Annotated in this window: 55 protein-coding genes and 1 tRNA gene (2 of these 56 cut by a window edge); 44 read left to right on the top strand and 12 right to left on the bottom strand. The window is 70.1% G+C overall.

Annotated features, from left to right (window positions below; all coding sequences use genetic code 11):
* A protein-coding gene (locus tag ACIPC1_RS32285; RefSeq protein ID WP_402523394.1) for a uroporphyrinogen-III synthase crosses the window boundary here: on the top strand, positions 1-285 show its end. 945 nt of this gene lie to the left of the window's left edge; the window shows 285 of its 1,230 coding nt (coding positions 946-1,230); the start codon falls outside the window, past its left edge; it ends in the stop codon at positions 283-285.
* On the opposite strand, the gene ACIPC1_RS32280 is transcribed toward ACIPC1_RS32285, so the two are convergent.
* Positions 237-677 (bottom strand): DUF1772 domain-containing protein, encoded by a 441-nt coding sequence (locus tag ACIPC1_RS32280; RefSeq protein ID WP_402523391.1) that lies wholly within the window; start codon positions 675-677, stop codon positions 237-239. The genes ACIPC1_RS32285 and ACIPC1_RS32280 overlap by 49 nt on opposite strands.
* 361 nt (positions 678-1,038) lie before the next feature.
* Between ACIPC1_RS32280 and ACIPC1_RS32275 the strand changes: the two genes are divergently transcribed.
* The 6 genes from ACIPC1_RS32275 to ACIPC1_RS32250 all read left to right on the top strand — a co-directional run bounded on the left by ACIPC1_RS32275 (position 1,039) and on the right by ACIPC1_RS32250 (position 8,434).
* The gene (locus ACIPC1_RS32275; protein WP_402523389.1) at positions 1,039-1,626 is read left to right on the top strand and encodes a CGNR zinc finger domain-containing protein; all 588 of its coding nucleotides are present in this window, start codon (positions 1,039-1,041) and stop codon (positions 1,624-1,626) included.
* A gap of 245 nt (positions 1,627-1,871) precedes the next feature.
* Positions 1,872-2,447, top strand: coding sequence for a sigma-70 family RNA polymerase sigma factor (locus ACIPC1_RS32270; protein ID WP_266460930.1), 576 nt, complete (start codon positions 1,872-1,874; stop codon positions 2,445-2,447).
* On the top strand, positions 2,444-3,265 hold the full coding sequence (locus tag ACIPC1_RS32265) for a zf-HC2 domain-containing protein (protein WP_402523385.1): 822 nt from the start codon (positions 2,444-2,446) through the stop codon (positions 3,263-3,265). Before ACIPC1_RS32270 ends, ACIPC1_RS32265 begins: the two co-directional genes overlap by 4 nt.
* A gap of 148 nt (positions 3,266-3,413) precedes the next feature.
* A complete protein-coding gene (locus ACIPC1_RS32260; protein ID WP_402523383.1) occupies positions 3,414-5,900 on the top strand; it encodes a HelD family protein in 2,487 nt (828 codons plus the stop codon).
* A gap of 465 nt (positions 5,901-6,365) precedes the next feature.
* A complete protein-coding gene (locus ACIPC1_RS32255) occupies positions 6,366-7,799 on the top strand; it encodes an NAD-dependent malic enzyme (protein ID WP_402523380.1) in 1,434 nt (477 codons plus the stop codon).
* A 353-nt stretch (positions 7,800-8,152) separates the two neighbouring features.
* Positions 8,153-8,434, top strand: coding sequence for an HU family DNA-binding protein (locus ACIPC1_RS32250; RefSeq protein ID WP_007382399.1), 282 nt, complete (start codon positions 8,153-8,155; stop codon positions 8,432-8,434).
* Between the two features lie 107 nt (positions 8,435-8,541).
* Here ACIPC1_RS32250 and murA read toward each other — a convergent pair whose 3' ends face one another.
* A complete protein-coding gene (gene murA / locus ACIPC1_RS32245; protein ID WP_402523378.1) occupies positions 8,542-9,888 on the bottom strand; it encodes a UDP-N-acetylglucosamine 1-carboxyvinyltransferase in 1,347 nt (448 codons plus the stop codon).
* A 282-nt stretch (positions 9,889-10,170) separates the two neighbouring features.
* Between murA and ACIPC1_RS32240 the strand changes: the two genes are divergently transcribed.
* The 14 genes from ACIPC1_RS32240 (at position 10,171) to ACIPC1_RS32175 (ending at position 25,544) form a co-directional block, all read left to right on the top strand.
* Positions 10,171-10,743, top strand: a complete 573-nt coding sequence (locus tag ACIPC1_RS32240; RefSeq protein WP_384375530.1) for a YqgE/AlgH family protein — start codon at positions 10,171-10,173, stop codon at positions 10,741-10,743.
* Positions 10,744-10,772: 29 nt separating this feature from the next.
* A complete protein-coding gene (locus tag ACIPC1_RS32235; protein ID WP_384375533.1) occupies positions 10,773-11,072 on the top strand; it encodes a DUF3039 domain-containing protein in 300 nt (99 codons plus the stop codon).
* Between the two features lie 102 nt (positions 11,073-11,174).
* Positions 11,175-12,281: a hypothetical protein gene (locus tag ACIPC1_RS32230; RefSeq protein WP_402523376.1), complete on the top strand. Its 1,107-nt coding sequence runs from the start codon at positions 11,175-11,177 to the stop codon at positions 12,279-12,281.
* 143 nt (positions 12,282-12,424) lie between these two features.
* Positions 12,425-13,720: an extracellular solute-binding protein gene (locus ACIPC1_RS32225; protein WP_402523374.1), complete on the top strand. Its 1,296-nt coding sequence runs from the start codon at positions 12,425-12,427 to the stop codon at positions 13,718-13,720.
* A 4-nt stretch (positions 13,721-13,724) separates the two neighbouring features.
* The gene (locus tag ACIPC1_RS32220; protein ID WP_402523372.1) at positions 13,725-14,687 is read left to right on the top strand and encodes a carbohydrate ABC transporter permease; all 963 of its coding nucleotides are present in this window, start codon (positions 13,725-13,727) and stop codon (positions 14,685-14,687) included.
* Positions 14,684-15,529: a carbohydrate ABC transporter permease gene (locus ACIPC1_RS32215; protein ID WP_402523369.1), complete on the top strand. Its 846-nt coding sequence runs from the start codon at positions 14,684-14,686 to the stop codon at positions 15,527-15,529. The genes ACIPC1_RS32220 and ACIPC1_RS32215 overlap by 4 nt, the downstream gene beginning before the upstream one ends.
* A gap of 1 nt (position 15,530) precedes the next feature.
* The gene (locus ACIPC1_RS32210; protein WP_402523367.1) at positions 15,531-17,156 is read left to right on the top strand and encodes a beta-N-acetylhexosaminidase; all 1,626 of its coding nucleotides are present in this window, start codon (positions 15,531-15,533) and stop codon (positions 17,154-17,156) included.
* Positions 17,157-17,439: 283 nt separating this feature from the next.
* A complete protein-coding gene (locus tag ACIPC1_RS32205) occupies positions 17,440-18,333 on the top strand; it encodes an FAD binding domain-containing protein (protein ID WP_402523365.1) in 894 nt (297 codons plus the stop codon).
* On the top strand, positions 18,330-19,865 hold the full coding sequence (locus tag ACIPC1_RS32200; protein WP_402523363.1) for a 2Fe-2S iron-sulfur cluster-binding protein: 1,536 nt from the start codon (positions 18,330-18,332) through the stop codon (positions 19,863-19,865). The genes ACIPC1_RS32205 and ACIPC1_RS32200 overlap by 4 nt, the downstream gene beginning before the upstream one ends.
* Positions 19,862-22,168, top strand: coding sequence for a xanthine dehydrogenase family protein molybdopterin-binding subunit (locus tag ACIPC1_RS32195; protein ID WP_402523361.1), 2,307 nt, complete (start codon positions 19,862-19,864; stop codon positions 22,166-22,168). The genes ACIPC1_RS32200 and ACIPC1_RS32195 overlap by 4 nt, the downstream gene beginning before the upstream one ends.
* Positions 22,165-22,293 carry a hypothetical protein gene (locus ACIPC1_RS32190; RefSeq protein WP_384375558.1) on the top strand — a complete coding sequence of 43 codons (129 nt, stop codon included), beginning with the start codon at positions 22,165-22,167 and terminating at the stop codon, positions 22,291-22,293. Before ACIPC1_RS32195 ends, ACIPC1_RS32190 begins: the two co-directional genes overlap by 4 nt.
* Positions 22,274-22,852 carry an AAA family ATPase gene (locus tag ACIPC1_RS32185; RefSeq protein WP_402523357.1) on the top strand — a complete coding sequence of 193 codons (579 nt, stop codon included), beginning with the start codon at positions 22,274-22,276 and terminating at the stop codon, positions 22,850-22,852. Before ACIPC1_RS32190 ends, ACIPC1_RS32185 begins: the two co-directional genes overlap by 20 nt.
* Positions 22,853-23,156: 304 nt before the next feature.
* Positions 23,157-24,335, top strand: coding sequence for an SUKH-4 family immunity protein (locus tag ACIPC1_RS32180; RefSeq protein WP_402523355.1), 1,179 nt, complete (start codon positions 23,157-23,159; stop codon positions 24,333-24,335).
* 423 nt (positions 24,336-24,758) lie between these two features.
* Complete coding sequence (locus ACIPC1_RS32175) at positions 24,759-25,544, top strand: NPP1 family protein (RefSeq protein WP_384376091.1); 786 nt, start codon at positions 24,759-24,761, stop codon at positions 25,542-25,544.
* Between the two features lie 138 nt (positions 25,545-25,682).
* On the opposite strand, the gene ACIPC1_RS32170 is transcribed toward ACIPC1_RS32175, so the two are convergent.
* Positions 25,683-26,636 (bottom strand): phosphotransferase family protein, encoded by a 954-nt coding sequence (locus ACIPC1_RS32170; RefSeq protein ID WP_402523354.1) that lies wholly within the window; start codon positions 26,634-26,636, stop codon positions 25,683-25,685.
* Positions 26,637-26,797: 161 nt separating this feature from the next.
* Here ACIPC1_RS32170 and ACIPC1_RS32165 point away from each other — a divergent pair, with 161 nt between their 5' ends.
* Genes ACIPC1_RS32165 through ACIPC1_RS32155 form a run of 3 tightly spaced genes read left to right on the top strand, consistent with a single transcriptional unit; the run spans position 26,798 to position 28,294 of the window.
* Positions 26,798-27,139 carry an ArsR/SmtB family transcription factor gene (locus ACIPC1_RS32165; RefSeq protein ID WP_402523351.1) on the top strand — a complete coding sequence of 114 codons (342 nt, stop codon included), beginning with the start codon at positions 26,798-26,800 and terminating at the stop codon, positions 27,137-27,139.
* 3 nt (positions 27,140-27,142) lie between these two features.
* Complete coding sequence (locus ACIPC1_RS32160; protein WP_402523348.1) at positions 27,143-27,652, top strand: SRPBCC family protein; 510 nt, start codon at positions 27,143-27,145, stop codon at positions 27,650-27,652.
* Between the two features lie 6 nt (positions 27,653-27,658).
* Positions 27,659-28,294 (top strand): dihydrofolate reductase family protein, encoded by a 636-nt coding sequence (locus tag ACIPC1_RS32155; protein ID WP_402523346.1) that lies wholly within the window; start codon positions 27,659-27,661, stop codon positions 28,292-28,294.
* A gap of 122 nt (positions 28,295-28,416) precedes the next feature.
* Here the strand turns inward: ACIPC1_RS32155 and ACIPC1_RS32150 are convergent.
* A tRNA-Cys gene (locus tag ACIPC1_RS32150) sits at positions 28,417-28,488 on the bottom strand.
* 237 nt (positions 28,489-28,725) lie between these two features.
* Here ACIPC1_RS32150 and ACIPC1_RS32145 point away from each other — a divergent pair.
* The 6 genes from ACIPC1_RS32145 to ACIPC1_RS32120 all read left to right on the top strand — a co-directional run bounded on the left by ACIPC1_RS32145 (position 28,726) and on the right by ACIPC1_RS32120 (position 34,888).
* Complete coding sequence (locus ACIPC1_RS32145; RefSeq protein ID WP_402523343.1) at positions 28,726-30,177, top strand: MFS transporter; 1,452 nt, start codon at positions 28,726-28,728, stop codon at positions 30,175-30,177.
* A 48-nt stretch (positions 30,178-30,225) separates the two neighbouring features.
* Positions 30,226-30,417, top strand: coding sequence for a hypothetical protein (locus ACIPC1_RS32140; protein ID WP_402523341.1), 192 nt, complete (start codon positions 30,226-30,228; stop codon positions 30,415-30,417).
* Entirely contained in the window at positions 30,414-30,788 is a 375-nt protein-coding gene (locus ACIPC1_RS32135) for a type II toxin-antitoxin system death-on-curing family toxin (RefSeq protein ID WP_402523339.1), read from the top strand. Before ACIPC1_RS32140 ends, ACIPC1_RS32135 begins: the two co-directional genes overlap by 4 nt.
* A 117-nt stretch (positions 30,789-30,905) precedes the next feature.
* The gene (locus ACIPC1_RS32130; protein ID WP_402523337.1) at positions 30,906-32,708 is read left to right on the top strand and encodes a DEAD/DEAH box helicase; all 1,803 of its coding nucleotides are present in this window, start codon (positions 30,906-30,908) and stop codon (positions 32,706-32,708) included.
* Positions 32,709-33,177: 469 nt separating this feature from the next.
* Positions 33,178-33,819 carry an IclR family transcriptional regulator gene (locus ACIPC1_RS32125; protein WP_384375587.1) on the top strand — a complete coding sequence of 214 codons (642 nt, stop codon included), beginning with the start codon at positions 33,178-33,180 and terminating at the stop codon, positions 33,817-33,819.
* Positions 33,820-34,099: 280 nt separating this feature from the next.
* Complete coding sequence (locus ACIPC1_RS32120; RefSeq protein WP_402523333.1) at positions 34,100-34,888, top strand: S16 family serine protease; 789 nt, start codon at positions 34,100-34,102, stop codon at positions 34,886-34,888.
* Positions 34,889-34,974: 86 nt separating this feature from the next.
* Here the strand turns inward: ACIPC1_RS32120 and ACIPC1_RS32115 are convergent, their stop codons facing one another.
* On the bottom strand, positions 34,975-35,445 hold the full coding sequence (locus ACIPC1_RS32115) for an Lrp/AsnC family transcriptional regulator (protein ID WP_384375593.1): 471 nt from the start codon (positions 35,443-35,445) through the stop codon (positions 34,975-34,977).
* 122 nt (positions 35,446-35,567) lie between these two features.
* Between ACIPC1_RS32115 and hppD the strand changes: the two genes are divergently transcribed.
* Positions 35,568-36,716 carry a 4-hydroxyphenylpyruvate dioxygenase gene (hppD, locus tag ACIPC1_RS32110; RefSeq protein ID WP_402523331.1) on the top strand — a complete coding sequence of 383 codons (1,149 nt, stop codon included), beginning with the start codon at positions 35,568-35,570 and terminating at the stop codon, positions 36,714-36,716.
* Here the strand turns inward: hppD and ACIPC1_RS32105 are convergent.
* On the bottom strand, positions 36,661-38,199 hold the full coding sequence (locus ACIPC1_RS32105; RefSeq protein WP_402523329.1) for a tetratricopeptide repeat protein: 1,539 nt from the start codon (positions 38,197-38,199) through the stop codon (positions 36,661-36,663). The two genes, hppD and ACIPC1_RS32105, sit on opposite strands and share 56 nt — an antisense overlap.
* Positions 38,200-38,291: 92 nt before the next feature.
* Here ACIPC1_RS32105 and ACIPC1_RS32100 point away from each other — a divergent pair, with 92 nt between their 5' ends.
* A complete protein-coding gene (locus tag ACIPC1_RS32100) occupies positions 38,292-39,698 on the top strand; it encodes an FAD-binding oxidoreductase (RefSeq protein ID WP_402523326.1) in 1,407 nt (468 codons plus the stop codon).
* Positions 39,699-39,783: 85 nt separating this feature from the next.
* Here the strand turns inward: ACIPC1_RS32100 and ACIPC1_RS32095 are convergent, their stop codons facing one another.
* A complete protein-coding gene (locus tag ACIPC1_RS32095; protein ID WP_402523323.1) occupies positions 39,784-40,260 on the bottom strand; it encodes an SsgA family sporulation/cell division regulator in 477 nt (158 codons plus the stop codon).
* A gap of 232 nt (positions 40,261-40,492) precedes the next feature.
* Here ACIPC1_RS32095 and ACIPC1_RS32090 point away from each other — a divergent pair, with 232 nt between their 5' ends.
* The gene (locus tag ACIPC1_RS32090; protein ID WP_402523321.1) at positions 40,493-41,947 is read left to right on the top strand and encodes an RDD family protein; all 1,455 of its coding nucleotides are present in this window, start codon (positions 40,493-40,495) and stop codon (positions 41,945-41,947) included.
* Between the two features lie 114 nt (positions 41,948-42,061).
* The gene (locus ACIPC1_RS32085) at positions 42,062-42,721 is read left to right on the top strand and encodes an RDD family protein (protein ID WP_402523318.1); all 660 of its coding nucleotides are present in this window, start codon (positions 42,062-42,064) and stop codon (positions 42,719-42,721) included.
* A gap of 107 nt (positions 42,722-42,828) precedes the next feature.
* Here the strand turns inward: ACIPC1_RS32085 and ACIPC1_RS32080 are convergent, their stop codons facing one another.
* Positions 42,829-43,125, bottom strand: a complete 297-nt coding sequence (locus tag ACIPC1_RS32080; RefSeq protein ID WP_402523549.1) for a hypothetical protein — start codon at positions 43,123-43,125, stop codon at positions 42,829-42,831.
* Between the two features lie 489 nt (positions 43,126-43,614).
* On the opposite strand from ACIPC1_RS32080, the gene ACIPC1_RS32075 reads away from it, so the two are divergent.
* Together ACIPC1_RS32075 and ACIPC1_RS32070 are read left to right on the top strand one after the other, a co-directional pair.
* Complete coding sequence (locus ACIPC1_RS32075) at positions 43,615-45,948, top strand: immune inhibitor A domain-containing protein (RefSeq protein ID WP_402523316.1); 2,334 nt, start codon at positions 43,615-43,617, stop codon at positions 45,946-45,948.
* A gap of 123 nt (positions 45,949-46,071) precedes the next feature.
* Entirely contained in the window at positions 46,072-46,446 is a 375-nt protein-coding gene (locus tag ACIPC1_RS32070; protein WP_402523314.1) for a hypothetical protein, read from the top strand.
* A 67-nt stretch (positions 46,447-46,513) separates the two neighbouring features.
* Here ACIPC1_RS32070 and ACIPC1_RS32065 read toward each other — a convergent pair whose 3' ends face one another.
* On the bottom strand, positions 46,514-47,098 hold the full coding sequence (locus ACIPC1_RS32065; RefSeq protein WP_384375619.1) for an isochorismatase family protein: 585 nt from the start codon (positions 47,096-47,098) through the stop codon (positions 46,514-46,516).
* A gap of 269 nt (positions 47,099-47,367) precedes the next feature.
* Positions 47,368-48,696, bottom strand: a complete 1,329-nt coding sequence (locus ACIPC1_RS32060) for a nicotinate phosphoribosyltransferase (protein ID WP_402523311.1) — start codon at positions 48,694-48,696, stop codon at positions 47,368-47,370.
* Positions 48,697-48,808: 112 nt separating this feature from the next.
* On the opposite strand from ACIPC1_RS32060, the gene clpS reads away from it, so the two are divergent.
* From clpS to ACIPC1_RS32025, 7 genes are all read left to right on the top strand, one after another.
* The gene (gene clpS, locus ACIPC1_RS32055) at positions 48,809-49,126 is read left to right on the top strand and encodes an ATP-dependent Clp protease adapter ClpS (protein ID WP_384375623.1); all 318 of its coding nucleotides are present in this window, start codon (positions 48,809-48,811) and stop codon (positions 49,124-49,126) included.
* Positions 49,127-49,196: 70 nt separating this feature from the next.
* Positions 49,197-49,799, top strand: a complete 603-nt coding sequence (locus ACIPC1_RS32050) for a DUF2017 domain-containing protein (RefSeq protein WP_384375626.1) — start codon at positions 49,197-49,199, stop codon at positions 49,797-49,799.
* Positions 49,800-50,244: 445 nt separating this feature from the next.
* Positions 50,245-51,705, top strand: coding sequence for an amino acid permease (locus ACIPC1_RS32045; RefSeq protein ID WP_402523307.1), 1,461 nt, complete (start codon positions 50,245-50,247; stop codon positions 51,703-51,705).
* A gap of 76 nt (positions 51,706-51,781) precedes the next feature.
* A complete protein-coding gene (locus ACIPC1_RS32040) occupies positions 51,782-52,213 on the top strand; it encodes a Mov34/MPN/PAD-1 family protein (RefSeq protein WP_402523305.1) in 432 nt (143 codons plus the stop codon).
* A 90-nt stretch (positions 52,214-52,303) separates the two neighbouring features.
* Positions 52,304-52,405 carry a putative leader peptide gene (locus tag ACIPC1_RS32035; RefSeq protein WP_384375635.1) on the top strand — a complete coding sequence of 34 codons (102 nt, stop codon included), beginning with the start codon at positions 52,304-52,306 and terminating at the stop codon, positions 52,403-52,405.
* Between the two features lie 116 nt (positions 52,406-52,521).
* Positions 52,522-52,800, top strand: a complete 279-nt coding sequence (locus tag ACIPC1_RS32030; RefSeq protein ID WP_402523301.1) for a MoaD/ThiS family protein — start codon at positions 52,522-52,524, stop codon at positions 52,798-52,800.
* A gap of 17 nt (positions 52,801-52,817) precedes the next feature.
* Entirely contained in the window at positions 52,818-53,768 is a 951-nt protein-coding gene (locus tag ACIPC1_RS32025; protein WP_402523299.1) for a PLP-dependent cysteine synthase family protein, read from the top strand.
* A gap of 119 nt (positions 53,769-53,887) precedes the next feature.
* On the opposite strand, the gene ACIPC1_RS32020 is transcribed toward ACIPC1_RS32025, so the two are convergent.
* Positions 53,888-54,340, bottom strand: a complete 453-nt coding sequence (locus tag ACIPC1_RS32020) for a type II toxin-antitoxin system PemK/MazF family toxin (protein WP_402523297.1) — start codon at positions 54,338-54,340, stop codon at positions 53,888-53,890.
* A 263-nt stretch (positions 54,341-54,603) separates the two neighbouring features.
* On the opposite strand from ACIPC1_RS32020, the gene ACIPC1_RS32015 reads away from it, so the two are divergent.
* Entirely contained in the window at positions 54,604-55,356 is a 753-nt protein-coding gene (locus tag ACIPC1_RS32015; RefSeq protein ID WP_402523294.1) for an MBL fold metallo-hydrolase, read from the top strand.
* A 96-nt stretch (positions 55,357-55,452) separates the two neighbouring features.
* On the opposite strand, the gene ACIPC1_RS32010 is transcribed toward ACIPC1_RS32015, so the two are convergent.
* On the bottom strand, positions 55,453-55,594 hold the end of the coding sequence (locus tag ACIPC1_RS32010; RefSeq protein ID WP_402523292.1) for a PTS transporter subunit EIIC. Its footprint extends 1,109 nt past the window's final position; 142 of the gene's 1,251 nt are visible here — the last part of the coding sequence; the start codon falls outside the window, past its right edge — the gene reads right to left on this strand; the stop codon is at positions 55,453-55,455.

The raw sequence follows: 55,594 nt of genomic DNA, 5'->3' as shown, positions 1-55,594 counted from the left end.
GTCGAGATCCGCGGGCACGCCGTGGTGGTCGACGACACGCTGCGGCCCGTACCGCCCGCCGGCATGTCACTGCTGCGCGCCCTGTCGCGCCGGCCCGGCTGGGTGGTGGCCCGGGCCGAGCTGCTGCGCGCGCTGCCGGGCGCCGGACGGGACGAGCACGCCGTCGAGACGGCGATGGCCCGGCTGCGTACGGCACTCGGCGCGCCCAAGCTCATCCAGACGGTCGTCAAGCGCGGCTACCGGCTCGCCCTCGACCCGGCCGCGGACTCCAAGTACGACATGTGAGGCCCTCGGTACAGCAGCAGGGCACGCGCCAGGCAGGACAGCGCGAGCGTCGACAGCAGCGCTCGTACGACGTTCCACGCCACCCATGGGTCCTCGAACTCCTCGCGTACGGCGGCCGGGTCGGCGATCCTCGCGGGATCGCCGGCGTCCGCGAGCTCGTTGTTGAGCGGGATGTTCACGGTGACGGTGAGGAGGAAGGCGAGCGCGACCGCGGCGAAGCCCGCGAACACCCACCAGCGGTACGGCGACCTGCGCGACTGCCAGGCGGCGACCGCCGCGAGGAGCGGTGCGCCCAGGAAGCTCAGGAAGAACACCGGGTTCTGGATCTGGTCGTTGATGTTCTGCATGACCTCGATGAAGACGCGGTCGTCGCTGCGGGAGAGCGACGGCATGATGGTGCAGGCGAAAATGTAGAAGACCCCGGCGAACAGGCCATCGCGACCGTGGCCGCAACCAGTACACCTCCGGCGCTCCCGCGCCGCCCCGTGCTGTTGTCTGTCATGCCCTTCAGTCAACCGGCGCCACGGCACGCGCGACATGGCCGAGCCGCGCGGTCCCATAAGCGGACGTCCAGGGCGCAGACGGTACAAGGTCTTCCGGCCGGGGGTGCGGGCATGCACTGTGGGGGTATCAACTCCCCGAGGCAGTCCAGTCCCCAAGACGGCCCCAGTCTCCAATTGCAGTCCCCAGTACCCAGTCCCCAAGGCACTCTCCCAAGGTTCATGGCGGTAACCCCTAGGCGGTGACAGGCACATGGCATCGGGCATGGCCACGGCCTCGTACGAGCTGCGGTTCGACTCCGGGCGGATCTGCCTGGACCTCCTGGCGACCACCCACCCCGAGGAACGGCTCGACTCGGTGGACCGGCTGCGCGCCTGGATCGCCCGCTCCGGGCTGGTCCCCGCGGGTACGCCGCTGGTGGGCGCCGACTCCTCGTGGCTCGTCGGCTTCCGTGAACTGCGCGGGCACGTGGACCGTTTGGTGCGCGGCGAACTCGCCACCCGGCCCGCCGACGTGGCCCTGGCCCGCGTCAACGCGGTCGCGCTCGGCACCCCGCCCGCGCCCTGGGCCATGCGCGCGGACGACGGTTCGCTGCGCCCCCGGCTGCACGCGCCGCCCGGTCACGCCGAGTTGCTCTCCCTGGTCGCCAGGGACACCCTCGAACTCCTCACGGACCCGGCGGCGAGGGCGAGTTTGCGCCAGTGTGAGGGCGACAATTGCCCGATCGTCTATCTCGACACCTCACGCGGCCGGCGCAGACGGTGGTGCTCCAGCGAGGTCTGCGGCAACCGGGAGCGCGTGGCCCGGCATCGCAGGCGGGCGGCACTCGCCCGCGCGTGAACCTCCTGAACCTTCACGATGATTGGTCTGAACCTTCACCATGGCCGGTCCGACCTTCACGATCACCGGCAAAAACGAACGCCGGGAGTGTTCAGGGAATTGCAGGGCGTAACGGGGAGACTTTCTTCACACCCGGCTCAGAAAATATGTGTGACCCCTTTGAGCACGCGCGTGCCCATATCCGTACCCCGGTGTGAGCGATCGACGGGGAGACCCCGGTCGAATCGGTGACACCGGAGGTAGGCGTGCGCAAGGATTCCGCCGTGGCTGATGAACGCCCCCCAAGGGCACGACATCGCGCGTCTCAGTCCTCGGAGCCTGACGAGGAACTGATGCGCGCGCTCTATCGAGAACACGCGGGACCCCTGCTTGCCTATGTGCTGCGGCTGGTCGCAGGCGACCGGCAGCGCGCCGAGGACGTCGTACAGGAAACACTCATCCGTGCCTGGAAGAATGCCGGGCAGCTCAATCGGGCAACCGGTTCGGTACGACCCTGGCTGGTGACGGTGGCACGGCGCATCGTTATCGACGGACACCGCAGTCGGCAGGCCCGGCCGCAGGAGGTGGACCCGTCACCGCTGGAGGTCATCCCCGCGGAGGACGAGATCGACAAGGCGTTGTGGCTGATGACACTGTCGGACGCGCTGGACGACCTGACCCCTGCTCACAGGGAAGTCCTGGTCGAAACATACTTTAAGGGGCGTACGGTCAATGAGGCGGCCGAGACCCTCGGCATCCCCAGCGGCACCGTGCGATCCCGGGTTTTCTACGCCCTTCGGTCGATGAAGCTGGCGCTGGAGGAGCGGGGGGTGACGGCATGAGTACCTACGGGGGTTACGGAACGGGTGGTCCGGGAGCCATGCAGGGTGCACGGGGAGAGCAGAACCCCGGTGACATTCACGAGACCGTCGGCGCATACGCCCTCGGCATCCTCGACGACGCCGAGGCGACCGTCTTCGAAGTCCATCTCGCGAGTTGTGAGTGGTGCGCCCAGCAGCTCGACGAGCTCGCCGGGATGGAACCGATGCTCGCCGCACTCGCGGATCTGCCCGCCTCGCAGGGCAGCCCGGCGATCGGTGAGTCGCTCGCCGCACGCCCGAGCTCGCAGCTCGCGGTACGGCTGGTCGACGAGGTGTCCGAGCGGCGTGCCCTGAAGCGTCGGCGGAGTTTCTACATGGTGGCGGCCGCGGCCGCGCTGATCATCGCCGGTCCGCTGACCGTGTTCGCGGTCAACGGCGGCGGCGACGGCACCACGACACCCGAGGCGGTGGCCACCAGCCCCGCCAAGGAAGCCTTCGACGGCCTGACCGACAAGGTCACGGCCACGGACCCGAGCACCAAGGTCACCGCCGTGGTCGCCATGGAGTCCAAGCCCTATGGCACCTACGCCGTCCTGGAGCTCAAGAACGTCGCGGGCCCGGAGAAGTGCTCCCTGATCGCGGTCGGGAAGAACGGCGAACGCGAGACGGTCACCTCCTGGTCGGTCCCGGAGTGGGGTTACGGCCTCCCCGGTGCCAAGACGGAACAGGCCAAGTCCCCGCTCTACGTGAACGGCGGCGCGGCCTTCACCCCGAACGAGATCGACCACTTCGAGGTCATGACCTTCGGCGGGAAGCAGCTCGTGGAAGTGGACGCCTAACTCGTAGAACTCGTGGAAATGGTCCATAAATGCTCATGGAAGCGGACGCATAAAGGGACGCGTGAGCGAACCTGGAGCGCGCGCGTAGCCCTAAGGGCCCCCCTTCGCGTACGGTTGACGGCTGCCCAGCACGTCAGAAGGGGGCCCGGTGGCCGCTCAGGCTCAGCAGGAAACCGCGCTCGGTTCGGTCCACGATTCCGCACGGCAGGACTCCCTCAGGGACGACTCCGTTCGGGACCGTGAGATCAGCGTCGAACAGGAACATCTCGACCGGGTATACCGGCGCCTCGAGGAGAAGATCCACGAGGCGGAGTTCCTCATGAACGACGCCGCCAAGCGCGGTCAGGTCGGGACACCGGGGGCGCTCGCCGAGCGCGACGCCCAGGTGTTCCGGGCGGGAATTCACCTCAACCGCCTGAACAACGAGTTCGAAGACTTCCTCTTCGGCCGGATCGACCTACTCCTGGGGAAGGACGGCACAAAGGGTCCGGACGGCGCGTACACGGCGGTGGAACCCGCCGAGGGCGCCGTGCGTGACGACGAGACCGGTCGTCAGTCCGCAGACATCGCGGAGACGCTGCACATCGGCCGTATCGGTGTCCTGGACACGGACTACGCGCCGCTGGTCATCGACTGGCGGGCGCCCGCAGCGGCCCCGTTCTACCGTTCGACCCCGGTGGAGCCGGGCCGGGTGGTGCGGCGCCGGGTCATCCGTTCCAAGGGCCGCAGGGTGCTCGGCGTCGAGGACGACCTCATGCGCCCGGAGCTCAAGGCCACTCTCGACGGCCAGGAACTCCCGGTGATCGGCGATGGCGCCCTGATGGCCGCCCTCGGCCAGGCCCGCAGTCACACCATGCGGGACATCGTGTCGTCCATCCAGGCCGAGCAGGACCTGGTGATCCGCGCGCCCGCCGCCTCGGTGACGTATGTCGAGGGCGGCCCGGGAACCGGCAAGACCGCCGTGGCCCTGCACAGGGCGGCCTACCTCCTGTACCAGGACCGCCGCCGTTACGCGGGCGGCATCCTGATCGTCTCCCCGACGCCTCTGCTGGTCGCCTACACCGAGGGCGTCCTGCCCTCCCTCGGTGAGGAGGGCCAGGTCGCCATCCGTGCCATCGGCTCCCTCGTCGACGGCGCGGAGGCCGCCCTGTACGACTCCCCGGCGGTGGCCCGTGCCAAGGGCTCGTACCGGATGCTCAAGGTGCTGCAGAAGGCGGCGCGGGGGGCGCTGGAGGCGCCGTCGGGGTCCTCCGGGCGGTCGCCCCATGGCGGCCGGTCAGCCGCGGACGCCCCGGACCAGCAGCTCTCCTTCGGCGACGGAGACGGCAACGGCTTCGACGACGACGACGACGGGGACGGGGACGACGCAAGGCGGCAGGCCCGCACCGGCCCCCTCACACGCCTCCGTGTCGTCGCCTTCGGGCGCCGTCTGGAGCTGGAGGCCCCCGAGCTGGACCGGATCCGCAACAACGCGCTGAGCGGTACGGCGCCCGTGAACCTGTTGCGTCCGCGGGCCCGGAAGCTGCTGCTCGACGCGCTGTGGGCGCGCTCGGGGGCCGGTACGCGGCACTCGGACCCGGAGCTGGCGGCCGAGCTGCGCTCGTCGTTCGACGAGGACGTCACGTCCGAGGACAGCTTCATCGAGTTCCTGGACGTGTGGTGGCCGGAGCTGACCCCACGGGGCGTGCTGGCCGCCATGGCCGACGAGCGCCGACTGGGACGCTGGGCGCGGCGGATCCTCAACCCCGGTGAGGTGCGGCGGGTGGCGCGCTCCCTCAAGCGGGACGGGCTCTCCGTGCACGACGTGGCCATGCTCGACGAGCTGACCGCCATCCTGGGCAGTCCCGCCCGGCCCAAGAAGCGGCGCGACCTGGACCCGCTGGACCACCTCACCGGGCTCGAAGAGCTCATGCCCACGCGTGAGGAGACGCAGTGGGAACGCGCCGAGCGGCTGGCGCAGGAGCGGACCGAGTACGCGCACGTCATCGTCGACGAGGCGCAGGACCTCACGCCCATGCAGTGGCGGATGGTCGGGCGGCGCGGCAGGCACGCCACCTGGACCGTGGTGGGCGATCCCGCCCAGTCCTCGTGGTCCGACCCGGAGGAGGCCGCCGAGGCCCGTGACGAGGCCCTGGGCAGCCGCCCCCGGCGCCGTTTCACCCTCAGCGTCAACTACCGCAACCCGGCGGAGATCGCCGAACTGGCCGCCAAGATCCTGGCCCTCGCCATGCCGGGCGCTCAGTCCCCGTCCGCCGTACGGTCCACCGGCGTGGAGCCCCGCTTCGCCGTCGTACGGGACTCACTCGCGCAGACCGTACGAGCGGAGGCCGCCGGCCTCCTGGACCGTGTCGACGGCACCGTGGGCGTCGTCGTGGCCATGAACCGGCGCGAGGAGGCCGCCCGCTGGCTCAAGGGCCTCGGCGACCGTGTGGTGGCGCTGGGCAGCCTGGAGGCGAAGGGCCTGGAGTACGACGCGACGGTCGTCGTCTCGCCCGCGGAGATCGCCGACGAGTCACCGGCAGGCCTGCGCGTGCTCTACGTCGCCCTGACGCGGGCGACCCAGCAGCTGACCATCGTCTCGGCGGACCGGGACGAGCCGGACGGGAACGGGGTGCCTGACCTGCTGCGGGACTGAGGGTCCCGGCAACGCGGAGAGGCCCCCGTCACCTTGCGGTGACGGGGGCCTCTCGTTCGTTCAGCGACACCGACCCGCCATGCTCGCCTCGCGGCAAGAGGTCGCTCGTAGCGACGAAGGTTGGGCCCGGGGGCTTGGATCGGGCCGGTGTCACGTCCAAGGTAACAAACGATCCCCGCAAGGCAATTCCCGTCCCGAAAGTTCATTTCCGCGGCGCCGGGTTCCGGTAGGGATTCCGCAGGGTTCCAACGGGTTACAGCGGGTTCCGACCGCGATCGCCCCTCCTGTCGCCGCCGTCACTATCGTATGGTGGAATAAGTTTTCCGAAAGTCTCGAGTGCCCGCGAACAAAACGTTCGCAACCCGGGGCGGTTGGCACGTACTCAGGGGTAGGTGCGACGATCGGAAGGCATACCGCGAGACAGTGCGACCCAGCAGTACACGGTGAAAGCAGAGGAAGTCGGCCATGGCAACGGCGCCCAGCGTCTCCTACTCGATTACGGTCCGACTGGAGGTGCCCGCGAGCGGAACCGCGGTCTCCCAGATCACCACGGTCGTAGAGTCCCACGGAGGCTCGGTGACCGGCCTCGACGTGACCGCCTCCGGTCACGAGAGGCTCCGGATCGACGTCACGATCGCGGCGACCTCCACGGCGCACGCCGACGAGATCGTCAAGCAGCTGCGTGGCATCGACGACGTGACGCTCGGCAAGGTGTCCGACCGTACGTTCCTCATGCACCTCGGCGGCAAGATCGAGATGCAGTCCAAGCACCCGATCCGCAACCGCGACGACCTCTCGATGATCTACACACCGGGTGTGGCCCGCGTCTGCATGGCGATCGCCGAGAACCCCGAGGACGCCCGGCGGCTGACCATCAAGCGCAACTCCGTTGCGGTCGTGACGGACGGATCCGCCGTGCTCGGGCTCGGCAACATCGGCCCGATGGCCGCCCTCCCGGTGATGGAGGGCAAGGCGGCGCTCTTCAAGCGCTTCGCCGGCATCGACGCCTGGCCGATCTGCCTGGACACCCAGGACACCGACGCGATCGTCGAGATCGTGAAGGCCATCGCCCCCGGCTTCGCGGGGATCAACCTGGAGGACATCTCGGCGCCCCGCTGCTTCGAGATCGAGGCCCGGCTGCGCGAGGCCCTCGACATCCCCGTCTTCCACGACGACCAGCACGGCACCGCGATCGTCGTCCTCGCCGCCCTGACGAACGCCCTGCGGGTCGCGAGCAAGGCGATCGGCGACATCCGTGTCGTCATGTCCGGTGCGGGCGCGGCCGGTACGGCCATCCTCAAGCTGCTGCTCGCCGCGGGCGTCAAGAACGCCGTCGTCGCCGACATCCACGGTGTCGTGCACGCGGACCGTGCGGACCTCGTGGACGCCGCCGCCGATTCGCCGCTGCGATGGATCGCCGACAACACCAACCCCGAGGGCCTCAGGGGCACGTTGAAGGAGGCCGTGCGCGGCGCCGACGTGTTCATCGGCGTCTCGGCCCCGAACGTGCTCGACGGCGACGACGTGGCCGCGATGGCCGACCAGGCCATCGTGTTCGCGCTTGCGAACCCCGACCCCGAGGTCGACCCGGCGATCGCCCGCCAGACGGCGGCGGTTGTCGCCACCGGCCGCTCGGACTTCCCCAACCAGATCAACAACGTCCTGGTCTTCCCGGGCGTCTTCCGTGGCCTCCTGGACGCCCAGTCGCGTACCGTCAACACGGAGATGATGCTGGCTGCCGCCACCGCCCTGGCGGACGTGGTCACCGAGGGCGAGCTCAACCCGAACTACATCATCCCGAGCGTCTTCAACGACAAGGTCGCGGGCGCGGTCGCCGGAGCGGTGCGGGACGCCGCGAAGGCGGCCGGGGTGACCGAGTCGGGCAGCGCACCCGCGTAAGCAGGGCCCCGCGGAAGCTGTGACGACCGCCACGACCGTCACAGCTCCGGCGCGTCGTGGAAGGCGGGACCTGCGGCCGCCTTTAGGGTGGCGGCCAGGCTCACGCCTCGTTCACGCCTTGCGCAGGCCTTTCCGTGTGACCCCCAAGGGTGTTCCTGTGACTCCCCGGGGGTGCCGGATTGGCTTTCCCGCCGCAGGTGGGGGCAGGATGCGTCTTCGGGCGCGAGGGTCTGGCGACGGACCCGGGTCCGGGGACCGACCGAGGACCCTGGCAGCATCGGCTTCACTGTGCCCGGTATGCGGCTCCGCCGCGTGGCACGCCTCAACAGCAAGAAGAACACGGGAGTAACGACATGAACCGCAGTGAGCTGGTGGCCGCGCTGGCCGACCGCGCCGAGGTGACTCGCAAGGACGCCGACGCCGTTCTGGCCGCCTTCGCCGAGACCGTCGGTGAGATCGTCGCCAAGGGCGACGAGAAGGTCACCATCCCCGGCTTCCTGACCTTCGAGCGCACCCACCGTGCCGCTCGCACCGCGCGCAACCCGCAGACCGGCGACCCCATCCAGATCCCGGCCGGCTACAGCGTGAAGGTCTCCGCTGGCAGCAAGCTCAAGGAAGCCGCCAAGGGCAAGTAAGGCCTGCGCCGCCCGCGTCAGGGGCGGAGCACGGCAGAGCAGTACGCCAATGGGGCGGCCCCCTTCACCGGGTGGCCGCCCCATCGTCGTACCCACGACTGCTTCCGTTACGCGAGAGCCTTGCCCGGCAGCTCGACCTTCGCGCCGAGTTCCACCAGCTTCTCCATGAAGTTCTCGTAGCCGCGGTTGATCAGGTCGATGCCGTGCACGCGTGAGGTGCCCTGGGCCGCCAGTGCCGCGATGAGGTACGAGAAGCCGCCGCGGAGGTCGGGGATGACCAGGTCGGCGCCCTGGAGCCGGGTGGGGCCCGAAACGACCGCGGAGTGCAGGAAGTTGCGCTGGCCGAAGCGGCAGTGCGAGCCGCCGAGGCACTCGCGGTAGAGCTGGATGTGTGCGCCCATCTGGTTGAGCGCGGAGGTGAATCCGAGACGGGACTCGTACACCGTCTCGTGGACGATCGAGAGGCCCGTCGCCTGGGTGAGGGCGACGACCAGCGGCTGCTGCCAGTCGGTCTGGAAACCGGGGTGGACGTCCGTCTCCAGGGCGATCGACTTGAGCTGGCCACCGGGGTGCCAGAAGCGGATGCCCTCGTCGTCGATCTCGAAGGCACCACCGACCTTGCGGTAGGTGTTCAGGAACGTCATCATCGAGCGCTGCTGGGCGCCCCGGACGTAGATGTTGCCTTCGGTCGCCAGCGCCGCGGACGCCCAGGAGGCGGCCTCCAGACGGTCCGGCAGGGCCGCGTGGGTGTAGCCGCCGAGCGAGTCGACACCGGTGATGCGGATCGTCCGGTCGGTGTCCATGGCGATGATCGCGCCCATCTTCTGCAGTACGCAGATGAGGTCCTCGATCTCGGGCTCCACGGCCGCGTTGGCCAGTTCGGTGACGCCCTCCGCCAACACCGCCGTCAACAGGACCTGTTCGGTCGCGCCCACCGACGGGTACGGCAACTGGATCTTCGTACCGCGCAGCCGCTGCGGGGCCTCCAGGTACTGGCCGTCCGCCCGCTTCTCGATCTTCGCGCCGAACTGCCGCAGCACCTCGAAGTGGAAGTCGATGGGCCGGCCGCCGATGTCACAGCCGCCCAGGCCCGGGATGAAGGCATGGCCCAGGCGGTGCAGCAGCGGACCGCAGAACAGGATCGGGATCCGGGACGAACCCGCGTGCGCGTCGATGTCCGCGACGTTCGCGCTCTCGACGTGCGACGGGTCGAGCACCAGCTCGCCCGGCTCCTCTCCCGGACGGACCGTCACCCCGTGCAACTGGAGCAGTCCGCGTACGACTCGCACGTCTCTGATGTCGGGGACATTGCGCAGTCGGCTCGGCGCGCTGCCCAGCAGGGCGGCCACCATGGCCTTCGGTACGAGGTTCTTCGCACCGCGGACCCGGATCTCGCCCTCGAGCGGGGTTCCGCCGTGGACAAGCAGTACGTCGTCAGAGCCGTTGACGGTCATGTATCTCGCGATCCGATGAGTTGGGCAGGAGTGATTCGTCGGCAGGCAAGTCGTTGCAGGAGCCGGAGAGTAAGGGTAATGGCCGCCTACCCCCCTTCCGTAAGCCCAAGGGCCTCTCAGCTCCGTCATAGCTTTGCCACAACACGAACCGTTCCTAATCGGGCACACGGGGTCACCGGTAACGGCGTGCGCGGGGGGCGCTTCTCTACGCCCTGAGCTGCATTCACACAGGTACTCGCATTGGCTCCCCGCTCACGGGGAAGATGCGGGATCATGTCTCGCATGACCGAGGTGTCCTCGCTCACAGGGCGGCTGCTCGTGGCTACGCCGGCCCTGGCGGATCCGAACTTCGACCGCGCGGTGGTGCTGCTCCTCGACCACGACGAGAAGGGCTCGCTCGGTGTCGTCCTCAACCGCCCGACCCCCGTGGAGGTCGGCGACATCCTGGAGGGCTGGGCGGACCTGGCCGGCGAACCCGGCGTCGTCTTCCAGGGCGGCCCCGTCTCGTTGGACTCGGCGCTCGGCGTCGCGGTCATCCCCGGCGGTGCGTCCGGCGAGCGCATCCCGCTCGGCTGGCGCCGTGTGCACGGCGCGATCGGCCTAGTCGACCTGGAGGCACCGCCGGAACTCCTCGCCGCCGCCCTCGGCTCGCTCCGTATCTTCGCCGGGTACGCAGGTTGGGGCCCGGGTCAGCTGGAGGCGGAACTGACCGAGGGCGCCTGGTACGTCGTCGAGTCCGAGCCCGGAGACGTCTCCTCCCCGTCCCCCGAACGGCTCTGGCGCGAGGTCCTGCGCCGCCAGCGCAACGAACTGGCGATGGTGGCGACGTACCCGGACGACCCTTCCCTCAACTGATGCCTGTGACCTTCAGTACCCTTGGCGTTATGAGCACTCTTGAGCCTGAGACCCAGCCCCAGCGAGGCACGGGGACGGGGACCCTCGTGGAGCCGGCACCGCAGGTGTCGCACGGCGACGGGGACCACGAGCGCTTCGCCCACTATGTCCAGAAGGACAAGATCATGGCGAGCGCCCTGGAAGGTACGCCCGTCGTGGCCCTCTGCGGCAAGGTGTGGGTGCCGGGCCGCGACCCGAAGAAGTACCCCGTGTGTCCCATGTGCAAGGAGATCTACGAGTCCATGGGCGCCGGCGGGGGAGACAAGGGCAAGGACGGCGACAAGAAGTAACGCCGCCGGGTTCTTCGGCACAGTAGGCCGCGTAGGTGGATCTGGCATGGCCGCGGCATCCCGGTGTGGGGTGCCGCGGTTTTGGTGTACCCGGGGGTGGGCGTGGAGTTGTTGCTGAGGGCGCGGGAACTGGCGATGGCACGGAAGTTCCGCGAGAGCCGGGCGCTGGTGGAACGGGCCGAGCCGGAGAGTGCGCGGGAGTTGAGCCTCGCGGCCTCGGTGCTGGGCGAACTCCGCGATCCGCAGGCGGCGTTGCCGCTGGCGCGACGGGCGGTGGAGTTGGCTCCGGACGACTGGCGAGGGTATCTGGCGGTGTCCGACGCCGCCTATCAGCTGCGGTGGTGGGGTGAGTCGGTCGCGGCTGCCCGTACGGCGGTGGAGCTGGCGCCGGAGGAGGCGCAGGCGCACCGGGCCCAGGGCGTGGCTGCGAACCGGATCGCGGGCGGCGGCCGTGAGGCGAGACGGGAACTGAAGCGCACCAGGGAACTTGGGGGTCGTGGGGCGATGCGGATGCCCGGGCGACGTAGCCCGTGGTGGTTCGTGGTGTTCCTCGCGCCGCTCGCGGGTCCTGCCGTGCTCCCGACGGTGGGCGCCTGGCCGGACACCGTGGACGAACTGATGCTGCTGTCGCATGTGTTGCTTCCCGTGTTGCTTCTGTTGCTCATCGTCGTGCCCAGCCGGGCCGGCCTCACCTGGCCCGAGCGGATCGCGGAGATACGGGCCGTGAACGAGGAGCGGTACGGCGGCGGGGGCCACGCGGGGCGCACCAGGGCCGGGCTGGCGGCGCTCCTCTGGGGCTGCGCTCTGGCAGGGGGCGCCGCACTGCTCGCGGTACCCGGTGCCGACGGAGACCCGCTGCCCGCGCCGGTCGTCGCGTCGGCGGTGCCGATCGGCGGGGCGGTGCTGGCGATCGTCGCGCGGCGCACCGTACGCCTCTGGTACGGGGAGCGCTTCCTGCGTGAGGTGTTCCTGCCGAGCGTCGTCGTGCGCGTCCATCTGGTCGTGGCGGGCGCGCTGGGCGGAGGCGTGCTGCTGTTGGCGCTCGGCGACGCGCCTCCGGGGCCGTGGCAGGTGCTGCTCATCGGGAGCGTGGGGTGGTTCTTGGTCGGCACGATCTCCGCGCTCTTCCTTCAGGGGCGTGCCGGGCCGGAGCAGCAAGCCGTCGGCCGGGCGCCCGTCGAGCCGGAGAAGAAGGCCCTCGACGGCTGACCGTTGCACGGAGTGCGTCACGTGGTCACGAAGTGGTTGAGACCTCTTGTGGGCATGTTCATGTACTCCATAGCCTCCAGTGTGTTGTGCAGAGCGAAACAGCCATTGCGTATGTTGCAACGCACCCCACCGGAGGATGCTCAATGAAGCTCTCTGTCAGAACAGCCGTCGCCGTCACCACCCTTGTGGTTCTCGCCGCCTGCGCCCCCCAGACCTCCGACGACTCGACCTCCGAGAAGGACGAGAAGACCGGCACGCTGCGGGTCTGGCTCTTCCAGGAGGTCAACAACGCGCCCAAGCAGAAGGTCGTCGACGCGGCCGTCGACACCTTCGAGAAGGCCCACGAGGGTGCCGACGTACAGATCGAGTACATCCCCGTGGAGACCCGCGCCCAGCGCGTCAAGGCCGCGTTCAACGACCCTGCGAGCGCCCCGGACCTCATCGAGTACGGCAACACGGACACCGCCGGTTATGTGAAGGACGGCGGACTCGCCGACGTCACCGAGGAGTTCGCCGACTGGAGCGACTCCAAGGACACCGACCCCACGGCCAAGCAGTCCGTGACGGTGGACGGGAAGATCTACGGCGCCCCGTACTTCGTCGGCGTCCGCGCCCTCTACTACCGCACCGACGTCTTCGAGGAGCTCGGTCTCGAAGTCCCGAAGACACAGGCCGAGTTGATCTCCACGGCCAAGGACATCCGCGCCGCGAAGCCGGACCTGTACGGCCTCGCGGTCGGCGGCGCCTACACGTACGGCGCGATGCCGTTCATCTGGTCCAACGGCGGGGAGATCGCGAACGGCAAGGGCGGCTCGTACGCCTCCGCCATCGACAGCGCCGCGGCCCGGAAGGGCATCGAGACCTACACCTCCCTCTTCGGCGACGACAACTGTCCGGCCGCCAAGTGTGCGGGCATGGGCGGCAACGACACGGTGACGGCCTTCGCTTCGGGCAAGGCGGGCATGGCCATCGGCGGTGACTTCAGTCACGCGGCGATCGAGGCGGGGGCGGTCAAGGGCAAGTACGCCGTCGTGCCGCTGCCCGGCCTGAAGTCGGGCGAGATAGCCCCGGCGTTCGCGGGTGGCAACAACCTCGGCGTGCTGAAGAGCACCTCGCACCGCACGCTCGCCGTCGACCTGATGGAGGAGCTGGCTTCGAAGAAGACCCAGGGCGAGCTGTTCGACGCCATGGGCTTCCTGCCGACGTACACCGATGTGCGGGCCGACGTCGCCAAGAGAGAGCCGTTCGTGAAGCCCTTCGTGCAGACGCTCGCCGCGGGCGCCAAGTTCGTGCCGGCCTCGCCCGCCTGGGCGCAGATCGACGCCTCGCTCGTGCTGCCGACGATGTTCCAGGAGATCGTCAGCGGCAAGAAGGACGTGGCGGCGGCCTCGAAGGACGCGGCGACGAAGATGGACGACGCGTTCAGCTCCGTGGGCTGAGCGGATGACCACGCACGACGCGCTCGCCGAGCGCGGCACAGTGACCAAGGCGCGCCCTGCCCGACCGCGCCGCACCACCCGACCCGGGCGCCGAGGCCCCCGCTGGACCCCCTGGCTCTACCTCGCCCCCGCCCTCGTCGTCCTCGGCGGCCTGCTGGTCTACCCGATCTACCAACTCGGCCTGATCTCGCTCCTGGAGTACACCCAGGCCCAGGTCAGCGGCGGCGAACCGACCACCTTCGAGGGCTTCGGCAACTACGCGACGCTCTTCGCCGACGAACAGTTCTGGCAGGTGCTGGTCACCACGGTCGTGTTCGCGGCGGCCTGCGTGGTCTCCACGCTGGCCGTCGGCTGCGCGCTCGCGGTGCTCCTCACGCGGGTACGTGCCGTGCCCAGGCTCGCGCTGATGGTGGCCGCGCTCGGGGCCTGGGCGACCCCGGCCGTCACCGGCTCCACGGTCTGGCTGCTGCTCTTCGACCCCGACTTCGGGCCCGTCAACCGGCTGCTGGGGCTCGGCGACCACTCGTGGACGTACGGCCGCTTCAGCGCCTTCGCGCTGGTACTCCTCGAAGTGGTCTGGTGCTCCTTCCCGTTCGTGATGGTGACGGTGTACGCCGGCATCCGCTCCGTACCGTCCGAGGTCCTGGAGGCGGCGGCCCTGGACGGTGCCTCGCAGTGGCGGATCTGGCGCTCGGTGCTCGCGCCGATGCTCCGGCCGATCCTGGTCGTCGTCACCATCCAGTCGGTCATCTGGGACTTCAAGCTCTTCACGCAGATCTACGTGATGACGAACGGCGGCGGCATCGCCGGACAGAACCTCGTGCTGAACGTGTACGCGTACCAGAAGGCGTTCGCCGCCTCGCAGTACAGCCTCGGCTCGGCGATCGGCGTGGTGATGCTGCTGATGCTGCTGGGGGTCACGCTGGTGTATCTGTGGCTGCTGCGCAGGCAGGGGGAGGAACTGTGAACCTCATGGGTGGCTTCGTACGACGTCCGTGGCGGCTCGCCGCCGAGGTGTCCGCGCTGCTGATCGCGGTCGTGGTCGCCTTCCCTCTGTACTGGATGGTGCTCAGCGCCTTCAAGCCGGCCGGGGAGATCGAGTCCACCGATCCCAGGCCGTGGACTCTGGCGCCTTCGCTGGATTCCTTCCGGCGGGTCTTCGGACAGCAGGAATTCGGCCGGTACTTCCTCAACAGCCTTGTCGTGGCGTGCACGGTGGTCGTCGTCTCGGCACTGATCGCGTTTCTCGCGGCGACGGCGGTGACACGATTCCGCTTCCGTTTCCGCACCACTCTGCTGATCATGTTCCTGGTCGCGCAGATGGTGCCCGTGGAAGCACTGACGATCCCTCTCTTCTTCCTGATGAGGGACTTCGGCCAGCTGAACACGCTGGGTTCGCTGATCCTGCCGCACATCGCCTTCTCGCTGCCGTTCGCGATCTGGATGCTGAGGGGTTTTGTGAAGGCTGTTCCTGAGGCGCTGGAAGAGGCCGCGTACATCGACGGGGCGAGCCGTGCGCGATTCCTCTGGCAGATCCTTTTCCCGCTGGTCTTCCCGGGGTTGGTGGCCACCAGCGTGTTTTCCTTCATCTCGGCCTGGAACGACTTCCTGTTCGCCAAGTCCTTCATCATCAGCGACACGGCACAGTCCACCCTGCCGATGGCACTCCTCGTCTTCTTCAACCCCGACCAGCCGGACTGGGGCGGCGTGATGGCGGCGTCCACGGTGATGACGATTCCGGTGCTGATCTTCTTCGTACTCGTACAGCGACGGCTGGTCTCCGGGCTGGGCGGAGCGGTAAAGGACTGACGTGACTGAACTGATTCCCGCACCCCGCAGCCTCGTCGCCGGTTCCGGCGAGGTGCGGCTGACGGCGCACTCCCAGCTCTACGCCGGCACCGCGTTGGAGGGTGTCGGCCAGTGGCTGCGCAACGCCCTCCGGCAGGCCACCGGCCTGCCGCTGCGCGAGGGGCGGGAGCTCGACGACACCGACGGCGACGGCATCGGACTCCAGCTCGACCCCGAACTCGGCCCCGAGGAGTACCGCCTCGTCAGCGACCCGACCGGCGTTCTCATCGAGGGTGGCAGTGCGGCCGGCGTCTTCTGGGGCGCCCAGACGCTGCGGCAGCTCCTCGGCCCGGACGCGTACCGAAAGGCCCCGCTCAGCCTCGACCGCACCTGGGCCGTGCCGCACGTCACGATCGAGGACGGACCCCGATTCGGCTGGCGCGGCCTCATGCTCGACGTCGCCCGGCACTTCATGCCCAAGGACGGAGTGCTGCGCTATCTCGACCTGCTGGCCGCCCACAAACTCAATGTCTTCCACTTCCACCTCACCGATGACCAAGGCTGGCGTGTCCAGATCAGGCGCTACCCGAAGCTGACGGAGGCCGGGTCCTGGCGGGCGCGCACGAAATTCGGCCATCGGGCCTCGCCGCTGTGGGACGAGAAGCCGCACGGAGGCTTCTACACGCAGGAGGACATCCGCGAGATCGTGGCGTACGCGGCCGAGCGGCATATCACCGTCGTCCCCGAAATCGACATCCCGGGGCACAGCCAGGCGGCCATCGCCGCGTATCCGGAACTCGGCAACACCGACGTCATCGACACGACCTCCCTCTCCGTCTGGGACACCTGGGGCGTCTCCAAAAACGTACTCGCCCCCACTGACAACGTCCTGCGCTTCTACGAGGGGGTCTTCGAGGAACTCCTCGACCTGTTCCCCTCGGAGTTCATTCACGTCGGCGGTGACGAGTGCGCCAAGGACCAGTGGAAGGAGTCACAGACGGCGCAGACGCGTATCAAGGAGTTGGAGCTCGCGGACGAGGCCGAGTTGCAGTCCTGGTTCATCCGGCACTTCGACAACTGGCTCTCCGCGCGCGGGCGTCGGCTGATCGGCTGGGACGAGATCCTGGAGGGCGGCCTTGCCGAAGGCGCCGCCGTTTCGTCCTGGCGCGGCTATGCGGGCGGCGTCACCGCCGCTCGCGCGGGCCACGACGTCGTGATGTGCCCCGAGCAGCATGTGTACCTGGACCACCGTCAGGCCCCGGGCGAGGACGAGCCGGTGCCCATCGGCTACGTGCGCACCCTGGAGGACGTCTACCGCTTCGAGCCCGTGCCGGCGCAGCTCACCGAGGAGGAGGCGCGGCATGTGATCGGCACCCAGGCCAATGTGTGGACCGAGGTGATGGAGGATCAGGCGCGCGTGGATTACCAGACGTTCCCGAGGCTGGCCGCTTTCGCCGAGGTCGCCTGGAGCGCCCTGCCCCCCTCCGCGGAACGGGACTTCGCGGACTTCGAGCGGCGGATGGCCGTCCATTACGGGCGCCTTGACACCCTGGGAGTCGGGTATCGCCCGCCCACGGGGCCCCTGCCGTGGCAGCAGCGGCCGGGCGTCCTCGGACGCCCGATCGAGGGGCGGCCCCCGAACGTGTGAGGTACCCCCGGAGGCGTACCGCGCCTCCGGGGTGTTCCCGCGCAACAGTGGCCCTACGGGGAACAAGGCTCCCAAGAGTCACCGAAGAGTGGCATTTCGTGCTCACCGGTGATGCCGTGCGAAAACGGACCATCTCCCTGGTGAGGGGGGCGAATGCCTCCTAGTGGACCCCCGCGTCGGGGACCGGCGAAGATGTGCCAGAGTTGCCACGTCCGCCCTGTCAGCACGTACCGTACGGCAGCACAGGTGGGACCAGGTGGGGCAGCGGGAAGGGGTAGCCGGTTTGACCACGCACGCACCGCAGGCGGCGCAGGCCGTGACGCTGCCCGGCTCGTTGGACGAGGCGGTCGCGGCCCTGGCCGCCATGCCCGCCGCCGTTCCCGTGGCGGGCGGCACTGACCTCATGGCCTCGATCAACTCCGGACAGCTGCGGCCCGCCGCACTCGTCGGCCTCGGCAGGATCAGCGAGATCCGCGGCTGGCAGTACCTGGACGGCCACGCGCTGCTCGGCGCCGGCCTCACCCACGCGCGCATGGGCCGCCCCGACTTCGCGGCCCTCATCCCCGCGCTCGCCGCCTCGGCGCGCGCGGCGGGCCCGCCGCAGATCCGCAACGCGGGCACCCTGGGCGGCAACATCGCCTCGGCGTCCCCCACCGGGGACGCGCTGCCGGTACTGGCCGCCCTGGAAGCCGCGTTGATCATCGCGGGCCCCGGTGGAGCCCGCCGTGAGATCCCGGTCTCGCACCTGCTCGCGGGCGTGGAGATGCTCCGCGCCGGCGAGCTCATCGGCTACGTGCGCGTGCCGCTGCTGCACGCGCCCCAGGTCTTCCTGAAGGCGACCGGGCGCACCGGTCCCGGCCGCGCCATCGCGTCCGTGGCGCTGGTCCTCGATCCCGCCCGGCGCGGGGTGCGGTGCGCCGTCGGTGCCATAGCGCCGATGCCGCTGCGACCCCTGGACGCCGAGGCCTGGGTCGCCCAGCTGATCGACTGGGACGGGGAGCGCGCGCTCGTGCCGGAGGCGCTGCACGCCTTCGGGGAGTACGTCGCCGCTGCCTGCATCCCCGACCCCGTCCCCGACGAGGACGGCTCCGTACAACCGCTTCCGCCCGCCGTACTGCACCTGCGTCGCACCGTCGCCGCGCTGGCCCGACGAGCACTGGGGAGGGCACTGTCATGACCGACGACCAGTACGCGGAGGACGCCCCCCAGGGCGGCCGTTGGGATCCGCTGCCCCAGGGCGACTACGACGACGGAGCCACCGCCTTCGTCAAGCTCCCCGAAGGCGGCATCGAGGCCCTCATCGCGGAGCGGGAGCCGCTCGCGGCGCGCGGGCACGGTTACGTGCCCCCGCAGATCGAGGTGCCGCTCCCGGCGCCCGCCGCGACGGACCCGGCGCAGGGGGGAGCGTGGGCCGCACCGGCCGACGCCGTCCAGTGGCCCGATCCGAACGGCGCCCCCGCCGGCGCCGGTCCCGACGGGTACGGGTACAACCCGGGGGTCACCGGGCAGTGGGACTTCGGGGACGTCGCGCGGGACGGCGCCGGGCCCGGAGGAATTGATCACTCCGGGCAGGCCGGGCATCCGGGTTCGGCCGGGCCCTCCGCCAGCGACGTGACCGGACAGTGGTCGATTCCGGTGGCCACCGGGGACATCCCGGACGAATCGGGCGAGTTCACCACTTCCGCGCTGGTCGAGCAGTGGGGCGGCACGCCGCCCGCCACGCTCCCCGGCGGTGCGGCCGCCCCCTGGGCGACGGAGGGCACCGGGCAGCCGACGGAAGCCATCGGGCAGGCCTGGTCCGCCGAACCGCGGGAAAGGGCCGCCGAGGACGCCGTACGCCCATCGGCGCAGACGCCCGCTGAGAGCCTCGTGGGACCGTCGACGCAGTCGCCGGCCGGACCGCCCGCGCAGGACGCCCAGCAGGCCGCCGAGCCCGCTCACGAGGCTGTTGAGGCGCCTGACACGGACCGGGTTCGTGAGGACTCCGGGGCTGCCGATGCCGCGGAGACGGCGGCGGACACCGGCGCCCCCGTCACGGCCCCGCACGACGAACACCCCCTTGCCTCCTACGTCCTGCGCGTCAACGGCGCAGACCGTCCGGTGACCGACGCCTGGATCGGCGAATCGCTGCTCTACGTACTGCGCGAGCGCCTCGGTCTCGCGGGCGCCAAGGACGGCTGCTCGCAGGGCGAGTGCGGCGCCTGCAACGTGCAGGTCGACGGGCGGCTCGTGGCGTCCTGCCTGGTGCCCGCCGTCACCGCCGCGGGCAGCGAGGTGCGCACCGTCGAGGGCCTGGCCGCCGACGGGCAGCCCTCCGACGTGCAGCGCGCGCTCGCCAAGTGCGGCGCGGTGCAGTGCGGTTTCTGCGTACCCGGCATGGCCATGACCGTGCACGACCTCCTTGAGGGCAACCCCGCGCCGAACGAGCTGGAGACCCGCCAGGCACTGTGCGGCAACCTGTGCCGCTGCTCCGGCTACCGCGGTGTCCTGGACGCCGTACGCGAGGTCGTCGCCGAACGCGAGGCGCACTCCGCCGCCACCGCCGAATCCGCGCCGGACGCCGACGAGGCCCGCATCCCGCGCCAGGCCGGTCCTGGCGGGGGCGGCGTCAACGCCTCGGTGTACGGGGACACTTCTTCGTACAACCCCCCGTACGACCCCCAGGCTCCGCATGAGCAGCCGTACGGCCAGGACGGAGGCCAGGCGTGAGCAACGAAACCGTGACCGCGTCACCCACGGCGCCCGAGGCGGGCTCGGAGCCCCTCCCGCACGGGCTCGGCGTCTCGCTGCCGGCCGCGGAGGCCCGCGCCAAGACGGAGGGCACCTTCCCGTACGCGGCCGACCTGTGGGCCGAGGGCCTGCTGTGGGCCGCCGTGCTCAGATCACCCCACCCGCACGCGCGCATCGTGTCGATCGACACCAGCCACGCGCGCGAGATGCCCGGCGTACGGGCCGTCATCACCCACGAGGACGTGCCGGGCACCCCGGTGCACGGCCGGGGCAGGGCCGACCGTCCGGTGTTCGCCTCCGAGGTCGTACGCCACCACGGGGAGCCCATCGCGGCCGTCGCCGCCGACCACCCCGACACCGCCCGGATGGCCGCCGCGGCCGTCATCGTCGAGTACGAAGTACTCGACGCGGTGACCGACCCGGAGCTGGCCTTCGAGGCCGAGGCGCTGCACCCCGACGGCAACCTGATCCGGCACATCCCGCTGCGCCACGGCGACCCCGCGGCGACCGGCGAGATCGTCGTCGAGGGTCAGTACCGCATCGGCCGCCAGGACCCGGCCCCCATCGGCGCCGAGGCCGGTCTCGCCGTGCCCCGCCCCGACGGCGGAGTCGAGCTCTACGTGGCGTCCACCGACCCGCACACCGACCGCGACACCGCCGCCGCCTGCTACGGCCTGGAGCCCGAGCGTGTGAAGGTCGTCGTCACCGGCGTACCCGGAGCCACCGCCGACCGCGAGGACCAGGGCGTCCAACTCCCGCTCGGCCTCCTCGCGTTGAAGACCGGCTGCCCGGTGAAGATCACCGCTACGCGTGAAGAGTCCTTCCTCGGCCACGCCCACCGGCACCCCACGCTGCTGCGCTACCGCCACCACGCGGACGCCGACGGCAAGCTGGTGAAGGTCGAGGCGCAGATCCTCCTGGACGGGGGCGCCTACGCGGACACCTCCTCGGAGTCGCTGGCCGCCGCCGTCGCCTTCGCCTGCGGCCCGTACGTCGTCCCGAACGCCTTCATCGAGGGCTGGGCCGTCCGCACCAACAACCCGCCCTCCGGCCATGTACGCGGCGAGGGCGCCATGCAGGTCTGCGCCGCTTACGAGGCGCAGATGGACAAGCTGGCGAAGAAGCTGGGCATGGACCCGGCGGAACTGCGCCTGCGCAATGTGATGGCTACCGGGGACGTGCTTCCCACCGGCCAGACGGTGACCTGCCCCGCTCCGGTCGCCGAACTGCTCCAGGCCGTACGGGACTACCCGCTTCCCGCCCTCCCCAAGGACACCCCCGAGGACGAGTGGCTGCTCCCGGGCGGCCCCGAGGGCGCGGGCGAACCCGGCGCCGTACGCCGTGGTGTCGGCTACGGCCTCGGCATGGTGCACATGCTCGGCGCCGAGGGCACGGACGAGGTGTCGACGGCCACCGTGAAGGTCCACGACGGCGTCGCCACGGTGCTCTGCGCGGCCGTGGAGACCGGCCAGGGCTTCACCACACTGGCCCGGCAGATCGTCCAGGAGACGCTCGGCATCGACGAGGTGCACGTGGCCCCCGTCGACACCGACCAGCCCCCGGCGGGCCCGAGCTGCCGAGGCCGCCACACCTGGGTGTCGGGCGGCGCGGTGGAACGCGCGGCGAAGATGGTCCGTACGCAGCTGTTGCAGCCCCTGGCGCACAAGTTCGGGATGTCCACCGAGCTGCTCCAGATCACCGACGGCAAGATCACGTCCTACGACGGAGTGCTGTCCACGACCGTCACCGAGGCGATGGACGGCAAGGAACTGTGGGCCACCGCCCAGTGCCGCCCGCATCCGACCGAACCGCTGGACGCCGCCGGCCAGGGCGACGCCTTCGTGGGCCTCGCCTTCTGCGCGATCCGCGCGGTGGTCGACGTCGACATCGAACTCGGCTCGGTCCGTGTCGTGGAACTGGCCCTCGCCCAGGACGTGGGCCGGATCCTCAACCCCGCCCAGCTCGCGGCCCGTATCGAGGCGGGCGTCACGCAGGGCGTCGGCGCCGCGTTGACGGAAAACCTGCGCACCGCGCGCGGGCTCGTCCGCCACCCCGACCTGACCGGCTACGCCCTCCCCACCTCGCTGGACGCCCCCGACATCCGGATCGTCAAGCTCGTCGAGGAGCGCGACGTCGTCGCCCCCTTCGGCGCGAAGGCGGCCAGCGCGGTGCCGGTCGTGACCTGCCCGGCGGCGGTGGCCTCGGCCGTGCGTGCGGCTACGGGGCGGCCGGTCAACCGGCTGCCGATAAGGCCCCAGGCGGCCGTGGTGACGACGCCGTGAGCACGCCCGATCCGGAGCCGCCGCGCTACGAACCCGCTCCCGGTGTCGGGAAACTGGCGCTGTGGGTGCTGCTGTTCGTGGTGGCGGCAGTGGTGGTCGTCGTGGGTGGCGTGTACTTCGCCTGATGGGCGGTGGCCTTGCCGGACGGGGCGTTCGACGGACGGTGTCGTCCTGATCACGGGGATCATGGCCGCGGGGAAGTCGTCCGTCGCGCAGGCTCTCGCGGAGCGGCTGCCGCGGGCGGCGCACGTACGCGGTGACATGTTCCGGCGGATGATCGTCTCCGGGCGCGAGGAGTACGAACCCGGCGCGGGCGGCGAGGCGGAGGCGCAACTCCGGCTGCGGTACGGGCTGTCGGCGGCCACCGCGGACGCGTACGCGCGGGCCGGTTTCACGGCGGTCGTGCAGGACGTGGTCCTGGGCGAGCAGTTGACGGCGTACGTCGGACTGATCCGCACCCGCCCCCTGTACGTCGTCGTGCTCGCTCCCCGCCCCGAGGTCGTCGCGGCGCGTGAGGCGGGGCGGGCGAAGACCGGGTACGGGGCGTGGACGGTCGAGGAGCTGGACCGGGGGCTGCGTGCCGGTACCCCGCGGATCGGGCTGTGGCTGGACAGCTCCGGGCTGACGGTGGCCGAGACGGTGGGGGCGATCGTGGCGGGGTGGGAGCGGGCGCGGGTGGTGTGAGCCGGAGTTGGGCGCGAGCGGGCGCGGGTGGTGTGAGCCAGGGTGGGGCGGCCGCGGTGGCGTGACTGAGGCCGCGTGACCGGGGCGGAGTGAACCGGGTGATTCCAGGCGGTGGGCCTGTCGTTGCTCTCGTGCTCGCGGCCCGTACGGGGCCTGTGCGTCTCCTTTGCATTGCCTATGCCTGCACGTTTCCGGCGTTGTCAGTGGTGCGGCGTATGGTTCTGACTCAGTTGGAACTGCCCCTGGACGACGGGGTGTTCCATGCTCGGGGGAAGCATGATGCGTTCATATGCGCGGGGGAGCCATGAGCACGACTGACACCGACGTCGGCGGCGCGATCACACTGACCGACGACGAGCTGTATCCGTACATCACGCACGCGGGGACGCGGCACTGGCTGACGGGTCCCGGACTGCCCGGCGACGGCCCCCTGGTGGGGTTCGGCACCCTGCGGGAGCACGGGCTGCGCAGGCTCGCGGATCTGGCCGGCGACGCGGAGAGGCTCGCGGGGGAGCTCCAGGACCACCTGGTGATAGGGGCCTTACGGAACTTCGACAGGGACCTGGAGTCGATCGTCCTGGACGGGGTGACGGGCGAGGTCTCCACGACGTACCTCCACAGCAGCCCGGCGCCGCTGGACCTCTCGCCGCTGGCACCCTCCCTTGAGGCGCTGGTGCGCTTCGCGGCGGCCACGGAGGAACTGACGGCTTCCGGTGGGAACTTCGCGTCCTACGAGACGCGCTTCGGCCCGAAGGCGGTCACGGAGGTGTCGGACCGGCTGGCCGCCGTCTTCGAGGGTGCGGTGGGCGAGGAGGTGCCGCCGTTCTGGCGGATGGCCGCACTGATCCGTCCGCTGGCCCGGATAGCGGGACCCGGTGAGGGACTCGTCCTGGACCTGCCGAAGCGGCTGCTGGACGAGGAGTTCGGCGCGGGCGGGATCATGCGCTTCGAGGACGTCGACTTCCCGACCGCGCTCACGCACGAGCCGACGCGCCGTTTCCTGCGCGAGACGGGCCTCCCGGAGAACGGCTCCGTCTTCCAGCTGGACACGGAGGTGCCCCTGCCGGCGCTCAGCGAGTACTACGCCGACGAGCGCCCAGGCGACTTCACCACCGACGAACTCCCCGCCACCGCCGACCACCTGATACGCCTCGGCTATCTGCTGGAGGACACCAACCTCGTGGTGGACGGCACCACCGGCGCCGTGCTGGCGTGGAGCGAGCCGGACCTCATCCTCCGCCCCCTCAACGCCGACATCTCCACACTCGCGTTCACCCTCTGGCTGCTGCACCGCGAGAAGTCCCTGGACGCGGCCCACGAGCTCAGTGACGCCTACGAACAGCTGGCCGCCACCATGTCCCAGACCCTGGCCGCGGTCGACCCGCTCGCCTGCGACCCGACCCCGGCCCTGCCCGGCGACGACGGTTGGCGCTACTGGCCGGAGATCTTCGAGGACCAGGCAGGCGGAACGCTGTACCGGTAAGCCGTGGTTGCCCGCCACGAAGCCACGAAGCCACGAAGCAGGCCCTCAAAGGTAATCCACAGGTTGTTCTCGATCGGTCGGCCTATTTGCCGGGAGTTCTACCGCTTCATGGGCAAAGCACCCCACGTCACCTCGACGGGCGAGCGGCTGCCTGGAATAGGGCCAATGTTAAATTTCTCCGCTTCTCGGCCCTGCCGGATTCCGGGCAATATCCGGAATGCCGTTTTGAGGCATGCGCCGGTGCTCGCGCTCTTTCTTGTAACTCCGGTCGCCCTGAGCTAATTTGAACTCGCGTCACTCTGACGCGCGAAGACCACCGATCCCGATCTCGATACAGGGAATCCTTGTGTGGTTTTTCATCACTTTTATCTTTGAGGAGTTGGTGTGCCCAGCACGCTGCAGTCGACCATGCCCCCCGAGGGAATGGCACCTCGCTCGAAGCGCTCCGGCAGGGCGCTGAGTCGTTCCGCGATCGTCGGCGCGCTCAGCGCCCTGGCTCTGGTCGTCGCGCTGCCGACCAGTGCGCATGCCGATGTCCTGCAGCTTCTGCCGCAGAACGCCTCCGGTCTGGAGCAGACGTTCGCACCTGCCTACGACTACGACGGGGACGGCTGCTACGCCACCGCTGCCATCGGCGCCGACGGCACCCTCAACCCCGGCCTGTCGCTGGGCGGCGACGTGAACGGCCACTGTCACGACCCTGGCCAGTTGAACAACGCCAACGCGTACTCGCGCGAAAAGTGCAACAACGGCTGGTGCGCGGTCATGTACGCCAGCTACTTCGAGAAGGACCAGGCCACTCTGGGCCCCGCGGCCATCGGGCACCGGCATGACTGGGAACACGTCATCGTGTGGATCTACAACAACCAGGTCCAGTACGTCTCGGTGTCGCAGCACAGCACCTATCAGGTGCTTCCCAGTTCCTCCATACGCTTCGACGGAAACCACGCGAAAATCGTCTACCACAAGGACGGCGCGTCAACGCACGATTTCCGCTTCGCGAACACCAATGACGAACCGGCGGAAAACGCCACCGGCGGCTGGTTCTACCCGCGCCTCGTCGGCTGGGACGGCTACCCGTCCGGTTACCGCGACAAGCTCATGAACGCCAATTTCGGTGACGCCACGATTAAAATCAAGGACGGTTCGTTCAACGACAACCTGTCCTACTCGATGCCGGCCGGAATTGCGTTCAACCCGTACGCCTGACACAGCGAGCCGGTTCGCCGGCCGTGAGTCGTGCGGAAGGGCGGTCCTCCCTGGGGAGGGCCGCCCTTCCGCATGTCTGGGTCTGCTTGATTTCCCCCTCGGCCGAGGGGTGACTGACGAGATCAGGACCGTCTTGGCTCAGCCCAACGTGTCCAGCAGGGTGGTGACATAGGCATCCAGCCGCTCTTCCACGGCTCGTGTCGTCAGCTCTGTCCGCCCTGCCTCCCGCCACGGCCGCGACACCAACCGCACCTCTTCCGAGAACGCCAGCCCGTCCCGCACCTGCCAGTACAGCCGCTCGCTCGCGGCCGCCGCCAACACCCCGCCGGCCTCCTCGTACGCCTCGGCGAACCGCAGACCCCACGCCGGGCCGTGCAGCAGCGCGAGATTGGTGGAGCAGTGCGCCACATCGAGATCCGCCGGACCCCAGGAGGTGGCCGCCCAGTCGACGACGCCGGTGATCCGGGCGCCTGCCGGCTGTGCGGGCGGCACGTCGAACAGCACGTTGCCGGGCTGGAAGTCCCGGTGCAGGAACCGCCCTTCATAGGGCGGCGCGGACTTGCGGATCACCTCGATCGCCGCGGCCCATGCCACCGTGTCGGCGCCCCTCGGAGTCACGACGGTGTCGGCGGTCGTCAACGCCACGTACTTCCGGGGCCGCTCGGCAGGTCGCAACGCGTGGATAGCGACGAGTTGACGGGCCAGCAGCGGGACGCGCGTCTCCAGTCCCTCGTCGTCGAGGACGGTCCGGCCCGCCAGATGGGTCATGAGAAGCGACGGATACTCGCAATGCGCGGCGGTCGGATCAGCCGCGACCAGTCCAGGAGCCGGCACGCCGGTCCCCGGGAGCAGGGTCAGGGCGCCGGCCTCCCTGCTCAGCCAGTCCTCGGCGTCCTTCACGTCGACGAAGGTCCGCAGCACCAGATCACGGGTGCCTCCGTCCCGCCCGCCGATCGTCAGCCTCCGCATCTCGGCAGTGATCCCGCCGTGCAGCGCCTCGGTTCCGACGATCCGCTCACCGACCTCCAGATGCCGGCCCACCCAGTCCAGCGCCAGCGGTCGGACAGCAGTCGCCTCATCGTGGTTGGTCATGGCGCCACCCCATCACCGGACGGCGGCAACGCGCGACAGGTTTGTCGGAGGCGATGGCCGTGCTGCTCTAGCAGGAAGGTCCACCGGTACGAGGCGGACCGCATCCGACGTGCTGGTCAGGCCCTATTGACGCATGCCGATATCGGCATATGATGTTGCCCATGGCACGAGCAGCGACGACATCGGACGTGTTCAACGCGATCGCCGAGCCGCAACGCCGGGAGATCCTGCTCCTGCTGCGGGCGGGTGAGCGACCGGTGACCGAGTTGGCCCGGGAGCTGGGGATGACCCAGCCGGGGGCGTCCAAACACCTGCGGGTGCTCAGGGAGGTCGGGCTGGTGCGGGACCGCAAGGCAGGCAAGCAGCGCCTGTACGGCCTTGACGCTCGCGGGCTGCGACCGGTCCACGAGTGGACCGGCGGGTTCGAGCGGTTCTGGAACGAGAGCTTCGACCGGCTGGACGCGTACGTGCAGGACCTCAAGCAGGAACGGCAGGAGGAGTGACCGATGGCAGCGACAGGACGGGACGCGTCGGCGCAGTCAGTGACGGCCGACCGCGAGATCGTGATCTCCCGGGTCATCAGCGCCCCACGGGAGCTGGTGTTCGAGGCGTTCACCGAGGTACGGCACCTGTCGCGATGGTGGGGACCGGAGGGGTTCACCACCACCACGCGGGCGTTCGAGTTCCGCGTCGGCGGGGCGTGGGACTTCGTGATGCACGGACCGGACGGGACGGACTACCAGGAGTGGATCTCCTGGACCGAGATCACCCCGCCGGAGCGGATCGCGCTGCTCCACGGTGAGTCCCGCGGCGACCCGAACGCCTTCGAGTCGGTCCTCACGTTCGCGCCCGACGGCGCGGCGACCCGGATCGAGATGCGCACGGTGTTCCCCACCAAGGAGCTGCGCGACGAGGCGGTCGAGAAGTACCACGCGATCGAGGGCGGCCGGCAGACCCTGAGCAACCTGGCTGTCTACGTCACCGAGATCGTTCGCAAGGGATCGGAAGGGAGTTGAGGACCGATGGCCGGAAAGGTGTTCTTCAGCGTGACGATGTCGCTGGACGGGTTCATCGCGCCCGAGGAGCGCAAGGATGACCCGGATGCGCAACGCTGGATGGCGCGGTGGGCGGAGCTACAGCAGTGGGCATTCCCGCAGCGGTTCTTCCGGGAGAACCTGAAGCTCGGCGAGGGCGGCGAGGAAGGGCGCGACAACGACATCGCGCGGGAGACGTTCGAGCGCACCGGCGCGAGCGTGATGGGCAAGCGTATGTACGACCTCGGCGAGCCGGCGTGGCCGGAGGAGGCGCCGTTCCACACGCCCGTCTTCGTCGTCACGCACGAGAAGCGTGATCCCTGGGAGCGGCCGGGTGGAACCACCTTCCACTTCGTCAACGACGGCATCGAGACCGCGCTCGACCAGGCCCGCGAGGCCGCCGGCGACCGGGACGTCCGCATCGCGGGCGGCGGCGCAACGATCCTGGAGTACGTGAACGCCGGCCTGATCGACGAGTTCTCGCTCACGCTCGCACCCGTGCTGTTCGGCTCCGGAACCCGCCTGTTCGAGGGCGTGGACGCGGACCGCGTTGCCCTGGAGCCGGTCCGCGCGGAGCCGACCCGGCGGGTGACCCACCTGACCTACGCGGTCCGGCAGCGGTAGCGCATCCGATCAGTCCAGTCCGAGTAGTCCAAGCGACTTGCCCAGCCCGGCTCTCAGTGGATGCGCCACCGGAGAGAGGGCGCGTCCGACCAGGTAAACGTGCTGGTCAGACCCTGTAATTGAGGCCGTGGCGGGAATCGAACCCACGTAACTCGCTTTGCAGGCGAGTCCCTAAACCACTCGGGCACACGGCCGTACTCAGGTGCGGCACGGCTCACTCGTTCCGAACCTGATGGGTAGACCGTAAGCGGGGGTGGGGGCGGGGCTCAAGGGGTGGGCGGGCGTTGCAACGGGACTGCCATGTGCCGTTCACGAACGGGTGGGCGGGGGCGTCGGACGTCTCGTGGGTGGTGGTCGTACGACGAAAGGCTCAGTCGATCACGGTCTTCGGACAGGGGTCATGGTGGGGGATGCCCCTTACGCTGACGGGCATGACCGGTCTGGACGCACGCGATGCCGCAACGGTTCCGGTGGAGGCCGATGCCGCCTCCGCCGCCGACGACGGTGTGCTGGGCAGGGAGTATCGGGCGCTCAGTGTCGGGATCGTCTCCGTCGTGCTGCTGATCGCGTTCGAGGCGACGGCGGTCGGGACGGCCATGCCGGTCGCGGCACGGGAGCTGGACGGGGTGTCCTTGTACGCCTTCGCGTTCTCGGGGTACTTCACGACGAGCCTGTTCGGGATGGTGCTCGCCGGGCAGTGGTCGGACCGGGACGGGCCGCTGGCTTCGTTGACCGCGGGGATAGCCGCCTTCGCCGCCGGGCTGTTGCTGTGCGGCACCGCGGGGGCCATGTGGCTGTTCATCCTCGGGCGGGCGGTGCAGGGGTTCGGCGGCGGACTGGTGATCGTCGCGTTGTACGTGGTCGTGGGGCGGGCCTACCCGGAGCGGCTGCGGCCGTCGATCATGGCGGCGTTCGCGGCGAGTTGGGTGATCCCGTCCGTTGTCGGGCCGCTCGCCGCGGGCGCGGTCACCGAACACCTCGGCTGGCGCTGGGTGTTCATCGGGATACCTGTGCTGGTCTTCCTGCCGCTTGCCCTCGCGCTGCCTCAGATACGGCGGCGGACGTCCAGCCCGGGGGGACCCCACGAGAACAAGGAGCGTGCGCCCTTCGACCGGCGGCGTATCCGGCTCGCGCTCGGTATCTCCTGCGGTGCCGGGATCCTCCAGTACGCCGCCCAGGATCTGACCTGGTTCTCGCTCGTCCCCGCCGCGGTGGGCGTCGCGCTGCTCGTCCCCGCCGTTCTCGGGCTGCTGCCCCGCGGCACCTACCGGGCGGCGCGCGGACTGCCGTCCGTGGTGCTGTTGCGCGGGGTCGCGGCCGGCTCCTTCATCGCCGCCGAGTCCTTCGTCCCGCTCATGCTGGTCACCCAGCGGGGGCTGTCGCCGACGCTCGCCGGGTTCTCGCTCGCGGCGGGCGGCGGTACCTGGGCGCTGGGGTCCTACATCCAGTCGAGGCCGCGCGTGGAGCCGTACCGGGAGCGGCTGATGTTCCTCGGCATGGTGCTGGTCGCGGCCGCGATCGCCACCGCGCCGAGCGTCCTGATCCACGCCGTGCCCGTGTGGATCGTCGCCGTCGCCTGGGGGTTCGGCTGCCTCGGGATGGGGCTGGTGATCGCCTCGACCAGCGTGCTGCTGCTCCATCTCTCGGCGCCCGCGGAGGCCGGCACCAACTCCGCCTCCCTCCAGATCTCCGACGGCCTGGCCAACGTGCTGCTGCTCGCCGCGGGCGGCGCCGCCTTCGCCGCGCTGGGCGGCGGCACGGTGAGCCACACGGCCACCTCGACGTCCGGCTCCCATCCGGCGGCCTTCGCGGCGGTGTTCCTGCCGATGGCGGGGGTGGCGTTGGTGGGGGCGTGGGTCACTACGCGGGTGCGGGAGCGGTGATCGTGAACCCGGTCGAAACCGGCTGGCCCCGTGCCCTACGTTCTTCGCATGGAACTTCGCCTCGACCCCGCCCTGGAGCGGGCCCTCGCCGACCTCGCCGACGCGCAGGACCGTCTGCCCGAGGAGGTCGCGCGGGAAGCCGTACGCAGGTATCTGCGGGACGAGGGCGCGGTCGTCCGCTCGCTCGCCACACGGCTGGCGGCCGAGCACGCCGAGTTGCTGCGGAGGTTGGGCGAATGACCCGCCACCTCACCGTCGCCGAAGTGACGGACCTCGCCGAGGTCGCCTTCGGCGGGCGTGCGCCTGAGATGCGCGAGCCGGGACTGCTGGCCTCGGCTGTGCACCGGCCCCGCGCGCGCATGTTCGGCGTCGCGGCCTATGGAGATCTGTACGAGCAGGCCGCCGCACTGTTGCACGCCATCGCGACCAATCACCCCCTCGTCGACGGCAACAAGCGGACCGCCTGGCTGGCCGCCGCGACCACGCTCGCCGCGAACGGGGTCGATCTCGCGGACTGCGACCAGGACATGGCGTACGACCTGGTCATCGACGTGGCCTCCGGCGGCGAGAGTGACATCGGTGTGATCGCGGGGCGACTGCGCGCGCTGTGACCTGAGTCCCATCCGCCGGTGACCCGGTGTCGTCCGCGCGTTGACGCGTCCGGGGCGCCGGTAGGGTGGCCCGGTTGTCATATGTAGCCGAGCCGCTCGACCCCACACACGGAGACCGTGACTACCACCGCCGCCAGCGCCGCTGCCTCGTCCCACCACCTCTCACCCGCCTTTCCCGGCCGCGCCCCCTGGGGCACCGCCGGCAAGCTGCGTGCCTGGCAGCAAGGGGCGATGGAGAGGTACGTCCAGGAGCAGCCACGCGACTTCCTGGCCGTCGCCACGCCCGGCGCAGGCAAGACCACGTTCGCGCTGACCCTGGCGTCCTGGCTGCTGCACCACCATGTCGTGCAGCAGGTGACCGTGGTCGCGCCGACCGAGCATCTGAAGAAGCAGTGGGCGGAGGCGGCCGCGCGGATAGGGATCAAGCTGGATCCCGAGTACAGCGCGGGGCCGCTCAGCAAGGAGTACCAGGGCGTCGCCGTGACGTACGCCGGAGTCGGTGTGCGGCCCATGCTGCACAGGAACCGGGTGGAGCAGCGCAAGACCCTCGTCATCCTCGACGAGATCCACCACGCCGGTGACTCCAAGTCGTGGGGCGAGGCGTGCCTGGAGGCGTTCGAGCCCGCCACCCGGCGCCTCGCGCTCACCGGTACGCCGTTCCGGTCCGACACCAACCCCATCCCCTTCGTCGCGTACGAGGAGGGGAACGACGGGATTCGGCGGTCCTCGGCCGACTACACGTACGGGTACGGGGCCGCTCTCGGTGACGGGGTCGTCCGGCCCGTCATCTTCCTCTCCTACAGCGGCAACATGCGGTGGCGTACGAAGGCGGGCGACGAGATCGCCGCCAAGCTCGGCGAGCCCATGACCAAGGACGCCATCTCGCAGGCCTGGCGCACCGCTCTGGACCCGCGCGGCGAGTGGATGCCGAGCGTGCTGCGCGCCGCCGACCAGCGGCTGACGGAGGTCAGGAAGGGCATTCCGGACGCCGGTGCGATGGTCATCGCCTCCGACCAGGAGTCCGCCCGCGCCTACGCCAAGCTCATCCGCGACATCACCGGGACCAAGGCCACCCTCGTCCTGTCCGACGACACCGGCGCCTCGAACCGTATCGACGAGTTCAGCCACGGCGAGGACCGGTGGATGGTCGCCGTGCGCATGGTGTCCGAGGGCGTCGACGTGCCGCGGCTCGCCGTCGGCGTGTACGCCACCACCATCTCCACGCCCCTCTTCTTCGCCCAGGCCGTCGGCCGCTTCGTGCGCTCCCGGCGCCGCGGCGAGACCGCCTCCGTCTTCCTCCCGACCATTCCCAACCTCCTTGGTTTCGCCAGCGAGATGGAGGTCGAACGCGACCACGTCCTCGACAAGCCCAAGAAGGAGGGCGAGGAGGACCCGTACGCCGACTCCGAGAAGGAGATGGAGGAGGCGAACCGCGAGGAGGACGAGGACACCGGGGAGCAGGAGCAGTTCTCCTTCGAGGCGCTGGAGTCCGAGGCCGTCTTCGACCGGGTGCTGTACGACGGCGCCGAGTTCGGCATGCAGGCCCACCCGGGGAGTGCGGAGGAGCAGGACTACCTGGGGATTCCCGGGCTGCTCGAACCCGACCAGGTGCAGTTGCTGCTACAGAAGCGGCAGGCGCGGCAGATCGCGCACAGTCGTAAGAAGCCCGACGAGGACGCCGATCTCCTCGAACTGCCCGCCGAGCGGCGGCCCGTCGTCTCCCACAAGGAGATGCTGGAACTCCGCAAGCAGCTCAACACCATGGTCGGCGCGTACGTCCACCAGAGCGGCAAGCCGCACGGCGTGATCCACACCGAGCTGCGGCGTGTGTGCGGAGGGCCGCCGAGCGCGGAGGCGACGGCGGGGCAGCTGCGGCAGCGGATCGCCAAGGTGCAGGAGTGGGCCACGCGGATGCGGTGACGCCGGGCGCTGTGCCTGGGCTGCGTCGGTGGGGGTGCCCGGCCGTCGTGCCTGGCTGTGGTGCCTGGCCGTCGTGCCCGGCTGTTCTGCCTGGGCAGGGCGTGTGGACCGGTGTGTGCGTGGGGCGGGTTTTCGCCGGCCCGGCGTGCACCGTGGCGTGTGCGCTGTGTGTGGGGGTGGTGTACGCCGAGTGGTGAGCGCCGTGCGAATCGGGGCAAACGAAATGAGTCCGGGCCGACCGGTGCCCGGATTCTGGACGGAGCCTTCCGCTGAGCGAACCGGCTCGCTACTGTCCCGCTACGCACACGCCCCGTGGCAGCGCAGCCGCGGAGCGCAGCCGTGAAGCGACTCCGCCCGGGAGCACCGGGTCGCCAGCCGACCGGCGGCCTCTGAAGCGCGTCGCCGACGGGACTCGGTGCCGCGACCGCCGCGAGGGGGCCGTCGACCTCACCACTAAGGAGTGGGCGTCGTGACCGCGGAGACCTCTCAGACGCTCGACCGGGGACTGCGCGTCCTCAAGCTGCTCGCCGACACGGATCACGGGCTGACCGTCACCGAACTCTCCAACAAACTGGGCGTCAACCGGACCGTTGTGTACCGGTTGCTCGCCACGTTGGAGCAGCACGCTCTCGTACGCCGTGATCTGGGCGGCCGTGCCCGGGTCGGGCTAGGGGTGCTGCGGCTCGGCCGGCAGGTGCATCCGCTGGTACGGGAGGCGGCGCTGCCCGCGTTGCGCTCGCTCGCGGAGGACATCGGGGCGACGGCTCATCTCACGCTGGTCGACGGGAGCGAGGCGCTTGCGGTCGCGGTCGTCGAGCCCACGTGGACGGACTATCACGTCGCCTATCGCGCCGGGTTCCGGCATCCGCTGGACCGGGGGGCCGCGGGGCGGGCGATTCTCGCTGCGCGGCAGGCGCCGGTGGGGGAGTGCGGGTTCACGCTGACGCATGGGGAGTTGGAGGCGGGGGCCAGTGGGGCCGCGGCTCCGCTGGTCGGTGTGACCGGGGTCGAGGGGAGCGTGGGTGTGGTGATGCTCGCGGATGCGGTGCCGGAGCGGGTGGGGCCGCGGGTGTTGGACGCGGCTCGGGAAGTGGCGGATGCGTTGCGCTGAGCGCGGGTTGGTGAGGGCGAGGCTTGGGCCTGGCCGGGCGGGTGCCCGAGGTGAGGGCTGAGGTCGGGGTGGGTCGCGTGGCCCGGCGCTGTACGGGGTGCCGCTGTGCCCACCCGTGCCGCCCCTAGCGGCACGCATGCCCACAGCTGAGGCGGTTGCAGTGGCACGCACGCCCGCAGCTGGGACGGTTGCAGTGGCACGCACGCCCACAGCTAAGGCGGTTGCAGTGGCACGCATGCCCACAGCTGGGACGTTTACAGGCTCACGTTAGATTGACCCCGTGCTCTCTCGTCTCACGCGCCCCAAGGCCGTTGCTGTCTGTGCTGTTCCCGTTGTGGCTCTGCTGGCGGTGGCGGTGTTCGCGCCGTTGCCGTTCTCGCTGACGCAGCCGGGGATGACGGCGAATGTCCTCGGGGAGAACAAGGGGGACCCGGTGATCACGATCACGGGCGCGGCCACCCGCAAGACGAGCGGGCAGCTTCGGATGACGACGATCGAGGCGACGGGACCGGACGCGAGCGTCCACCTCGGGGACGTACTCGATGCCTGGTTCCGTACGGACAAGGCCGTGATGCCGCGTGACTCGGTCTACCCCAGCGGCGACAGCGTCAAGGAGATCGAGCAGCACAACGCGGACCAGATGAAGGAGTCGCAGGACACGGCCTCCGAGGCGGCGCTCTCGTACCTGGGCGAGAAGGACGACGTCAAGGTCACCCTCAGGCTCGCCGACGTCGGCGGCCCCAGCGCCGGACTGCTCTTCTCGCTCGGCATCGTCGACAAGCTGGACGGCGACGGCAGCGGCGGCGACCTCACCGGCGGACGCACCATCGCGGGTACGGGGACGATCGACGCCGACGGCAGTGTCGGCGCGGTCGGTGGCGTCGCCCTCAAGACGCAGGCCGCCCGGCGCGACGGCGCGACGGTCTTCCTGGTCCCGAAGGCGGAGTGCTCGGACGCCAAGGCGGAACTGCCCAAGGGGCTGCGCCTGGTTCCGGTGACCACCCTCAAGGGAGCGGTGGAGTCCCTGGTTGCCCTTGAGAAGGGGACCGGCTCGGTACCGAGCTGCTGAACACACCGGGTGTCAGCCCCCGCCACAAACCCCTCCCCCTTCATCGAAGTTCACCCCAGCTCACCCCATGCCACCCCGGCCCTCGGTCACTGCTCGATCGCCGCTTGCTCCACCAGCGGGATGATCCGCAGCGGAACGGGGTTCTCCATGACGATCGCCGTGGAGGCCCGGACGATGCCATCGAAACCGACCACCCGGTCGATCACCCGCTGGAGATCGGCGTTCGAGCGGGCGACGAGTCGGCACAGCATGTCGCCGCCGCCCGTGGTCGTGTGCAGCTCCAGCACCTCGGGCACGGTCGTCAAGTGAGCCCGTACGTCCGTGCCTTGCCCCTGCCTGATCTGTAGGGTCGCGAACGCCGTGACCGGGTATCCCAGCGCGGCCGGATCCACCTGCGGCCCGAACCCCCGGATGACTCCATGCGATTGAAGCCGGTCGAGCCGCGCCTGCACGGTGCCGCGCGCGACGCCGAGCCGCCGGGACATCTCCAGGACGCCGATGCGCGGTTCCTCGGCGAGCAGCACGATGAGCGCGCCGTCCAGATGATCGATCGCCATGGGGTCCTCCGAGGTGGTCACCTTGTACATACCGCTCGCTGAAACGGGCGATCGTATGAGCATAGTGTCCAGCGAATACTCAAACCATTGCGCACCTTGCCATGCGGGGGGAGCCTGCGAAGATGAGCCAGACCACAGAGCACCGCACTCCCGACACCGCCCGGCAGGCAGATCCCTTCCCGGTGAAGGGAATGGACGCGGTCGTCTTCGCCGTCGGCAACGCCAAGCAGGCCGCGCACTACTACTCCACCGCCTTCGGCATGCGCCTGGTCGCCTACTCCGGACCGGAGAACGGCAGCCGCGAGACCGCCTCGTACGTCCTCACCAACGGCTCGGCACGCTTCGTCCTCACCTCCGTGATCAAGCCCGTCACCACCTGGGGCCACTTCCTCGCCGAGCACGTGGCCGAGCACGGCGACGGCGTCGTCGACCTCGCCATCGAGGTTCCGGACACGCGCGCCGCGTACGCGTACGCCGTCGAGCACGGTGCCCGCTCCGTCGCCGAGCCGTACGAGGTGAAGGACGAGCACGGCACGGTCGTACTCGCCGCGATCGCGACGTACGGCGAGACCCGGCACACCCTGGTCGAGCGCTCGGGCTACGACGGCCCCTACCTCCCCGGCTTCACCGCCGCGGCGCCGATCGTCGAGCCGCCCGCCCACCGCACCTTCCAGGCGATCGACCACTGTGTCGGCAACGTCGAACTCGGCCGTATGAACGAATGGGTCGGCTTCTACAACAAGGTCATGGGCTTCACGAACATGAAGGAGTTCGTGGGTGACGACATCGCGACCGAGTACAGCGCGCTGATGTCGAAGGTCGTCGCGGACGGCACGCTCAAGGTCAAGTTCCCGATCAACGAGCCCGCCATCGCCAAGAAGAAGTCCCAGATCGACGAGTACCTGGAGTTCTACGGCGGCGCGGGCGTCCAGCACATCGCGCTGAACTCGGGCGACATCGTGGAGACGGTACGCACCATGCGCGCGGCCGGGGTCCAGTTCCTCGACACCCCGGACTCCTACTACGACACCCTCGGCGAGTGGGTCGGCGACACCCGCGTCCCCGTCGACACCCTGCGCGAACTGAAGATCCTCGCCGACCGCGACGAGGACGGCTATCTGCTGCAGATCTTCACCAAGCCGGTCCAGGACCGCCCGACCGTCTTCTTCGAGATCATCGAACGGCACGGCTCGATGGGCTTCGGCAAGGGCAACTTCAAGGCGCTGTTCGAGGCGATCGAGCGGGAGCAGGAGAGGCGGGGGAACCTGTAGCGGGGGCGGCCCGCGGGGGCTCCGCCGAGGACTCCTCCGCCGGCACCCCCGGCCCGTCCTGCGCCGGGGGCTCACCCAGCTCCTCCAACGCCGCCTCCGCCCGCGGGGCGAGCAGCGGCGAGAAGTACGGGTTGATGCGCAGGGCCTCGGCGAGGTGGCGGCGGGCCGGCCCGTACCGCTCCAGGGTGCGTTCGATCTGGCCGCGGTGGTAGGCGTACAGCGCACTGCGTACGCCGCCGCCGTGCTCCTTGTCCATCGCCCTGGTGGCGAACTTCAGGGCCTCCTCATGCTCCCCGGCCCGGTGCAGCGCCCAGCCCAGCGCGTCCGCGACGGCGATTGCGGGGTGCTGCTTCCACTCCTCGCGCAGCAGCGCCACGGCGGTCGCGGTGTCGCCGTGGTCCGCCTCGAAGAGCCCGAGGACCAGCTCGTCGTCCACACCCCCGGCGGCCTCCTGCCGCACCCGCTCCCGCAGCAGGTCGTACTGGACGCGCGCGGCCCCCTGGAGGCCGAGCTTCTCGTACAACTCGCCCAGCTCCAGCGCGTACCGCGGCTCGGGCCGCTTGGCGAGCGCCGTCTGGTACGCCCGCAGCGCCTCCGACGTGCGCCCCAGCGCGGCCAGCGCGCGCCCCTGCCCGGCGTGCGCCCCGTACTCGTCGGGGTCGGTGCGCAGCGCGCGCTCGTAGTAGGCCAGCGACTGCTCGCGGTCGCCGCGTTCCCAGGCCAGTTCGCCGGCCTGCTGGAGGAACGCCGCCTGCTCGGCGGGGGTCGCCGCGCGCGTCGCGGCCACGGCGACGGCGGCCGCCGCGTCCTCGCGCCAGCCGCGGTCCCAGTAGACCCGCGCGGCCCGCGCCAGCACCGTCGGCCCGGAGCGCAGCTCCAGCAGCTTGTCGAGGGCCTTGCGGGTGGCCTTGTAGTCGCCGAGGCCGTTGTACGCGTCGATCAGCAGCGGATACGTCGTCCAGCGCTTCGGCGACAGCTTCACGGCCGCCTCGCCCCACTTCTTCCCCTCCCGGAAGTCACCGCGGGCGTTGGCGAGTGCCGCGAGGCCGTCGAAGGCCTCCGCGTTCCCCTTCGGCCGGGTCCTCAGCGACGTACGCAGCGCCTCCTCGGCCTTCGGGTAGTAGGCGGGTGTCGCGGTCCGCCGCGCCTGCTCCACATAGGCCGCACCGAGCACGGCCCACGACCGGTCGTCGCCCGGATGGGCCCGCAGATGTGCCTCGCGGTCGCCGATGAGCGCCGCCAGATCGGGCAGCGCAGCGGGCATCCCGGAGCCCACCGCCGTCTGCGCCCGCGCCACCGGACCCGGAGCGGGCGGCGCAGGGTCCCGCCCCGCCGAGGGCAGCAGGAACAGCAACGCGCCGAGTACGACACCTCCGGCGACGGCGCCGATCAGCGCGCGCTTGACGAAAGGGGAGAAACGGGACCCGGGAGGCTCGGAATCCTGAGGCCGCGCTGTCGCCGGTCGCTGCTCTTCGATCTCCATGGCGCTCACTGTGCGTCAGTACGAAGACCACATCACGGGACGCGTTGGGTGCCGCAGACGGGGTTCACACCGATGGCCCCGGGTGCGAGGCTGTGATCATGAGCCGTATCGAAGCCCCGCGTGACGAGGTGACCGGGAACCTCGTCGACCGTCTCCTCGCCGGCCTGCCGACCGAAGCCGTCCTCACCGACCCGGACGTCACGGCCTCATACGCGAACGACATGGCGAGCTTCTGCGAGGCGGGCACCCCCGCAGTCGTCGTCCTGCCCCGCACCGTCGAGCAGGTCCAGCACGTCATGCGCGTCGCCACCGAGCTGCGCGTCCCCGTCGTCCCGCAGGGCGCCCGCACCGGCCTGTCCGGCGCCGCCAACGCCTCGGACGGCTGCATCGTGCTGTCCCTGGTGAAGATGGACCGGATCCTGGAGATCAACCCGGTCGACCGGATCGCGGTGGTCGAGCCGGGCGTCGTCAACGCGACCCTCTCGCGCGCCGTCAACGAACACGGCCTGTGCTACCCGCCGGACCCCTCCAGCTGGGAGATGTGCACGATCGGCGGCAACATCGGCACCGCGTCGGGCGGCCTGTGCTGCGTCAAGTACGGGGTGACCGCCGAGTACGTCCTCGGGCTGGACGTCGTCCTGGCCGACGGGCGGCTCATGAGCACCGGCCGCCGCACGGCGAAGGGCGTCGCCGGGTACGACCTCACCCGCCTCTTCGTGGGATCCGAGGGCTCGCTCGGCATCGTCGTACGGGCGACTCTCGCGCTGAAGCCGCAGCCGCCCGGGCAGCTCGTGCTGGCCGCCGAGTTCCCTTCGGCGCGGGCCGCGTGCGACGCCGTGGTCAAGGTGATGGAGGGCGGTCACGTGCCGTCCCTCCTCGAACTGATGGACCGTACGACGGTGAAAGCCGTCAACGAACTGGCCCACATGGGCCTCCCGGAGACCACCGAGGCCCTCCTCCTCGCCGCCTTCGACACCCACGACCCGGCCGCCGACCTCGCCGCGGTCGGCGCCCTGTGCGAGGCCGCGGGCGCCACCCAGGTCGTACCGGCCGAGGACGCGGCCGAGTCCGAACTGCTGCTCCAGGCACGGCGGCTGGCGCTCGTCGCGCTCGAAGCGGTCAAGGGCACCACGATGATCGACGACGTGTGCGTGCCGCGTTCCCGGCTCGGCGACATGCTCGAAGGCATCGAGCGCGTCGCCGACAAGTACGCCCTGACCATCGGGGTCTGCGCGCACGCCGGCGACGGCAATACCCACCCCACCGTCTGCTTCGACGCCTTGGACCCCGAGGAGTCCCGGCGCGCCCGCGAGTCCTTCGACGAGATCATGGCGCTCGGCCTGGAACTCGGCGGCACGATCACCGGCGAGCACGGCGTGGGCGTCCTGAAGAAGGAGTGGCTGGCACGCGAGATCGGCCCGGTGGGCGTCGAGATGCAGCGCGCGATCAAGGCGGCGTTCGACCCGCTGGGGCTCCTCAACCCCGGCAAGCTCTTCTGACGCACCTCTTTGCGGCCAAACCGCCGCCGCTCTCGCGGACGTGGCCGATCGCCGTTGTGGCTCCTCAATTGATGCTTGCGGTCGCTCACTCTCGTCCGTCCGTCGATTCGTCCGAGGGCCACGGGTCCCGCAGCCAAAGGTCGTCGGCCGGAGTCGGGGCAAGCAGCTCGGCGAGGCCGTCGTCGATGCCGAGCTGCTCCGCCTCAGAGCCCGGGGGGACCGCCCGGAGGGTGCGTTCCAGCCAGGCGGCCACCTGCGCGGCGGGCGCTTCGAGCAGCGCGTCGCCGTCGGGCGAGCTCAGTGCCATCAGCACGACACCGCGGCCCGCGACCTTCGTCGGCCACACCCGCACATCGCCGTGCCCGCACGGCCGGAACACCCCCTCGACGAGCAGTTCGCGGGCGAAGGTCCAGTTGACCGGATGGTCGGAGCCGACGTGGAAGGTGATGTGGACGGCGTACGGATCGTCGGTGCGGTAGCTGAGCCGAGCCGGGACAGGGATGCTGCGCTCGGGCGACAGGACGAGTTTGAGCTCCAGTTCGCGTTCCACCACGGTGTGCATGTCGATGCGTTTCCCTTCTCGTACGGGGCCCTTTGGGCGGGCCCGTACGAGTGGAGAGCGCGTGCGGGCGGAATCATTACGCGGGTTCCGAGAAGTTTTCTCGCCCTGTCTCCGGACGTAGCGGATCCATGCACGAACGGGGTGGGTACGGCGGGAGCGGCAGTGGCGGGTGCGCCGGTCTGATAGATGTGGATCCCCCCAAAAGCCCCCGAGCAGATACGGGACGACGGACATGAGCGCCCCAACCCCGGCACCCGGTGACGACAGGCCCCGCGAAGGGTATTACCCGGATCCCTCCATTCCTGGATATGTCCGGTATTGGAACGGTGCCGCCTGGGTACCGGGTACGAGCCGTCCGGCACCGTCCGACGGCGTACCTCCCGGCACGCCTGCGGCGTCCGTGCCCGCGCAGGGTCAGGCGCAAGGCCAGGCGCCGGCTCTCGCCGAGGAGACCGGGCCCTTCTTCTTCGACGAGGATCCGCAACAGTCCGGCGCTGCCCGGCAGGTGAGCCCGGCCGACGCCCAGCACGGCAGCCGTCCCGAGCCCGCGGCCGCGTGGGGCGCCGACCGCTCCCAGCAGTCCGGGTTCGGCCGCGGCCAGGACCGCCGGGTGTCCTGGGGCGCGCCCCAGGACACCGCCGACCCGCGCGTACCCCGGGCCTCGGGACCGGCCGACCCCGTCGTCCAGCCCGACGGCCGGTCCTCCCGCACGGACGGCACGGCGACGATCCCGCCCGCGGACTCGGGCAGCCCCCAGCACCCGGCGTCCGGCGGCAACGTGGTGTTCCGCCGCCCGACCGGACCGGTGCGGCCCGCGGGGGCGGAGGGGCCGTCCGGCACCGGCGCCGAGGACCTCCCCTCCGAGGGCACCATGACCTTCCGTCCGGTCTCCCCGCGCACGGCGCCGGAGCAGGGGAGCCCGGGCTCGGCAGCCTCCTCGGCCGGTGGCGGCTTCGGAGCCGGCCAGGCCGCCGCCCAGGCGGCCCAAGCCGCGGCCGCCCAGCCCGCTCCCGCCGTCGCGCAGAACCCCGCCGTCCCCCAGCAGGCGGGCGGCACCCCCACGACGTCCGGCATCGGCGGCGGACAGCCCTCCTGGGCCCAGCAGGTGCACCGGCTCGCGGGTGAGGAGGGGCAGCCTGTCGCGCCGTGGAAGCCGCCGGTCGAGGACATCTTCACGGCGGCCGCGCGCAGGCAGTCGGAGACGCGTCCCGCGGGCCTGGGCAGGCGGCTGGCCGCCCGGCTCGTGGACACCGTCGTGCTCGCCGGTGTCACCGCCGTGGCCGCCGTACCGCTGGGCACCAGGGCGATCGACCATGTCGACGAGAAGGTCGACGCGGCCAAGCTCTCCGGCGAGACCGTCACGGTCTGGCTGCTCGACGGCACGACCACCGTCTACCTCGGGATCGTCCTCGCCGTCCTCCTCCTCTTCGGCGTCCTCTACGACGCGCTGCCCACCGCCAGATGGGGCCGCACCCTCGGCAAGAAGCTGTGCGGCATCGCGGTGTGCGACATCGAGGGCCATGAGCCCCCGTCCTTCGGCTCGGCGCTGCGCCGCTGGCTCGTCTACGCCGTCACGGGCGTCCTCGGTGTCGGCGTCCTCGGTGTCCTGTGGTGCCTGTTCGACAAGCCGTGGCGCCAGTGCTGGCACGACAAGGCGGCCCACACCTTCGTGGCGGCGCGGTCGTAAGGCGCGCCGCCGCAGAGGGCGTACACGGCCACGGCTCATCGGCGTACCCGATCCGGTAGCCCGGACGGCCGCTCGCCGGATGCGGAGCCGGAGGGTTCGCGGTCCACTCGGGCCATGAGCAGCGAACCGCCGCCTCCAGGCTCCGGCCGGTCACCGGACGACGACCCGTTCAAGAAGCAGCCCCCGCCCGACGAGGGCGGCGGCTCCCCGTACGACCCCCCGTACGGCAGCCAACCCCCGCCGCCCGGCGACCAGCCGCCGCCGCCCCCCTTCGGCGGAGGCGGCGATCCCTACGGCGCGGGCGGCCCCTACGGCGGCGATCCGCTCGCCGGCATGCCGCCACTCGCGGACAGCGGCAAGCGGGTCCTTGCGCGGATCATCGACATGATCATCGTGGGCATCGTGGTGTGGCTGCTGTCGTGGGCGTTCGGGGTCACCGAGTACGACACGGACAAGATCGACACCGGCAGGTCCTTCGGGCAGTCGCTCGTCGCCGCCGTGCTCTACATCGGCTACGACACCGTCATGATCAGCCGCACCGGACAGACCCTCGGCAAGAGGCTGTTCAAGCAGCGCGTCGCCAACCTCGACAACGGCGCCACGCCCTCCGTGCAGACCACGCTGATCCGCTCGCTGGTCCTGTGGATCCCGTTCGCGTTCTGCTGCGCGTGCATCTGGACCGCGATCGCGGGCGGTTGGAGCTTCTTCGACAAGCCCTACAAGCAGGGCCTGCACGACAAGGCGGCCAAGACGGTGGTGGTCAGCACCGGTTGACCCTTCGACCGGCAGGGCGGTGGGGGAGCGGCAACGAAAACCGGCGGGTCCGTGAGACACGGGCCCGCCGGTTCGCGTATGCGGTGACGCTCTTGGGGTTCCCGGGATTACGGGTTCGCCGGCTCCCGTACGGGCTCGGAGGCCACGGACGCGGCCATGGACGCGGTCTCGCGCTGCGCGGGGACGCGCTTCGCCAGCACGGGCACGACGGGCACCCGCACGGTGCGCGCGGACTTCGGCAGCGGAACCGTCATGGCGACGAGGAGTCCGAGAACGAGTGCCGAGAGGGTGATCGCCACGATCCCCACGCCCGAACTCGTCTGAGACAGCAGCAGCATGGCGAGGGTGGAGAGGATCACGGTGCAGGAACCGTAGGCGAGCTGTGCGGCGGTCGGACGAGGCATGGCAGTCGTTCGAGGCATGGCAATCGTTTCCTCGGGTGGACGTGCTCCCCCCGGGTGCCTCTCGCGATGGGGGAGGGGGCGGATGAAGCATGGAGGGTGAGCCGGTGAATCGGGGGCCGACAACGGTGTCGACTTGGCAATCCATCGAAATTCCGACGTGCCGCCAAACGACTCTATTCGCCTGCATGCCCGAGTGGAACGGCCGGTAAGCGTGACCTAACCCACGGTGCCGGAGCACAGGGGGCGCACGGAGTCATCACGTCCAGGAAGTGGACGGCCGGGCGCGCCCGTTGAGCGGTGTGGTGGCCCTCCGGTAGAGCGAGCGGATGGCGAACGGCTGCTCCACATAGTGCAGTTGCCAGGTTCAAGTCAAGATCTGTCTTTTCTTTGGTAACTCCGGTCCAATGTCGTCACTTGACACGCGTACACGCGCGCGGACCCCATGACCTGGACCCCCTCCATCCGCGCGGGCGCGAGGGAGGACATCAAGTGACCAGCAGATCATGGACGTTCAGAGGGGCGGCGGTGGGCGTTGCCCTCGCCGCCGCCACTGCCACGTTCTCGACGTTCGCCGTGGCGCAGGCCGGCGCCGGTGCGTCGGCCCCGACGGTGGACCGCCGTGACCCGGCAGCGCCCGCCGCGAGCGACACCGAGCACGACCTCAAGGGCCCGTTCACGGACAGCGAGGCAGCTCAGCGCGAAGAGGCCCTTCAGCAGGTCATATCCGGCGAGGCGACGGCGCAGGAGCGCAACGGCTCGCAGGTGGTGCAGCTCAGCAAGGGCAAGTACGTCGAGCTCGCCCGCGAGAAGACCGACAAGATCTTCACCATCCTGGTCGAGTTCGGGGATCAGGTCGACCCCCGCTACGGCGGCACGGTCGGTCCGCTGCACAACGCGATAGCCGAGCCGGACCCCACCAAGGACAACAGCACGGCCTGGCAGGCGGACTACAGCCAGGAGCACTTCAACGAGCTCTACTTCGGCACCGGCAAGGGTGTCGACTCGATGAAGACGTACTACGAGAAGCAGTCGTCCGGCCGTTACTCGGTCGACGGTGAGGTCTCGGACTGGGTCAAGGTCCCCTACAACGAGGCCCGTTACGGCTCCAACGACGCGAACACCGGCGCCTGGTACGCGGTGCAGGACGGCGTCACCGCCTGGGTCGCGGCGCAGGAGGCAGCAGGCGCGACCGACGCGGAGATCAAGGCGCAGCTGGCCGAGTACGACCAGTGGGACCGCTACGACTTCGACGGCGACGGCAACTTCAACGAGCCCGACGGCTACATCGACCACTTCCAGATCGTGCACGCCGGTGAGGACGAGTCCGCGGGCGGCGGCGCCCAGGGCGCGGACGCCATCTGGGCGCACCGCTGGTACGCGTTCGGCACCGACTCCGGTGCCACCGGACCCGAGGGCAACAAGCTCGGCGGCGCCGCGATCGGCGACACCGGCATCTGGGTCGGCGACTACACCATCCAGCCGGAGAACGGCGGACTCGGCGTCTTCGCCCACGAGTACGGCCACGACCTCGGTCTGCCGGACCACTACGACACCAGTGGCGGCGAGAACTCCACCGGCTTCTGGACGCTGATGTCGTCCGGTTCCTGGCTCGGCACCGGTGAGGGCGAGATCGGCAACCTGCCCGGCGACATGACCGCCTGGGACAAGCTGCAGCTCGGCTGGCTCAACTACGACACGGCGAAGGCCGCGACGAAGTCGAAGCACACCCTGGGCGTCGCCGAGTACAACACCAAGAACGCGCAGGCGCTCGTGGTCGAGCTGCCCGAGAAGACGGTCACCAACGAGATCGTCGAACCGGCGCAGGGCGCGACCCAGTGGTGGAGCGGCAGCGGCGACGACCTCTCCAACACGCTGACCCGTTCGGTCGACCTGACGGGCAAGTCGGCGGCCACGCTGACCCTCGACGGCTGGTGGGACATCGAGGCCGGCTTCGACTACCTCTACACCGAGGTGTCCACCAACGGCGGCGCCAGCTGGACGGCCATCGACGGCACCGCGAACGGCGCGGCCATCAGCCGTGACGGCAGTGGCAAGCCGGCGCTCGACGGCACCACCGAGGCGTACACGAAGCTGTCGTACCCGCTGGACGCCTACGCGGGCCAGAACATCGGCCTGCGTTTCCGCTACGCGACCGACGGCGGCGTGGCCCAGAAGGGCTTCGCGGCCGACTCGATCTCCGTGACGGCGGACGGCGTTGCCCTCTTCTCGGACAACGCGGAGACCGCGGACGCGGCTTGGACCGTGGACGGCTTCTCCCGTGTCGGCGCGGCCATCACGGACGACTACGCGCAGTACTACATCGCCGAGAACCGTCAGTACGTGTCGTACGACAAGACCCTCAAGGTCGGCCCGTACAACTTCGGCTTCTCGACGACCCGTCCGGACTGGGTGGAGCACTTCCCGTACCAGAACGGCCTGTTGATCTGGAAGTGGGACACCTCCCAGGGGGACAACAACACCAGCGTCCACCCGGGCGCCGGTCTGGTGCTGCCGATCGACGCCCACCCGGCCGCACTCAAGTGGTCGGACGGCACGCTGATGCGCAGCCGCATCCAGTCCTACGACTCGCCCTTCAGCCTGTACCGGACCGACGGCCTCACGCTGCACAAGGCGGACGTGGCGACCAAGATCCCGTCGCAGAAGGGTGTCTCGGTCTTCAACGACCGCACCAGCACCTACTACGACACGAGCACCCCGCTCGCCGGGGTCAAGATCACTGACACCAACACGAAGATCACGATCGTCAAGGAGGCCTCGAACGGCTCCACGATCTCGCTCCAGGTCGCCCCTGCGGTGAAGTAAGCATCATTTCCCCAGGTCAGAGCATGATCGGCCGTGACCCCCTGGCGGGTCGCGGCCGATCGTGTTTAGGTGCGTCCTGTGATTCCCTTATTGACACCGGACCGCACGGGGGTGTGACTTTTCATGGCCGCAGGAGGTTTCTGCAAGCTGCCGAACGGCAGCGTGGTGGTGGCGCTGAACCTGCCCAGCCCGTCCGGCGCCTACGGATCGGCCGGCGGCGTGCGCGTGCTCGTACTGGCCCGGAACCGTGCCCGCGCGCTGACGAGGCTGCGCAATCTGGGGATGCGTGCGGTGTACCTGCGGGGCAACGCCCAGCCGCCCACCCCGGACGAGATCACCGCGGTCCTGCACCATCCCGACGGCCTGATATGGCGAACGGCGCCGGTCCCTGACAACGGTGTCGCCGTCACGGCGAACATCGGCCCGGAGCGCGTCCAGGAGCTCTGGCACCCGATCCGGGCGCTGATGCGCAGACCCACGGCGCCCCAAGGCCTGTAGGGCCCGTCTGGCGACGACGGGAATTGTCAGACAGGCCCCAGGGGCTCCCTGCGGGCCCTTGGGCGGGTCAGACCACCGGCTTGCCGGTCAGTTCCACGCCCGCGGCCCGCAGCTCCTCCAGCGCACGGTTCGTGGTCTCCTCGGCCACACCGGCCGTCAGGTCGAGCAGCACCTGCGTACGGAAGCCCTCGCGGGCGGCGTCCAGGGCGGTGGCGCGTACGCAGTGGTCGGTGGCGATGCCCACCACGTCCACCTCGTCGATCTCCCGGGCCCGCAGCCAGTCCGCCAGCGTCACGCCGTTCTCGTCGGCGCCCTCGAAGCCGCTGTAGGCCGCCGCGTACGCGCCCTTGTCGAAGACGGCGTCGATCGCGCCGGAGGCGACGACCGGGGCGAAGTTCGGGTGGAAGCCGACGCCCTCGGTGCCGGCCACGCAGTGCGCGGGCCAGGAGTGGACGTAGTCGGGGTTGTCGGCGAAGTGGCCACCGGGGGCGATGTGGTGGTCGCGGGTCGCCACGACATGGCGGTAGCCGGCGGGCGCCTGCCCGATCAGCTCCGTGACGGCGGCGGCCACGTCGGCGCCCCCGGCCACCGCGAGACTGCCCCCCTCGCAGAAGTCGTTCTGCACGTCTACGACGATCAAGGCGCGGCGCATGGTCGGTGTCCTTCGGCTCGGCGGGCGATCGGTGGCGTCCGTAAAGGGCGTCCGTAAAGGGCGTCGGTAAAGGGCTTCGGTAAAGGGGGGCCCGGCCTGTGGTTACCGAGCCTAGAGACTTCGAGTGCACTCCGGGAGGGGGCATTCGGCTGCCGCGCCGTGCCTCAGGGGGTGTGGAGGGGGCGCTTGTGCGGTGTGCAGGGGGCGTGGCCGTTGCATTCCCGCTCACCGGTTGTTCATGCGCCCGCCCCATGGCCGTACGGGGTACGTCAGACGTACTCCGTCGGGATGACCGCCTCCCCGCGCGAGAGCTGGGTCGCCGACAGCGGCAGGTTGGCGCGCGCCGCCGCATGCCGGTCCCGTACGACGTCCAGGGGTTCGCGGGCGACGACCTGACCGCCCTTGACCAGCTCGACCAGGAGCTGGCTGTCGGCCAGCTCGGCGGGCACCGGACCGACGCCGATCACCTCGGCCTCGGCGATCCCGTGCTCGTCCAGGCGCCGCGCGGCCCACTTGCGCCCGCCGATGGACGTCTTGCCGCCGGAGGATTTCTTGGCCACCGCCTCCAGCGGATCCTTCGGGTCCGCCGACTCGGCGCGGGCGACCAGCTTGTAGACCATGGAGCAGGTCGGATGGCCGGATCCCGTCACCAGCTGGGTGCCGACGCCGTACGCGTCCACGGGCGCCGCCGCCAGCGAGGCGATCGCGTACTCGTCCAGGTCGGAGGTCACGATGATCCGCGTGGCGGTCGCGCCCAGCTCGTCCAGTTGCTGGCGGACCCGGTGCGCGACGAGGAGAAGGTCCCCGGAGTCGATGCGGACGGCGCCCAGCTCGGGCCCGGCCACCTCGACGGCCAGCCGGACCGCCTCCGCGACGTCGTAGGTGTCCACGAGCAGCGTCGTGCCCCGGCCGAGTGAGTTCACCTGGGCCTGGAAGGCGTCCCGCTCGTGGTCGTGGAGCAGGGTGAAGGCGTGCGCCGACGTCCCCACGGTCGGGATGCCGTAGCGGAAACCGGCGGCCAGGTCGGAGGTGGTCGTGAAGCCACCGACGTACGCGGCCCGTGCGGCGGCCACGGCGGCCAGCTCGTGGGTGCGCCGGGCGCCCATCTCGATCAGCGGGCGCCCGCCCGCCGCCGAGGTCATCCGGGAGGCGGCGGCCGCGATCGCCGAGTCGTGGTTGAGGATCGAGAGGATCACGGTCTCCAGGAGCACGCACTCCGCGAACGAGCCCTCGACCCGCAGGACCGGCGAGCCCGGGAAGTACACCTCGCCCTCCGGGTAGCCCCAGATGTCGCCGCCGAAGCGGTAGCCGGCGAGCCAGTCCAGGGTCGGCTCGTCCACGATCTTGCGCTCACGCAGAAAGCCGAGGACGTCCGCGTCGAAGCGGAAGTTCTCGACGGCGTCGAGAACGCGTCCGGTCCCGGCCACCACGCCGTAGCGCCGCCCCTCGGGCAGCCTCCGGGTGAAGACCTCGAAGACCGAGCGCCGCTCGGCCGTCCCCGCCGCCAGGGCGGCCTGCAGCATCGTCAGCTCGTACTGGTCGGTGAAGAGCGCCGTAGAGGGGACGTCCACCGGCAGCCCAAGGTCCGCTGTGTTCATAGGACCGGATCGTACCCCCATCTCGTCACTCTGACGATTTGTGGGTCCGGGTTTGTGGGACCCACCGGCGATGGGGAGTCCGTTTGTGCGAGTACCCCCCTCTGGTGGCAGCATGGGCCGTGTGACGGCTCCCGCACCCCTAGAGACCGAGAAGACCGAGTCGGCGGAGGAGGTCTTCGCCGTACCCGAGCCGGACGTCCCCTGGCTGACGATCGTCCACAACGACCCGGTCAACCTCATGAGCTACGTGACGTATGTCTTCCAGACGTACTTCGGCTACACCAAGGACAAGGCCACCAAGCTCATGATGGACGTCCATCACAAGGGCCGGGCGGTGGTCTCCAGCGGAACCCGCGAGGAGATGGAGCGCGACGTACAGGCCATGCACGGCTACGGTCTGTGGGCCACCCTTCAACAAGACCGCAAGTAGCCACAGCAGGACCGGAAACAGCCCGAGCCCTGGAAACCCCGAGCAGGACCGGAAGCAGCGAACTCACTCCATGCCTGGACACTTCGAACCGATCCCCGGCGGCGGCGCGGCCGTCGCGCTCGACGAGGTCGAGATCTCCATCATCCGCTCCCTCGCCGTCCAGCTCCTGGAGCTCATCGGTCCCGGGCCGGCCGAGAACGCCGCCGACGACCCGCTCGCCGAACTGTTCGCGGAGGGTCCCAGCGAGCCGCCCTCCGACCCCGTGCTGCAACGCCTCTTCCCCGACGCGTACAGCGGCCCCGACGTCGAGGCCCACTCGCCCGAGCAGGCCGAGGAACAGCGCGCCCACTCCTCGGAGTTCCGCCGCTTCACCGAGAACGACCTGCGCGCGGGCAAGCGCGGATGCGCCCTCACGGTGATCCGCTCACTGGACGCGGTGGCATCCGGCGACGGCGGGGCGGTCGTCAAACTGTCCGCAGACGAGGCCGAGCAGTGGCTGCGCGCCCTGAACGACCTGCGCCTGGCGATCGGCGCCCGGCTCGACGTCGTCGCCGAGGAGGACACCGACCTCCTCTACCGCCTGCCGGACGAGGACCCGCGCAAGCCGATGGTGATGGCCTATCTGTGGCTGGGCGGCCTCCAGGAGACGCTCGTCGAAGCCCTGATGTCCTGAGCCGCGGCGGGGTCCGGGTTCGTTCAGGAGATGCTCGTCGAAGCGCTGATGTCCTGAGCCGCGGCGGGGTCCGGGTTCGCTCAGGAGACGTTCGTCGAAGCGCTGATGCCCTGATCCACCACGAGGTCCGCGCTCGCTCGCAGGACGCTCAGAGGACGCTCAAATCCGGATAACGATCACGTCACCATGACCGCGTCCTATGGGGCGCGGTTCGTCGTTTGTCCGGGTCTTTCTGTGGCGTGCGCAACATGACCCCCCGTCGACCAACATTGCGGCCGTGATAAATCTTCACGACCGCCCGACAGGACACCACCCAGGTCCGGTCGGGTGCGCCACCGAGCCGGCGGATCGCCGGCCAGGCACAGCTCCACGTATCCGGGGGGATCGGAACCCGATCCGAGGCCAAGGAATGGCCCGGACCGGCATGGAGAAAGGCGCACCACACATGACCTCGTCGCAGGTCGACCAGACCGACGAGCCGAGTGCCGGCAGTGCGGCCGTGGGCGGCGACGCCCCCGAAGAGGGGTACGAGCGCGGGCTCGGCAGCCGTCAGGTCCAGATGATCGCGATCGGCGGCGCCATCGGCGTCGGCCTCTTCCTGGGCGCCGGGGCGAACATCGCCAAGGCCGGGCCCAGCCTCATCCTCATGTACGCCCTCGCCGGCGTGATCATCTTCTTCATCATGCGGGCGCTCGGCGAACTGCTGCTCTACCGCCCGGTGTCGGGCTCCTTCGCGGAGTACTCCCGCGAGTTCCTCGGCCCGTTCTTCGGCTACTTCACCGGCTGGACGTACTGGCTGATGTGGGTCGTCACCGGCATGGCGGAGCTCACCGCCGCCGCGATCTACGTCAACTACTGGTTCCCGTCGGTCCCCCGGTGGGCGACGGCCCTGGTCTTCCTGGTCGTCCTCTTCGTGGCCAACCTGATCTCGGTGAAGCTCTTCGGCGAGATCGAGTTCTGGTTCTCGATGGTCAAGGTCACCGCGCTCATCGGCATGATCGTGATCGGCCTCGGCGTCCTCACCTTCGGCTTCAGCGCGGCCGGTGACACCGCCACCGTCGCCAACCTCTATCAGGTCGACGGCTTCTTCCCCAAGGGCATCGGCTCCTCCCTGATGACCCTCCAGGGCGTCATGTTCGCCTACCTGGCGGTCGAACTGGTCGGCGTCACGGCGGGCGAGTCCGAGAATCCCGAGAAGACCCTCCCCAAGGCGATCAACACCCTGCCCTGGCGCATCGCGCTCTTCTACGTCGGCGCCCTCACCGTCATCCTCTGCGTCGTGAAGTGGACGGAGTTCGCACCGGGAGTCAGCCCCTTCGTCGAGGCCTTCGCGAAGATCGGCATCCCGGCGGGCGCGGCCATCGTCAACTTCGTGGTCCTCACCGCCGCCCTGTCGTCCTGCAACTCGGGCATGTACTCCACGGGCCGCATGCTGCGCACCCTGGCGGACAGCGGAGAGGCCCCGAAGGTCTTCAGCAGGCTCTCCTCGACCAAGACCCCGGCGTTCGGCATCACCGTCTCCGTGCTCTTCATGGGCATCGGCGTGATCCTGAACTACATCGTCCCGGAGAAGGCCTTCGGCTACGTCGTCTCGGTCGCCACCGCGGCCGGCATCTGGACCTGGCTGATGATCCTGATCAGCCACATCCTGTACCGCCGCGCGGTCGACGCCGGGCGCCTGCCCGCCTCCGCCTTCCCGGCCCCGGGCGGCGCGAAGCTCAGCTGGGTCGCGGTCGTCTTCCTGCTCTTCGTCACCTGCCTGATCGCGTACGACGCCGACTCCCGCGTCTGCCTGTACGTGATGGCAATCTGGGCCGCGGCCCTGGGCATCGGCTGGGCCATCCTCAAGGTGCGGAACCCGCAGGTCGCCGAGCACCGCGACCCGGCCTTCGAGAAGACCGGCTGACCTTCCCGGTTCCACCATGCGGGCTGCCCCGTACCACTCCTCGGTACGGGGCAGCCTTCTGCTTATCCTGGCGAACATGCTGACCATCACCCAGGCCCTGTTCGACCAGATCGTCGCGCACGCGCGCCAGGACCACCCCGACGAGGCGTGCGGCGTCGTAGCGGGCCCGGAGGGCACCGACCGCCCCGAGCGCTTCGTCCCGATGCTCAACGCGGCCCGCTCACCCACGTTCTACGAGTTCGACTCCGGCGACCTGCTGAAGCTGTACCGCGAGCTGGACGACCGCGACGAGGAGCCCGTCGTCATCTACCACTCGCACACGGCGACCGAGGCATACCCCTCCCGCACCGACATCGCCTACGCCAACGAGCCGGGCGCGCACTACGTGCTGGTCTCCACGGCGGACTCGGACGACGCCGGGCCCTTCCAGTTCCGCTCCTACCGGATCGTCGAGGGCGTGGTGACGGAGGAGGAGATCAAGGTGGTGGAGGCGTACGCAGCCCCGTAACGGTGCGACGGTCCCGCATTTCGGTCAGAATTCATCCAGCATCTGAGATCACACTCCGGGATCCGGACCGGGAATCGATACGATGACCCCATGGTTCTCCACGACGTGAGCGACAAGACGCCGGGCATGCTGCTCGTGGCGCGGCTGCACGTCGACCTGTGCCGGCTGCAGAGCGCCATCTGTACGCGCTGACCCTGCCGCCGCCGTACGGCCGTGAGCCGCGGCTCCGCAAACCGGCGTACACCCTGACCCACCGCGCTGCCGCGCGCCCACCGACCTGACTTTCCTCCCGACAGGAGCCCGCAACCATGGCCATCGAGGTCCGCATCCCCACCATCCTCCGCACCTACACCGACGGTCAGAAGGCCGTCGAGGGCGGCGGGGAGACCCTCGCCGAGCTGTTCGCCGACCTCGACACCCGGCACACGGGCATCCAGGCCCGCATCGTGGACGGCGGCGAACTGCGCCGCTTCGTCAACGTCTACCTGAACGACGAGGACGTCCGCTTCCTCGAAGGCATCAACACCAAGCTGACCGACGGCGACAACGTGACGATCCTGCCGGCCGTCGCCGGCGGCATGGTCTGATCGGGCTCTGATCACTGATGCGTTACGACTCCCCGCTCGCCGCGGTGGGCAACACCCCTCTGGTGCGCCTGCCGCGGCTCTCGCCGTCCCCGGACGTGCGTATCTGGGCCAAGCTTGAGGACCGCAATCCGACCGGCTCGGTCAAGGACCGTCCGGCCCTGCACATGGTCGAACAGGCGGAGAAGGACGGCCGGTTGACGCCCGGCTGCACGATCCTGGAGCCGACGTCCGGCAACACCGGCATCTCGCTGGCCATGGCGGCGAAGCTCAAGGGTTACCGCATGGTCTGCGTCATGCCGGAGAACACCTCGCGGGAGCGGCGCGAGCTGCTGGGCATGTGGGGCGCCGAGATCATCCCCTCGCCCGCGGCCGGCGGCTCCAACACCGCCGTGCGCGTCGCCAAGGAGCTCGCCGCCGAGCACCCGGACTGGGTGATGCTCTACCAGTACGGCAACCCCGACAACGCGGGCGCCCACTACGCCACGACCGGCCCGGAGATCCTCGCCGACCTCCCCTCCATCACCCACTTCGTGGCGGGCCTCGGCACCACCGGCACCCTCATGGGCGTCGGCCGCTTCCTGCGCGAGCACAAGCCCGACGTGAAGATCGTCGCCGCCGAGCCGCGCTACGACGACCTCGTCTACGGACTCCGCAACCTGGACGAGGGCTTCGTCCCCGAGCTGTACGACGCGTCCGTCCTCACCACCCGCTTCTCGGTCGGCTCCGCCGACGCGGTCACCCGCACCCGGGAGCTGCTCCAGCAGGAGGGCATCTTCGCGGGCGTCTCCACCGGCGCCGCGCTGCACGCCGCGATCGGCGTCGGCAAGAAGGCCCTCGCCGCGGGGGAGTCCGCCGACATCGCGTTCGTCGTCGCCGACGGGGGCTGGAAGTACCTGTCGACGGGGGTCTATACGGCCGCGACGACGGAGGAAGCGATCGAGAGGGTGCAGGGGCAGTTGTGGGCCTAGGCATTTCAGCCCGTCCGGCGTTCGAGGACGAGCGCGTTCAGCGCGAAGTGGGGGTCTGGGGGCGGTAGCCCCCAGGACAAGGGACGGGCAGGGGCGGAGGGGGCGAAATCCTCCCCACCTCAGCCCGCCAGGTACCTCACCTGGTCCCACAGCACCGGATCCACCACTCCCACCCGCCGCCGGAAGTCCCGCACCGGGACCTCCCGCAGCTCGTCCGTCTCCAGGAAGCTCGCCCGCCCCCGGGCATCGCCGACCGCGCCGGGCGGCAGCGGAATCACCCCGGCCCGCTCGTCGTGGTACTTGCTGGTGATCTTCGCGACGGTGACCACCTCGCCCCGCACCCCCAGCACGAGACACGGCCGGTCCTTGCCCCCGGGCCCGTCCTCGTAGGGAACGCTCGCCCACCAGATCTCCGCCGCCCGAGGCCGCGGCACCCGCCGGGGCCCACGCGGCCGCCCGGGCGGCCGGGTACGCCGGGACGGCCGACGCCCCCGCCCCCAGCCGTCCACGAGCGCCGCGACCAGCGCGAGCAGCACCACGGCCGCCAGCGCGAGCCACCAGGACGTGTCCATAGCAACGAAGGTACCGGTGCGTCCCGCCGGCCGCCCCCTGCCCGGACTAGGCGGCCCCGCCCAAGGTCCATCCGAACCGGTGACAACACAGGTGAGTTCGCCCACAACGGCCCCTGGTGGAGGAGCGACCGGCCCTTTTGCGCCTTACGCTCGACGGACCGCACGACCCCCGTTTCCCGTATCTGCTCCGAGTGTCTGCACTGAGGATCCGCTCACCGCGTCCACTCCCTGCACTTCCTGTCAGCGCGGAGGTTCCAGCTCATATGAAGCTCACCGTCGTCGGCTGCTCGGGGTCGTTCCCGTCCGCGGAATCGGCCTGCTCGAGCTACCTCGTAGAGGCCGACGGCTTCCGGCTGCTTCTCGACATGGGCAATGGTGCCCTTGGCGAGCTGCAGCGCCACTGCGGTCTTTACGACCTCGACGCGATCTTCCTCAGCCATCTGCACGCCGACCACTGCATCGACATGTGCGCGTACTTCGTCGCGCGCTACTACCGCCACGACGGCGGCCGCGCCGGCCCGATCCCCGTCTACGGACCCGAGGGCACGGAGCACCGCCTGACCACCGCCTACGCGGACACGCCCACCGCCTCGTCGATGAGCGAGGTGTTCGACTTCCACACGGTCAAGCCGGGCACGTTCGAGGTCGGCCCGTTCACCCTGCACACGGACCGGGTGCGCCACCCCGTGGAGGCGTACGGCATCCGCGTGGAGCACGGCGGACGTGCGCTGACCTACTCCGGGGACACGGGCGTGTGCGAGTCCCTCGACGAACTCGCCCGCGACAGCGACCTATTCCTCTGCGAAGCCGCGTTCACGCACGGCAAGGAGAACATCCCCGACCTCCACCTCAACGGCCGCGAGGCAGGCGAGACCGCCACCCGCTCCGGCGCCCGCAAGCTCGTCCTCACCCACATCCCGCCTTGGACGGACCCCCAGATCAACCTGGCGGACGCGCGCGCGGTGTACAGCGGGCCGGTGGAGCTGGCGGCGCCCAGGATGTCGTACGAGATCTAGAGCCGGTAACAGGGAGGGCCCCGGAACCGAACGGTTCCGGGGCCCTCCCTGCTGTACGAGCTCATGTCGTACGACCTCAGGCAGTACGAGCGAGGCTCACACCTTGGTGAGGTCCTCGACCTCCTCGTCGGGCTCGCGGCCCGGGGTGGGGAGGTTCCACTTGATGATCGCGAAGCGGAAGACGACGTAGTAGATGACGCCGAAGACGAGGCCGATCGGGATGATCAGCCAGGGCTTG

It is taken from the genome of Streptomyces sp. NPDC087263 (assembly GCF_044744645.1).
Classification (GTDB): domain Bacteria; phylum Actinomycetota; class Actinomycetes; order Streptomycetales; family Streptomycetaceae; genus Streptomyces.
This window is presented reverse-complemented; position numbering and strand designations above follow the sequence as displayed.

What these genes read in the sequence shown, in the direction of transcription:
- ACIPC1_RS32280 (WP_402523391.1), bottom strand. Translation starts at nt 677, where the DNA reads ATGCCGTCGCTCTCCCGCAGCGACGACCGCGTCTTCATCGAGGTCATG.
- ACIPC1_RS32275 (WP_402523389.1), top strand. Translation starts at nt 1,039, where the DNA reads ATGGCATCGGGCATGGCCACGGCCTCGTACGAGCTGCGGTTCGACTCC.
- ACIPC1_RS32265 (WP_402523385.1), top strand. Translation starts at nt 2,444, where the DNA reads ATGAGTACCTACGGGGGTTACGGAACGGGTGGTCCGGGAGCCATGCAG.
- ACIPC1_RS32255 (WP_402523380.1), top strand. Translation starts at nt 6,366, where the DNA reads ATGGCAACGGCGCCCAGCGTCTCCTACTCGATTACGGTCCGACTGGAG.
- ACIPC1_RS32250 (WP_007382399.1), top strand. Translation starts at nt 8,153, where the DNA reads ATGAACCGCAGTGAGCTGGTGGCCGCGCTGGCCGACCGCGCCGAGGTG.
- murA (WP_402523378.1), bottom strand. Translation starts at nt 9,888, where the DNA reads ATGACCGTCAACGGCTCTGACGACGTACTGCTTGTCCACGGCGGAACC.
- ACIPC1_RS32240 (WP_384375530.1), top strand. Translation starts at nt 10,171, where the DNA reads ATGACCGAGGTGTCCTCGCTCACAGGGCGGCTGCTCGTGGCTACGCCG.
- ACIPC1_RS32235 (WP_384375533.1), top strand. Translation starts at nt 10,773, where the DNA reads ATGAGCACTCTTGAGCCTGAGACCCAGCCCCAGCGAGGCACGGGGACG.
- ACIPC1_RS32225 (WP_402523374.1), top strand. Translation starts at nt 12,425, where the DNA reads ATGAAGCTCTCTGTCAGAACAGCCGTCGCCGTCACCACCCTTGTGGTT.
- ACIPC1_RS32220 (WP_402523372.1), top strand. Translation starts at nt 13,725, where the DNA reads ATGACCACGCACGACGCGCTCGCCGAGCGCGGCACAGTGACCAAGGCG.
- ACIPC1_RS32200 (WP_402523363.1), top strand. Translation starts at nt 18,330, where the DNA reads ATGACCGACGACCAGTACGCGGAGGACGCCCCCCAGGGCGGCCGTTGG.
- ACIPC1_RS32180 (WP_402523355.1), top strand. Translation starts at nt 23,157, where the DNA reads ATGAGCACGACTGACACCGACGTCGGCGGCGCGATCACACTGACCGAC.
- ACIPC1_RS32175 (WP_384376091.1), top strand. Translation starts at nt 24,759, where the DNA reads ATGGCACCTCGCTCGAAGCGCTCCGGCAGGGCGCTGAGTCGTTCCGCG.
- ACIPC1_RS32170 (WP_402523354.1), bottom strand. Translation starts at nt 26,636, where the DNA reads ATGACCAACCACGATGAGGCGACTGCTGTCCGACCGCTGGCGCTGGAC.
- ACIPC1_RS32165 (WP_402523351.1), top strand. Translation starts at nt 26,798, where the DNA reads ATGGCACGAGCAGCGACGACATCGGACGTGTTCAACGCGATCGCCGAG.
- ACIPC1_RS32160 (WP_402523348.1), top strand. Translation starts at nt 27,143, where the DNA reads ATGGCAGCGACAGGACGGGACGCGTCGGCGCAGTCAGTGACGGCCGAC.
- ACIPC1_RS32155 (WP_402523346.1), top strand. Translation starts at nt 27,659, where the DNA reads ATGGCCGGAAAGGTGTTCTTCAGCGTGACGATGTCGCTGGACGGGTTC.
- ACIPC1_RS32145 (WP_402523343.1), top strand. Translation starts at nt 28,726, where the DNA reads ATGACCGGTCTGGACGCACGCGATGCCGCAACGGTTCCGGTGGAGGCC.
- ACIPC1_RS32140 (WP_402523341.1), top strand. Translation starts at nt 30,226, where the DNA reads ATGGAACTTCGCCTCGACCCCGCCCTGGAGCGGGCCCTCGCCGACCTC.
- ACIPC1_RS32135 (WP_402523339.1), top strand. Translation starts at nt 30,414, where the DNA reads ATGACCCGCCACCTCACCGTCGCCGAAGTGACGGACCTCGCCGAGGTC.
- ACIPC1_RS32115 (WP_384375593.1), bottom strand. Translation starts at nt 35,445, where the DNA reads ATGGCGATCGATCATCTGGACGGCGCGCTCATCGTGCTGCTCGCCGAG.
- hppD (WP_402523331.1), top strand. Translation starts at nt 35,568, where the DNA reads ATGAGCCAGACCACAGAGCACCGCACTCCCGACACCGCCCGGCAGGCA.
- ACIPC1_RS32105 (WP_402523329.1), bottom strand. Translation starts at nt 38,199, where the DNA reads ATGGAGATCGAAGAGCAGCGACCGGCGACAGCGCGGCCTCAGGATTCC.
- ACIPC1_RS32095 (WP_402523323.1), bottom strand. Translation starts at nt 40,260, where the DNA reads ATGCACACCGTGGTGGAACGCGAACTGGAGCTCAAACTCGTCCTGTCG.
- ACIPC1_RS32090 (WP_402523321.1), top strand. Translation starts at nt 40,493, where the DNA reads ATGAGCGCCCCAACCCCGGCACCCGGTGACGACAGGCCCCGCGAAGGG.
- ACIPC1_RS32085 (WP_402523318.1), top strand. Translation starts at nt 42,062, where the DNA reads ATGAGCAGCGAACCGCCGCCTCCAGGCTCCGGCCGGTCACCGGACGAC.
- ACIPC1_RS32080 (WP_402523549.1), bottom strand. Translation starts at nt 43,125, where the DNA reads ATGCCTCGTCCGACCGCCGCACAGCTCGCCTACGGTTCCTGCACCGTG.
- ACIPC1_RS32070 (WP_402523314.1), top strand. Translation starts at nt 46,072, where the DNA reads ATGGCCGCAGGAGGTTTCTGCAAGCTGCCGAACGGCAGCGTGGTGGTG.
- ACIPC1_RS32065 (WP_384375619.1), bottom strand. Translation starts at nt 47,098, where the DNA reads ATGCGCCGCGCCTTGATCGTCGTAGACGTGCAGAACGACTTCTGCGAG.
- ACIPC1_RS32060 (WP_402523311.1), bottom strand. Translation starts at nt 48,696, where the DNA reads ATGAACACAGCGGACCTTGGGCTGCCGGTGGACGTCCCCTCTACGGCG.
- clpS (WP_384375623.1), top strand. Translation starts at nt 48,809, where the DNA reads ATGGGCCGTGTGACGGCTCCCGCACCCCTAGAGACCGAGAAGACCGAG.
- ACIPC1_RS32050 (WP_384375626.1), top strand. Translation starts at nt 49,197, where the DNA reads ATGCCTGGACACTTCGAACCGATCCCCGGCGGCGGCGCGGCCGTCGCG.
- ACIPC1_RS32045 (WP_402523307.1), top strand. Translation starts at nt 50,245, where the DNA reads ATGACCTCGTCGCAGGTCGACCAGACCGACGAGCCGAGTGCCGGCAGT.
- ACIPC1_RS32040 (WP_402523305.1), top strand. Translation starts at nt 51,782, where the DNA reads ATGCTGACCATCACCCAGGCCCTGTTCGACCAGATCGTCGCGCACGCG.
- ACIPC1_RS32035 (WP_384375635.1), top strand. Translation starts at nt 52,304, where the DNA reads ATGGTTCTCCACGACGTGAGCGACAAGACGCCGGGCATGCTGCTCGTG.
- ACIPC1_RS32030 (WP_402523301.1), top strand. Translation starts at nt 52,522, where the DNA reads ATGGCCATCGAGGTCCGCATCCCCACCATCCTCCGCACCTACACCGAC.
- ACIPC1_RS32025 (WP_402523299.1), top strand. Translation starts at nt 52,818, where the DNA reads ATGCGTTACGACTCCCCGCTCGCCGCGGTGGGCAACACCCCTCTGGTG.
- ACIPC1_RS32020 (WP_402523297.1), bottom strand. Translation starts at nt 54,340, where the DNA reads ATGGACACGTCCTGGTGGCTCGCGCTGGCGGCCGTGGTGCTGCTCGCG.
- ACIPC1_RS32015 (WP_402523294.1), top strand. Translation starts at nt 54,604, where the DNA reads ATGAAGCTCACCGTCGTCGGCTGCTCGGGGTCGTTCCCGTCCGCGGAA.